The sequence below is a fragment of the Collinsella sp. LCP19S3_A6 genome (assembly GCF_052122015.1).
In the GTDB taxonomy this organism is placed as follows: Bacteria; Actinomycetota; Coriobacteriia; order Coriobacteriales; family Coriobacteriaceae; genus Collinsella.
In genome coordinates, this window is record NZ_JBQKDD010000004.1 from 1 (window position 1) to 57,671 (window position 57,671).

At 62.5% G+C, this 57,671-nt stretch carries 44 protein-coding genes and 1 tRNA gene; 18 read left to right on the forward strand and 27 right to left on the reverse strand.

Annotation, left to right across the window (positions count from 1 at the left end):
• Positions 1 to 304: 304 nt before the first annotated feature.
• The 8 genes from ACTQVX_RS03450 to dnaX all read right to left on the reverse strand — a co-directional run bounded on the left by ACTQVX_RS03450 (position 305) and on the right by dnaX (position 12,474).
• Entirely contained in the window at positions 305 to 763 is a 459-nt protein-coding gene (locus ACTQVX_RS03450; RefSeq protein WP_441560209.1) for a helix-turn-helix domain-containing protein, read from the reverse strand.
• A gap of 119 nt (positions 764 to 882) precedes the next feature.
• On the reverse strand, positions 883 to 4,422 hold the full coding sequence (gene nifJ, locus ACTQVX_RS03455; protein ID WP_441560211.1) for a pyruvate:ferredoxin (flavodoxin) oxidoreductase: 3,540 nt from the start codon (positions 4,420 to 4,422) through the stop codon (positions 883 to 885).
• Between the two features lie 477 nt (positions 4,423 to 4,899).
• On the reverse strand, positions 4,900 to 5,838 hold the full coding sequence (locus ACTQVX_RS03460) for an FHA domain-containing protein (RefSeq protein ID WP_441057700.1): 939 nt from the start codon (positions 5,836 to 5,838) through the stop codon (positions 4,900 to 4,902).
• Between the two features lie 3 nt (positions 5,839 to 5,841).
• Positions 5,842 to 7,683: a serine/threonine protein kinase gene (locus ACTQVX_RS03465; RefSeq protein WP_441560212.1), complete on the reverse strand. Its 1,842-nt coding sequence runs from the start codon at positions 7,681 to 7,683 to the stop codon at positions 5,842 to 5,844.
• Complete coding sequence (locus tag ACTQVX_RS03470; RefSeq protein WP_441560214.1) at positions 7,680 to 8,582, reverse strand: hypothetical protein; 903 nt, start codon at positions 8,580 to 8,582, stop codon at positions 7,680 to 7,682. The genes ACTQVX_RS03465 and ACTQVX_RS03470 overlap by 4 nt, the downstream gene beginning before the upstream one ends.
• A gap of 243 nt (positions 8,583 to 8,825) precedes the next feature.
• Complete coding sequence (gene recR, locus ACTQVX_RS03475; RefSeq protein WP_099432550.1) at positions 8,826 to 9,422, reverse strand: recombination mediator RecR; 597 nt, start codon at positions 9,420 to 9,422, stop codon at positions 8,826 to 8,828.
• A gap of 14 nt (positions 9,423 to 9,436) precedes the next feature.
• Positions 9,437 to 9,757, reverse strand: a complete 321-nt coding sequence (locus tag ACTQVX_RS03480; protein WP_427719331.1) for a YbaB/EbfC family nucleoid-associated protein — start codon at positions 9,755 to 9,757, stop codon at positions 9,437 to 9,439.
• A gap of 221 nt (positions 9,758 to 9,978) precedes the next feature.
• Positions 9,979 to 12,474, reverse strand: a complete 2,496-nt coding sequence (dnaX, locus tag ACTQVX_RS03485; protein WP_441560216.1) for a DNA polymerase III subunit gamma/tau — start codon at positions 12,472 to 12,474, stop codon at positions 9,979 to 9,981.
• 115 nt (positions 12,475 to 12,589) lie between these two features.
• Between dnaX and ACTQVX_RS03490 the strand changes: the two genes are divergently transcribed.
• The 7 genes from ACTQVX_RS03490 (at position 12,590) to pknB (ending at position 23,644) form a co-directional block, all read left to right on the forward strand.
• Positions 12,590 to 13,315 carry a hypothetical protein gene (locus tag ACTQVX_RS03490; RefSeq protein ID WP_427719328.1) on the forward strand — a complete coding sequence of 242 codons (726 nt, stop codon included), beginning with the start codon at positions 12,590 to 12,592 and terminating at the stop codon, positions 13,313 to 13,315.
• A gap of 144 nt (positions 13,316 to 13,459) precedes the next feature.
• Positions 13,460 to 15,313 (forward strand): serine/threonine-protein kinase, encoded by a 1,854-nt coding sequence (locus ACTQVX_RS03495; protein ID WP_441540406.1) that lies wholly within the window; start codon positions 13,460 to 13,462, stop codon positions 15,311 to 15,313.
• A complete protein-coding gene (locus ACTQVX_RS03500; protein ID WP_427719325.1) occupies positions 15,310 to 16,317 on the forward strand; it encodes an FhaA domain-containing protein in 1,008 nt (335 codons plus the stop codon). Before ACTQVX_RS03495 ends, ACTQVX_RS03500 begins: the two co-directional genes overlap by 4 nt.
• A 6-nt stretch (positions 16,318 to 16,323) precedes the next feature.
• Positions 16,324 to 16,740: an FHA domain-containing protein gene (locus ACTQVX_RS03505; protein WP_055250779.1), complete on the forward strand. Its 417-nt coding sequence runs from the start codon at positions 16,324 to 16,326 to the stop codon at positions 16,738 to 16,740.
• Positions 16,737 to 18,674, forward strand: a complete 1,938-nt coding sequence (locus ACTQVX_RS03510; protein WP_441560217.1) for a Stp1/IreP family PP2C-type Ser/Thr phosphatase — start codon at positions 16,737 to 16,739, stop codon at positions 18,672 to 18,674. The genes ACTQVX_RS03505 and ACTQVX_RS03510 overlap by 4 nt, the downstream gene beginning before the upstream one ends.
• A gap of 16 nt (positions 18,675 to 18,690) precedes the next feature.
• On the forward strand, positions 18,691 to 21,561 hold the full coding sequence (locus ACTQVX_RS03515) for an FtsW/RodA/SpoVE family cell cycle protein (protein WP_441560218.1): 2,871 nt from the start codon (positions 18,691 to 18,693) through the stop codon (positions 21,559 to 21,561).
• Between the two features lie 133 nt (positions 21,562 to 21,694).
• Positions 21,695 to 23,644: a Stk1 family PASTA domain-containing Ser/Thr kinase gene (pknB, locus tag ACTQVX_RS03520; RefSeq protein ID WP_427795137.1), complete on the forward strand. Its 1,950-nt coding sequence runs from the start codon at positions 21,695 to 21,697 to the stop codon at positions 23,642 to 23,644.
• 429 nt (positions 23,645 to 24,073) lie between these two features.
• On the opposite strand, the gene ACTQVX_RS03525 is transcribed toward pknB, so the two are convergent.
• The 7 genes from ACTQVX_RS03525 to ACTQVX_RS03555 form a co-directional block, all read right to left on the reverse strand.
• A tRNA-Arg gene (locus ACTQVX_RS03525) sits at positions 24,074 to 24,149 on the reverse strand.
• A 331-nt stretch (positions 24,150 to 24,480) separates the two neighbouring features.
• Positions 24,481 to 24,879, reverse strand: a complete 399-nt coding sequence (locus ACTQVX_RS03530) for a DUF956 family protein (RefSeq protein WP_441540403.1) — start codon at positions 24,877 to 24,879, stop codon at positions 24,481 to 24,483.
• A 120-nt stretch (positions 24,880 to 24,999) separates the two neighbouring features.
• On the reverse strand, positions 25,000 to 25,920 hold the full coding sequence (locus ACTQVX_RS03535) for a PTS system mannose/fructose/sorbose family transporter subunit IID (RefSeq protein ID WP_154518429.1): 921 nt from the start codon (positions 25,918 to 25,920) through the stop codon (positions 25,000 to 25,002).
• Positions 25,921 to 25,936: 16 nt separating this feature from the next.
• The gene (locus ACTQVX_RS03540; RefSeq protein WP_055285302.1) at positions 25,937 to 26,755 is read right to left on the reverse strand and encodes a PTS mannose/fructose/sorbose transporter subunit IIC; all 819 of its coding nucleotides are present in this window, start codon (positions 26,753 to 26,755) and stop codon (positions 25,937 to 25,939) included.
• Between the two features lie 18 nt (positions 26,756 to 26,773).
• Positions 26,774 to 27,763: a PTS sugar transporter subunit IIB gene (locus ACTQVX_RS03545; protein WP_154518426.1), complete on the reverse strand. Its 990-nt coding sequence runs from the start codon at positions 27,761 to 27,763 to the stop codon at positions 26,774 to 26,776.
• A gap of 378 nt (positions 27,764 to 28,141) precedes the next feature.
• Positions 28,142 to 28,570 (reverse strand): hydrogenase maturation nickel metallochaperone HypA/HybF, encoded by a 429-nt coding sequence (locus ACTQVX_RS03550; protein ID WP_441560220.1) that lies wholly within the window; start codon positions 28,568 to 28,570, stop codon positions 28,142 to 28,144.
• Between the two features lie 197 nt (positions 28,571 to 28,767).
• A complete protein-coding gene (locus ACTQVX_RS03555; RefSeq protein WP_441560221.1) occupies positions 28,768 to 31,545 on the reverse strand; it encodes an FAD-dependent oxidoreductase in 2,778 nt (925 codons plus the stop codon).
• Positions 31,546 to 31,734: 189 nt separating this feature from the next.
• Here ACTQVX_RS03555 and ACTQVX_RS03560 point away from each other — a divergent pair, with 189 nt between their 5' ends.
• The 3 genes from ACTQVX_RS03560 (at position 31,735) to ACTQVX_RS03570 (ending at position 35,187) form a co-directional block, all read left to right on the forward strand.
• Positions 31,735 to 32,397, forward strand: coding sequence for a TetR/AcrR family transcriptional regulator (locus tag ACTQVX_RS03560; RefSeq protein ID WP_441560223.1), 663 nt, complete (start codon positions 31,735 to 31,737; stop codon positions 32,395 to 32,397).
• Positions 32,398 to 32,459: 62 nt separating this feature from the next.
• A complete protein-coding gene (locus ACTQVX_RS03565) occupies positions 32,460 to 33,467 on the forward strand; it encodes a DUF5692 family protein (protein WP_441054594.1) in 1,008 nt (335 codons plus the stop codon).
• Between the two features lie 232 nt (positions 33,468 to 33,699).
• Positions 33,700 to 35,187, forward strand: coding sequence for a hypothetical protein (locus ACTQVX_RS03570; protein WP_441559056.1), 1,488 nt, complete (start codon positions 33,700 to 33,702; stop codon positions 35,185 to 35,187).
• 132 nt (positions 35,188 to 35,319) lie between these two features.
• Here ACTQVX_RS03570 and ACTQVX_RS03575 read toward each other — a convergent pair whose 3' ends face one another.
• The 7 genes from ACTQVX_RS03575 to dnaK all read right to left on the reverse strand — a co-directional run bounded on the left by ACTQVX_RS03575 (position 35,320) and on the right by dnaK (position 46,023).
• Positions 35,320 to 35,502: a hypothetical protein gene (locus tag ACTQVX_RS03575; RefSeq protein WP_441560225.1), complete on the reverse strand. Its 183-nt coding sequence runs from the start codon at positions 35,500 to 35,502 to the stop codon at positions 35,320 to 35,322.
• Positions 35,503 to 35,635: 133 nt separating this feature from the next.
• Positions 35,636 to 38,263, reverse strand: coding sequence for an ATP-dependent chaperone ClpB (clpB, locus tag ACTQVX_RS03580; RefSeq protein WP_441560227.1), 2,628 nt, complete (start codon positions 38,261 to 38,263; stop codon positions 35,636 to 35,638).
• A 624-nt stretch (positions 38,264 to 38,887) separates the two neighbouring features.
• Positions 38,888 to 41,188 (reverse strand): hydratase, encoded by a 2,301-nt coding sequence (locus tag ACTQVX_RS03585; RefSeq protein ID WP_441560229.1) that lies wholly within the window; start codon positions 41,186 to 41,188, stop codon positions 38,888 to 38,890.
• Positions 41,189 to 41,723: 535 nt separating this feature from the next.
• Positions 41,724 to 42,140, reverse strand: a complete 417-nt coding sequence (locus ACTQVX_RS03590; protein WP_427719306.1) for a heat shock protein transcriptional repressor HspR — start codon at positions 42,138 to 42,140, stop codon at positions 41,724 to 41,726.
• Positions 42,141 to 42,212: 72 nt separating this feature from the next.
• On the reverse strand, positions 42,213 to 43,178 hold the full coding sequence (locus tag ACTQVX_RS03595) for a DnaJ C-terminal domain-containing protein (RefSeq protein ID WP_441560231.1): 966 nt from the start codon (positions 43,176 to 43,178) through the stop codon (positions 42,213 to 42,215).
• A gap of 107 nt (positions 43,179 to 43,285) precedes the next feature.
• Entirely contained in the window at positions 43,286 to 44,128 is an 843-nt protein-coding gene (locus tag ACTQVX_RS03600; protein WP_441560232.1) for a nucleotide exchange factor GrpE, read from the reverse strand.
• 2 nt (positions 44,129 to 44,130) lie between these two features.
• Positions 44,131 to 46,023, reverse strand: coding sequence for a molecular chaperone DnaK (gene dnaK, locus ACTQVX_RS03605; RefSeq protein WP_154518137.1), 1,893 nt, complete (start codon positions 46,021 to 46,023; stop codon positions 44,131 to 44,133).
• A gap of 590 nt (positions 46,024 to 46,613) precedes the next feature.
• Between dnaK and ACTQVX_RS03610 the strand changes: the two genes are divergently transcribed.
• Complete coding sequence (locus ACTQVX_RS03610) at positions 46,614 to 46,865, forward strand: indolepyruvate ferredoxin oxidoreductase subunit alpha (protein ID WP_158564522.1); 252 nt, start codon at positions 46,614 to 46,616, stop codon at positions 46,863 to 46,865.
• Positions 46,866 to 47,102: 237 nt separating this feature from the next.
• Here the strand turns inward: ACTQVX_RS03610 and ACTQVX_RS03615 are convergent, their stop codons facing one another.
• The 4 genes from ACTQVX_RS03615 to nadA are packed head-to-tail and all read right to left on the reverse strand — an operon-like array spanning position 47,103 to position 50,970.
• Positions 47,103 to 47,648: a transcription repressor NadR gene (locus ACTQVX_RS03615; protein WP_441560233.1), complete on the reverse strand. Its 546-nt coding sequence runs from the start codon at positions 47,646 to 47,648 to the stop codon at positions 47,103 to 47,105.
• Positions 47,648 to 48,508, reverse strand: a complete 861-nt coding sequence (nadC, locus tag ACTQVX_RS03620; protein WP_427719300.1) for a carboxylating nicotinate-nucleotide diphosphorylase — start codon at positions 48,506 to 48,508, stop codon at positions 47,648 to 47,650. The genes ACTQVX_RS03615 and nadC overlap by 1 nt, the downstream gene beginning before the upstream one ends.
• Before the next feature lie 3 nt (positions 48,509 to 48,511).
• Positions 48,512 to 49,888 carry an L-aspartate oxidase gene (locus ACTQVX_RS03625; RefSeq protein ID WP_441560235.1) on the reverse strand — a complete coding sequence of 459 codons (1,377 nt, stop codon included), beginning with the start codon at positions 49,886 to 49,888 and terminating at the stop codon, positions 48,512 to 48,514.
• A gap of 56 nt (positions 49,889 to 49,944) precedes the next feature.
• Positions 49,945 to 50,970 carry a quinolinate synthase NadA gene (gene nadA / locus ACTQVX_RS03630; protein ID WP_441560237.1) on the reverse strand — a complete coding sequence of 342 codons (1,026 nt, stop codon included), beginning with the start codon at positions 50,968 to 50,970 and terminating at the stop codon, positions 49,945 to 49,947.
• Positions 50,971 to 51,164: 194 nt separating this feature from the next.
• Here nadA and ACTQVX_RS03635 point away from each other — a divergent pair, with 194 nt between their 5' ends.
• A complete protein-coding gene (locus ACTQVX_RS03635) occupies positions 51,165 to 51,305 on the forward strand; it encodes a hypothetical protein (protein ID WP_441560238.1) in 141 nt (46 codons plus the stop codon).
• 60 nt (positions 51,306 to 51,365) lie between these two features.
• Here the strand turns inward: ACTQVX_RS03635 and ACTQVX_RS03640 are convergent, their stop codons facing one another.
• Positions 51,366 to 51,941, reverse strand: coding sequence for a hypothetical protein (locus tag ACTQVX_RS03640; RefSeq protein WP_441041769.1), 576 nt, complete (start codon positions 51,939 to 51,941; stop codon positions 51,366 to 51,368).
• Between the two features lie 136 nt (positions 51,942 to 52,077).
• Between ACTQVX_RS03640 and trxA the strand changes: the two genes are divergently transcribed.
• The 6 genes from trxA to hypD all read left to right on the forward strand — a co-directional run bounded on the left by trxA (position 52,078) and on the right by hypD (position 57,660).
• Positions 52,078 to 52,398 (forward strand): thioredoxin, encoded by a 321-nt coding sequence (gene trxA, locus ACTQVX_RS03645; protein WP_154518161.1) that lies wholly within the window; start codon positions 52,078 to 52,080, stop codon positions 52,396 to 52,398.
• A 220-nt stretch (positions 52,399 to 52,618) separates the two neighbouring features.
• A complete protein-coding gene (locus ACTQVX_RS03650; RefSeq protein ID WP_006235225.1) occupies positions 52,619 to 52,867 on the forward strand; it encodes a hypothetical protein in 249 nt (82 codons plus the stop codon).
• Position 52,868: 1 nt separating this feature from the next.
• The gene (gene nikR, locus ACTQVX_RS03655) at positions 52,869 to 53,375 is read left to right on the forward strand and encodes a nickel-responsive transcriptional regulator NikR (protein ID WP_441031937.1); all 507 of its coding nucleotides are present in this window, start codon (positions 52,869 to 52,871) and stop codon (positions 53,373 to 53,375) included.
• 117 nt (positions 53,376 to 53,492) lie between these two features.
• Positions 53,493 to 56,150, forward strand: coding sequence for a carbamoyltransferase HypF (gene hypF, locus ACTQVX_RS03660; RefSeq protein WP_441560239.1), 2,658 nt, complete (start codon positions 53,493 to 53,495; stop codon positions 56,148 to 56,150).
• A 134-nt stretch (positions 56,151 to 56,284) separates the two neighbouring features.
• Entirely contained in the window at positions 56,285 to 56,545 is a 261-nt protein-coding gene (locus ACTQVX_RS03665; protein ID WP_427727316.1) for a HypC/HybG/HupF family hydrogenase formation chaperone, read from the forward strand.
• Positions 56,545 to 57,660 carry a hydrogenase formation protein HypD gene (hypD, locus tag ACTQVX_RS03670; RefSeq protein ID WP_441560241.1) on the forward strand — a complete coding sequence of 372 codons (1,116 nt, stop codon included), beginning with the start codon at positions 56,545 to 56,547 and terminating at the stop codon, positions 57,658 to 57,660. Before ACTQVX_RS03665 ends, hypD begins: the two co-directional genes overlap by 1 nt.
• The last annotated feature ends 11 nt before the right edge of the window (positions 57,661 to 57,671 follow it).

Consider the following 57,671-nt stretch of genomic DNA (forward strand, 5'->3'; position numbering starts at 1 on the left):
AGACGTTCAGCTCTCCCATTACGTTTCGCTCCATATCCCGCTCCTCCCGGGTCGGATACCCGATCGGAGCATAGTTCCGTTAGCGCAGTTGGTGAAAGTGCGTTAGCGGGGCCGGCGAAAGCGCGTTAGCGCATTCGGCGAGATGCGTTTGCGAAAGTGGTCAATTTTAGATTAGCGCTAACAGACCGGGCCATGCCGGCGCATTCCAGCAGGCTCCCCAGCTTGCACCCCTCCGCGCGCAGGGCGCTCACGGCCTCGACCTTCGCCCTGGTCAGAGCCCGTCCCCCTCGACCAGGGCACGCAATTATTTTAGGTAGGCCACCTCGGTCTCGAGCCTTCGGCAGCGCTCCTCGAGCTCCTGCTCGCGGGTGCGCGGCCTCGCCTTGGAACCGCTCGGCCGGCCCTTGGGCCTCGGGCGCAGGGCCTCCGCTCCGCCCCGGCGGTATAGCGCGCACCACTTCTTGAGCGGCGACATCGACATTATGCCGAACGCCACCATCGCCTCGATCTTCGTCATGCCGCCGTCGACGACGGCGGAGGCGGCGGCGACCTTCTGCTCGTATGTGTACCTGGCCTGCTTGCCGTCCATGGATAGCAGTACCTCGCTTCCGAACGACCGGTATACGCGGAGCCATTGTCTCACGGTGTCGCGCGGGACCGACAGCGCCTTCGCCGCCGACTCGAAGCCGTGCCCTCGCTCGAAGAGCCCGATCGCCGCCTTCCTGGCCTCGATGTCGTGCTTCACCCTCAAGTCGACACGCATAAAAAGCCTCCCATTTCTCGTGTCCAAGAAATGGGAGGCAGTTCAGCGTGCGCAGCGGGGGTTCTTTCATGTCCGAGGACGTCCGCGAAGGTTAGCCCTCAGATCCTGCGGTGGGAGACCTAGGCCTCGTTGTACACCGTCTTGAGCTTCAGCAGGTGAGCGTAGCGGTCCATAGCGGCCTGCTCGTTCTCCTTGAAGAGCTCCTCGGCGCGCTCGGGGAAGGAACGCGTCAGCGAAGCGTAACGGGCCTCGTTCATCAGGAACTCCTGATAGCCACCCGCGGGCTCCTTGGAATCGAGCGAGAACTTCTTGCCGGCAGCAGCCTCGGGGTTGAAGCGGAAGAGGTTCCAGTAACCGCACTCGACAGCCTTCTTCATCTCGGCCTGGCAGTTCTGCATGCCGCCCTTCTTGATGGAGTGCATCTCGCAGGGGCTGTAGCCGATGATGAGGGACGGGCCGTCGTAGGCCTCGGCCTCGTGGATGGCCTTGAGAGTCTGAGCCGGGTTGGCGCCCATGGCGACCTGCGCCACGTAGACGTAACCATAGCTCATAGCGATCTCGGCCAGAGACTTCTTCTTGGTCACCTTGCCGGCAGCGGCGAACTGAGCAACCTGGCCCAGGTTCGAGGCCTTGGAGGCCTGACCGCCGGTGTTGGAGTAGACCTCGGTGTCGAAGACGAAGACATTGACGTTGTGGCCAGAAGCCAGGACGTGGTCCAGACCACCGAAGCCGATGTCGTAGGCCCAACCGTCGCCACCGAAGATCCAGAAGGACTTCTTGGTGAGGTAAGCCTTGTCGGCGAGGATCGCCTTGGAAGCGTCGCAGCCGCACTTCTCGAGCTCGGCAACGTAGGCGGCGGCAGCAGTCTTGGAGGCCTCGGCGTCGTTGACGGAGTCGATCCAAGCCTGACCGGCGGCCTTGAGCTCGTCAGACGGACCGTCTGCGGCGATGAGCTCCTGGGTGGCGGCGATCAGCTTATTCTGGACGGCCTCGTAACCGACGGCCATGCCCAGACCGTGCTCAGCATTGTCCTCGAACAGGGAGTTGTTCCACGCCGGGCCGTGACCGTCCTTGTCCTTGCAGTAAGGAGCGGTGGCAGCGGGGTTGCCCCAAATGGAGGAGCAGCCGGTGGCGTTGGAGATGAACATGCGGTCGCCGGCGACCTGGGTCACCAGACGTGCATAAGCGGTCTCGGCGCAGCCGGCGCAGGAGCCAGAGAACTCCAGGTAGGGCTGCTTAAACTGGCTGCCCTTGACGTTGGCCGCGATGAGCTCCTTCTTCTCGGAGACGTTCTTGACCATGTAGTCCCAAACGGGCTGCTGATCCATCTCCTGCTCGGCGGGAACCATCTCGAGGGCGCCCTTGGGGCAGACCTTGACGCAGTTGGTGCAGCCCATGCAGTCGAGCGGGGACACAGCCATGGTGAACTTCATGCCCTTGGCCTTGGGACCCATGGCGTCGAGCGTACGGGTAGCCTCGGGCGCAGCGGCAGCCTCGTCCTCGGTCATCGCGAACGGACGGATGGTGGCATGCGGGCACACATAGGCGCACTGGTTGCACTGGATGCACTTGGTCTCGTCCCAGTGAGGAACGACCACGGCGACGCCGCGCTTCTCGTATGCGGAGGCGCCCAGCTCAAACTGGCCGTCGGCGCAATCGACAAAGGCAGAAACGGGCAGGCTGTCGCCATCCATGCGATCGATGGGCTCGAGCAGGTTCTTGACCTGCTGGGCGATAGCGGACTTGGTCTCCTCGGAAAGCTCGACAGGAGCGGCGTCCTCGGCGGTAGCCCAGTCGGCCGGAACCTCGAACTTACGGAAGGCGGTAGCGCCGGCATCGATGGCCTTGTGGTTGGCGTCGACGATGGCCTGGCCCTTCTTCATGTAGGACTTGGTAGCCGCGTCCTTCATGTACTGCAGGGCGTCCTCGGCGGGCAGGACCTTGGCCAGCGCGAAGAAGGCGGACTGGAGCACCGTGTTGGTGCGCTTGCCCATGCCGACCTTGGCAGCCAGGTCGATAGCGTCGATCAGGTAGACGTTGACGTTGTTGTTCGCGATGTAGCGCTTGGCCACGGCAGGCATGTGCTCGGCGAACTCCTCATCGCTCCACTGGCAGTTGACCAGGAAGGTGCCGCCCGGCTTGACGTCGCGGACCATCTTGAAGCCCTTGACGATGTAGCTGGGGTTGTGGCAAGCGACAAAGTCGGCCTTGGTCACGTAGTACGGCGAGCGGATCGGGGAATCACCAAAGCGCAGGTGCGAGACGGTAACGCCGCCGGTTTTCTTGGAGTCGTACTGGAAGTAGGCCTGAACGTACTTGTCGGTGTGGTCGCCGATGATCTTAATCGAGTTCTTGTTGGCGCCGACGGTACCGTCGCCACCCAGACCCCAGAACTTGCACTCGATGGTGCCGGGAGCTGCGGTGTTGGGCGCATCCTCGGCCTCGGGCAGGCTCAGGTTGGTCACATCATCGACAATGCCGATGGTGAACTCGCGCTTGGGCTCGTCCTTCTTGAGCTCCTCGAAGACGGCAAACGCGGACGCGGGAGGCGTGTCCTTGCTGCCCAGGCCGTAACGGCCGCCGACGACCTTGATACCCGTCTTGCCGGCCTCGTAGAGAGCGGAGACGACGTCCTGGTAGAGCGGCTCGCCGATGGAACCCGGCTCCTTGGTGCGGTCCATGACGGCGATCTTCTGGACGGTCTCGGGGAGAACGTCCACGAAGTGCTTGATGGAGAACGGACGGAACAGGCGAACCTTGACCAGGCCGACCTTCTCACCGTGAGCGTTGAGGTAGTCGATGACTTCCTCGAGCACGTCGCAGAAGGAGCCCATGCACACGACGACGCGATCGGCATCGGGAGCGCCGTAGTAGTTGAACAGGCCGTAATCGGTGCCGAGCTTCTCGTTGATCTTCTTCATGTAGCCCTCGACGACGGCAGGGAGCTCGTCGTAGACCTTGTTGCAGGCCTCGCGGTTCTGGAAGAAGATGTCGCCGTTCTCATGGCTGCCGCGGGTGTGCGGGTGCTCAGGGTTGAGCGCGTGATCGCGGAAAGCCTGGACGGCGTCCATGTCGCACATCTCGGCAAGATCCTTGTAGTCCCACATGGCGACCTTCTGGATCTCGTGGCTGGTGCGGAAGCCGTCGAAGAAGTTGAGGAACGGGGTCTTACCCTCGATGGCGGCAAGGTGAGCCACCGGCGAGAGGTCCATGACCTCCTGGACGTTGCCCTCGGCGAGCATGGCGAAACCGGTCTGGCGGCAGGCCATGACGTCGGAGTGATCGCCAAAGATGTTCAGGGCGTGGGAAGCGACGCAACGCGCGGAGACGTGGAAGACGCCCGGGAGCTGCTCGCCCGCGATCTTGTACATGTTCGGGATCATCAGGAGCAGGCCCTGAGAAGCCGTGTAGGTGGTGGTCAGAGCACCGGCGCCCAGCGAACCGTGAACGGTACCGGCTGCACCCGCCTCGGACTCCATCTCGACGACCTTGACCGGGGTGCCAAAGATGTTCTTGCGACCCTGGGCCGCCCACTGGTCGACATGGTCGGCCATCGGGCTGGACGGCGTAATGGGATAAATTCCCGCTACCTCGGTGTACGCATACGAAACATATGCGGCCGCCTCGTTGCCGTCCATAGACTTAAACTTACGCGCCATATACCCCTCTCCTCTCATATAGGTATACAGGCCCCGGCGATTACCGGGATGTTGGCGTGATGGGATTTTCGCTGTTGCTTCCAGTCATCTGACAGGCGGACTCAGCAGCAGGTACATGGCATGGAGAGAAGGCATGCCGAGGCGAGGAGGGCTGCACGCGCTCCACAGGCCCAGCTACCCGTCTTGCACATGATCGAGCGCCGCAAAGGCCGCATGCCAGATGCTCCCGGGCACGCCCCGGTGATGGGAAGCGCCCGCAACGGAAATCCGCATGCGGGTTTATTGTACCCCGCAGTCAAGTGTAATTTCGACAAATATAGGCGGGCGGTAAAGGTTTACCCCGAGCGACCATCAAGGGCAAAATATATCCTTCCGTCACCGAGGGACCAAATGGCAGCTGCGGTGAAATAGGAACTGTTTTTGCCGGCCGTAGCCTTAAACAGTCCCTATTTCACCGCAACTTATTTAGAAGATGAGTCAGAGGGCGCCGAGGAGGATGGCGTAGGTTGTGGATTCTCCGAGCCTGAGCTCGTCACCGGGGTTGAGCTGAGCGGAGCGGCCGGGCTCGACCTGGGTGCAGACGTTCGTCGCGCCGTTTACCACCACAGTTCCGTTGGTGGACGACAGGTCCTCGACGTACCAGACATTTTGGTCATCGCACCACACGTGGGCATGGCGAGCCGAAACGTCATCACCCACATCGGTGATATCGCCCTCCCCCGTCGCCAGCGCTCCGATCTCGACGCCCTCCTCACTCGGCTGAATCCAGCGCGGAGCGCTCACCACGTAGCCGTTTTGCACGCGCAGCAGTCCCAACGGGTGCGCAGGCGCCGCCTCGTGCTCGCCCGTGACCGTCGAGGTGCTCAGCGAGCGCGGCGTCGACGTGGCGCCGCCACAGGTCGCATGAGCGTAGTCGAGGGCATAGGTCACCGATGAGCGGACATCTGCCGAGCAGCCCACGGCGACAAACAGCACCAGGATGGCTTCGGCGCGCTCGGCGGGCATGAGCTCAGCCGCCTGCGACAGGCGCTCGAGCGCATTGCGATAGAGATTCGTGTCCTGATGGCATTCCTCGAGTGCCCGCACCATGGGCTCGCCAGCGGGGCCGCACACCATGTTGGTCACGGCCGCGGCGTCCATGGGATTGCGGCGGCGCAGGGCCAGCTGCGACATAATGCGCGCGGCCGAGGTGCCGTAATCGGCAAAATAACGTTCCTGCAGCGTGCCGACCGGCGCGCGCACGATAAAGCGCGAAACCCAAGATCGATCGGCAGCACGGCTCTGCGGACTACGGCCGTCGACGAGCGGGCGGCTCGAGAGCACCAGGCCGCACAGTTCGATATGGCTCAGGTGCGCTGCGCGCTTAAAGATGTCAAACATTGCCCCGCACGGGGTGAGCTCAGCTTGAGAAGCCATGGCTTAGCCCTCCTTGGTCGCAGAGATAGTGTCGGATACTTCGGCCGGCCCGCCAAAGGCGCGAGCAGCCGCGGCTCCGCCGGCAAGCGGCGTCGCCATGGAAATTTTCGCACGTCGCGCTGACACGACGGGAAGCTCAAAGGCAAACCCCATCGCCAGCAAAAACCACGTGAGCGCATAGGTTGCAATTAAGGCGGCAACGAAGCCGCTCGCTACGGCGCGCTGGGAAAACACGGTGCATGCGGCCGCGATCAGCACCGGAACCTCGCAGGCAGAAAGCACCAGTACGCCATGCAGGAACCCCGTGCGACGATCGTGTGCCATGGCGCCGGCAGCGATGCCCACCATGCCCGGCGGTGCCAACGCCAGTGCGGCGATAATGGCTGGCAGCTTCCCGGACCACATAAGCGGTCCCACGACGAGCGTCACATGGGCGCCCGACGCCAACAGCGCAGCTGATACCACGATCACAGTCCAAAGCACGCCGCATACCGCCGTCGCACCAACCATCGCCGCACGCCGGGCTGTGTGCCCCGATACCTCCATCGGGCACGGCAAGAGCGGCTCGGCGCGAAGCGAGCGGGCGACATTTTGCGCATAGTGGTCGCAAAATGCCGAGAGCGCCGCCTCCACCGCAGCCGGCTCGGGACGATCTTCCTGATGGCAGGACAGGCAGGCCATGACCACGTCGAACAACTGGGCATCGACAAACGCCAGCGCATCGCGCAGATCCTCGGAATTTGGATCGAGTCCCAGCTGCTGAGCCTGTTCGGCCGCGGCAAGTGCCACATCGGGCTCGCGTCGCAGCAGTTGCGTCAAGTCGCAGCCGGGCGCGTGGGCGCCAACGGGATAATCGGGCAGCGTATCCATCTTGAGGCGATAAGGGCTGGCGATATCGCACGTCTTTTTGCGCGAGCCCGAAGTACCCGACGCACCCGGCGCCACTTCGTACGGCGCGACACCGGCGATGAGCTCGTAGACCGTACTCGCCGCTGCATAGACATCGATTGCCGGCGACATGCGAAGCATGCGCAGGTCGGGGATATCGTCGGTGAGCATCTCGGGCGGGGCGTAGGCCACCGTCGCGCGGCGCAACGTGGCATAGCGCTCGGTAAACGACGCCTTGCCGCCGGTGCCGGCCACCGCAGAGGCGGGCTCGAGCGCCAGCGAAGAGCCAAAGTCGATCAAGCACAGGTCGAAGGTGCCTTCGGCAAGCTGTCGGTCGAGCGGCAGGCGCGCCGTGCGCACCATAATATTAGCGGGCGAGATATCGCGATGGACGAACCCCTCGCCTACCAAGCTCATGCGGCAGAGCAGATCGAACAGGTCGCGACCCAGGCGCGCCGCCAGGAGCGGCGACAGACGCCCGGCATCGTCCACGGCAAGGCGCGAGCGCAGGCGAGCGAGCGTCTCGCCCTCGACCCACTCCATGACAATCGCGGGCACGCCGTCGACCTCGCCCCATCCATACAGGCGGGGAAAGCCTCTAAGGCCCGAAAGGGCGCGATGGCATTCATATTCCTCGCGAAACGCCGCCTTGAACTTGGTGCCCAGCGCCTCGTGGGCGACATCGTCATCAAATTCGTCGCGCGTTGGCAAGATGAGCTGCTTGAGTGCCACGGCCTCGCCCTGCGCGTTGACGGCACGCGTCACACGGCCGATACCGCCGCGGCGCATGGTGGCGTCATCGGCAAACAGCATCGTAAAACGGCGCAGGTAGGCGGGAAGCTCGTCCGGGCCCAGCGCAATGGCGGGCTCAAACCCTCCAACGCGCGCCAGGCGCAGGCCCACCATAGGGTCACGGCTGAGCGACTGGGTTGCCACAGAAGCAAGGCTATTCGTCATAGGGCGATCGCCGCCACTTTGGTATTGAAGTTGTTGAGCGCGACGTCGTCATCGCCATAATGCCCCACCCATTGGCACAGATTGGTGTAGCAACCCCATAGGTTGGCGTATTGCTGATACCACTTTGACTTGGGAGAAAACGTTTGCCGGCCAAACTCGGCACGGATGACAAACATATCGTTGGTCAGGCTATCGCACGGTCCGGTATCGCCCGTAGCGTTATAGGTCGAAACCACGCTGTTGGCGCGGGCGACATAGCCATCGAGCATGTTGTATTTGGTCACGAGCCAGCTGTGAATACTCTCCTCCTCGGCAGCCGAGAGACCACCCGAGCCCGTGTCGCCGCCGGCACCGCCGTCCGTCGAGCCATCACTCGAAGATCCACCGCCAGAGGCGGAGCCCGAACCGGAACCGCCGCCCGACGAATCGGAGCTGGAGCCAGACGAACCCGAACCGCCGGGCTGGCCTGTCTGTTGGGCGTCCTGCCCCTTCTGCTGCTCGGCCTTATTGACGACAGAAGCCACACTGTTGTTGGAAAGCTTCGTAATGACCTTGGTGTTGGTGAGCACGATGGTCTTGCCGTTTGCCAGCGTAACCTCGTTGTCCGATGTTTCTGGACTGTCCGCATCGTCGCCACCGAACACAACATGCGAGACCACGCTCGCCCACGCATATCCGGTTGTCGTTCCCAAGTCGCTTTTGGCCTTGCGCCCAATATGCAGCTCGCGCTCAGCATGCGCCTGTACCATGGACGGCACCGTCATGCCATAAGCCGAAACACCGGCTATGACCAGCACGAGCGAGCAAGACAGCAGCACGTACGCCCGAGGCGCCAGGCCCAGCCGGCGTCGCATGCGCACCGCGGCGCCATGCTTTGTCTGAGTGCTAGCGGGCCGCATGCGTTCTCCTCCAACAAAAACACGCCGCTTAAAAGCGGCGCATTCTTTCATATCCACATTTGAGTGTATCAGCGAACCCAAAAGGTTGTGCAACGAATGGGCAAATACGAGGTGCGAGTGGACCCATCCACGCGATAAGCGGATGAAAAGCAGGTTTGTTGTACAACAAATGCATGAACGCGTGCCCAATTATGAGCGCCCCGTGCGGCAGGCCGACGGGACATGCCGCGGAGCTGACGCCGCCTAGATCGCACGACGGGCCTCGATAGCACGGCCGAGCGTAAGCTCGTCAGCATACTCCAGGTCGCCTCCCACGGGCAGGCCGCTCGCCAGACGCGACACCTCGACGCCCAGAGGCTTGATGGTGCGGGCAAGGTAGCTCGCCGTGGTCTCGCCCTCAATGTTGGGGTTGGTGGCGATAATGACCTCGTGGATGTCCTCGTGGCCCAAGCGCGCCAGCAACTCGCGGATGTGCAGCTGCTCGGGGCCGATCTTGTCCATGGGGCTGATCACGCCGCCCAGCACGTGGTAGAGGCCGTGGTAGCTGCCCGTGCGCTCAATCGCCTGGACATCGCGCGGCTCACCCACCACGCAGATGCGGGTGGTGTCGCGCATCGAGTCTTGGCAGATGGAGCACTCGTCAGCGGTGGCGTAATTAAAGCAGCGGCTGCAAAAATGCACTTCCTGCTTAACCTCTAGAATGGCCTCGGCCAGGCGGCGCGCCTCCTCGGCGTCGGCCTCGAGCAGGTAGTAGGCGATGCGCTGGGCCGATTTGGGGCCAATGCCCGGCAGACGGCCCAGCTCATCGAGCAGTTTTTGCAGACTATGGTTGGCACTCATTATATGTGCGCGTCTTAGAACGGCATGCCCGGGATGTTGAGGCCGCCGGCGATGGCGCCCATCTGCTTGTTGGCAAGCTCGTTGACGCCGCGGACGGCCTCGTTGACGGCAGCCATAATCATGTCCTGCAGCATATCGACGTCCTCGGGATCGAGCGCATCGGGGTCGATGGTAAGGTTGACGAGCTCCATCTCGCCGTTGACAGTCACCTTGACCATGCCGCCGCCGGCAGAAGCGTCGACGGTCTGGGACTTGAGGTTCTCCTGCGCGGCGGCAAGCTGCTCCTGCATCTTGCGGGCCTGCTTCATCATCTGCTGCATGTTCATACCGGCCATGATGGCTCCTTTACGTGTGGTCGCGCGACAAGCTGCAAGGGCAGCCGGGCACGGCGGGACTTTCAAACTCAAAAATCGTACCACGGCGCGGGGCAAACGAGCGAGGCGGTCGCGCTAACTCAGTCGATGTACATGTCCTCTAGCGTGACGCGCCGCCCAAGACTATGCAAGGTCGAATTATGCAAGGTCTCACAACTCGGCGTATATACCCGCCCGCATAGTTACTCCACCGGCTTGAAGATGGTGGACTGGCCAAAGACACTACGGATGAGGGCTTTGGCCTCGTCCTCGGTCTGCGGGATGCCCGGGGCTGCGCCCTGGTGGCCGAAGGGACTGCCGGCACCGGGATTGGACTCCCAAGGGGCAGCGAGAGCGTCGTCACTTGCAGGGGCGGACGTCGCAGCTGCGGGAGCTGCGGCCGAAGCGGCAGGGCTGGGCGCAGGCGCCGCGGCAGGCACGTCGAACGGAGGAAGATCTTCTCCGTTCGCATCGCCGGCGAAGCCGCCGACCATGGCGTCGTCGTAGGGTACCTGCTCGGATTCCCATGGCGCAGCCTGCGCAGACGGCTGAATCTTGGGAGCAGACGCGCACTCGGGCGCTCGGGGCGCGGGCTCGGTCGGGAGCTTGCCCGTGGCAGGAGCACCGGCAGGGTTGTCGGAGCGCAGCCAGGGGGCCTTGGCCAGGTCGGATGACTTGGGTGCAGGCGCGGCAGCGGGCTTGGACGCGGGGATCGGAGCAGCCGGTTTGGACACGGCGGGTTCAGTCACCGACGGGATCGGTGCCGCTACCGGTGCCGCTTGCTGCTGCGGCGCGCTGGCGCTCGAGGATACAGGGGCCGCCGAGGACACGGGTTGCGGGTCCGCAGATGCCGCAGCCCGTGCAGATGGAGAATGCTCCTCATGTTGAGGAGCCGGCCTGACACCCCCATCCAGGACATAGTCGACGGTGCGACGACCGAAGACCGCACTGACTGTCGGCAAAAACACCGCCTGTGTATCAGCACGCCCGAGCATCTTGATAGCAAATGCCGTAGGGAACGAGACCGTGAGCTTAGAACCATCGTCTGCCGTAGCGCGAGCGTTCAACAGGAGAGCCGCATAAGAAGGTTGTTGGGCCTTGACGCGCTCGACGACCTCGACCCATTTGCGCTGGAGCTCGCCGGCATCCTCGACCGCAGGGGTCTCGGCGGCGCCGGCGGCAGCAACCTGAGCGGCAGTGTTGGGCTGGGGCTTAGGCGCCGGCGCAGCGGCAGGTACGGGAGCCGAAGCGGCGGTGGGCTGGGGCATCGGAGCCGGGGCAGGCTGAGGCGCAGGCGCAGCGGGCTTGGGGGCCGGAGCGGGCTGGGCCGCCGGAGTGGCGGCGCCGCGATCCCAAGGCATGCCGCCCTGGCGCGCGGGCGTAGCAGTGGGAGCGGCGGATGCCACAGGGGCAGCAGCTCGGGCACCCGAGATCAGCGTCGGTTGTTGTGTCGCCACAGGTGCAGCCGCGACAGCCGCAGGCGCAGCACCAGCAGCAGCCACGCTCGCCGGCACCGCGGCGTTGGCGACCATGGCCTCCAAGCGTGCCACGCGCTCGGCCAGGGCCTCAATGGTCAGATCGGCCTCGGGACGTGCCAGGCGCGTGCAGGCGATCTCGAGCACCAGGCGCACGTCGCTCGCACCCCTCATCTCCAACGCGGCATCGTCGAGCACTGTCAGCACGCGGGCCAGACGGTCGGCCGGATGCCCGCCAAAGGCAGCGGCCTCGGCAGCAAGCGCCTCAGCCTGCTCGGCCCCGCCCTCAAACAGCTCGCCACGGGTACCGGCAACGCAGGCCACATACACGTCGCGCACGTGCGCCACCAGGTCGCGCGTCAGCTCAAGCAAGTCATTGCCCTCCTCGACCTGTGCGCGAATGAGCCCATAGAGTTCAGCAATATCACGCTCGGCGATGGCGCGAGCAAACTCGCCCAGGATCTGGTCCGAAACCTCGCCCAAAAGCGAGCGGGCATCGTCCGCATGCACGGCGCCGTTGCCAAAAACGCTCAGCTGCTCCAGCGTGGAAAGCGCGTCGCGCATGCCGCCCTTGGCATGGCGCGCCACGATGGCCAGCGCCTCGTCGTCGTAATCGAAGCCCTCCTGCTCGCACACGTAGGACAGACGATGCTCGATATCCTCGTTGCCGATGCGGTGGAAATCGAAGCGCTGGCAGCGCGAGAGGATAGTCTCCAGAATCTTTTGCGGATCGGTGGTGCACAACACAAAGATCACGTGCGCCGGCGGCTCCTCGAGCGTCTTGAGCAGCGCGTTAAACGCCGCCGTCGTGAGCATATGGACCTCGTCGATGATATAGATCTTGTACTTGCCGCGCACCGGGGCAAAGTTAACGGAGTTGATGATCTCCTCGCGCACATTGTCCACGCCCGTACGGCTTGCGGCATCGAGCTCGTAGACATCGGGGTGGTTGCCCTCGGCGATGAGCTCGCACTCTTCGCAAGTGCCGTCGGGCATGCAGCCGCTTGCGCCCTCGGCGCGCGCCGCCTCGGCATTGCGGCATAGCAGCGCCTTGGCCAGAATGCGCGCCATGGTGGTCTTGCCCGTGCCGCGCGGTCCGCAGAACAGGTACGCGTGGGACAAGCGTCCCTCGGTGATGGCGTGCTCGAGCGTCGAGACGATATGCTGCTGGCCCACCACGGAGTCGAAGGTGAGCGGGCGATACTTTCGGTACAACGATTCCATGGGTGCTCCCCCGGGTATACTGAGTTTTGTTGCCGCGACGGCCATGCGGTCGCACGGCATACTGCACTCATAATAACCCGTACGGCGAGCCCGCCGCGATAGGAGTCCAAAGAGCATGGCAGACGCAGAGAGCAACCTCGTTCCCTCCGAAGCAGCCGACCAGGTCGAGGTCGCGCTCGAGAAACAGGCAGCAGCCGACGACGGCATCCTGTACCTCAACGAGTATCAGTACGAAAACGACCTCGTCACCGACTTCGCCCGCTTGGTCGCCTCGCCCAGGCGTCGCGGCTCGCTGTATGTCGCCGCGGCAATTGCCGCGCTGCTCGGCATCGGCATGTTGGTGGCCGGCGGCAACTGGATCAAGTTTGGCGTCGTCCTGATCGTGTTCGGCGCCTTTTTGGCCTGGTGGAGCAAAAACCTGCACCACACGCTCGCCCGCGACTTTATCGACGCCGTCGAGGCCGACAAGTCCATGGGCGGCCGCTATCGCCGCGTCGCCGCCAACGAGGACGGCTTGATGGTTTGGGGCAAGAGCGGCAAGTCGCAGTTCTTCCCGTTTGAGAAGCTCGACCACGTACTCGACGGCGAGCGCATCTTTGTTGCCATGTTCGCAGACCAGGGCGTGACGATCCCCAAGGACACCTTTGTTCGCGGCGACGCCGAGCAGTTTGGCTCCTTCCTTAAGGCGCGCATCAACAAAAAGCTCCGCATCGAGACCAAGAAGAAGAAAATGAAGGCCGAGAAGGCTGCAGCCGAGGCCAAGCAGGGAGACAAGGCAGACAAGCCCCAGGACAACAAGGGCAAGCAGTGCAAGCAGAAGAAGGGCAAGAAGAAGCGCTAAGGCCAAGTCAGACAGGCAGCCTCGCATCCCGCTATCCTCCCCATGCACCAGAGCGTGCTACACTAGCAGCATCTATGCCACCGCGAATGGCTCGGCCCCGCGCCCGCCGCTCGCAAACGAACTTTAAACGCACGAGGGTTGGCCATGCCGCTTTTCTCGCAACATACCGCCCGGTTCTCGCCGGACGTCCCTTTGGAGGGCACCAGCTCTCGCGAGCTGCTCAAGCGGTACCAGCCGCTCGAGACGCTTGCGACCGGCGGTTTTGGCTCCATCGAGATTTGCCGCGACACGCACCTGCGTCGTCGCGTGGCCATTAAGCGCATCCCTCTTATCAACGGCTCCGGCATACCCGCCAGCGACATCATGGATGTACTGCGCGAGGCACATACCGCCGCCATGCTTCAACATCCCAATATCGTGCAGGTTATCGACTTTACGCATGACACCGCCTATGCCTACCTGGTCATGGAGTATGTCGACGGCATGTCGCTGGCCGAGTTTTTGCATCGCGTGGACGGCCACTCGCTCACCTTTGACGAGGCAGCGACCATTGCCGACGCATTGGGTCAGGCGCTCACCTTTGCCCATGCAAACGGCGTGCTTCATCTGGACATAAAGCCCGCCAATGTGCTCATTGACCACTCGGGCAATGTAAAGCTCACCGACTTTGGCATGGCGCGGCTGTCATCTGCCGGCGGCTTTGGCGGATCGCGCGGCGGCACCATCGGCTACATGCCGCCCGAACAGCTCGATATCGAGACCGGCACGGTCGACGAGCGCGCCGATGTCTTTGCCCTTGCCTGCGTGATCTACGAGAGCCTGTGCGGCAGCGCCCCCTTTATGGCGGCAACGCCTGCCGACTCGCTCGACCGCATCATCGGCGGCGCCACCTACCCCAGCGAGCTGATCCCGCACTTTCCCCCGGGAGCCGAGGCAGCGCTCATGAGCGCCCTCTCCCCTATGCCGCAAGACCGCCCCGATAGCATCGAGGCATTCTGCGACCAACTCCTTGCCGGCTTGGGGAGCGTGCGCGAAGGCCGTCGCAGCTTGGAGCAGATGGTAAGCGAGCTTTCGGACGACGAGCACGCGGCAGACGATATGGAGTCGCCGCCTTACGAGGATAACGCCATCGAAGTCGACCCCGCGCTCGGTTGGGCGGGCACGCGCTGGAGCTGCGCGCGCGATTACACCATGCGCGGTATCTCGGCGCTAACGTGTGCAACCTTCAGCTTTTTGCTTATGCAGACAGCGGGCGTCGCGGCGCTTCCCGGGCTGGTCGCCGCGGCCATCGCTATTGGCGCGGCGGCAGGCTTGGCACCGCAGATCGGCTCGGCTATCTCGGCCGTGGGCTTTTTGGTGCTCATGGCCAACGCCACCATGCAGGCGCAGGGCATCCTGTCGATGCTGCCGGTCGCGGTCATTTTTGCCGCCGCCATGTCCGGATGGTGGATTGCCTGGGGACGCACCGAAGCGGCCGCGAGCGCGGCACTCACCTGCGCGCTTGCGCTAGGTTGTCTAACCGGCGACGCCATCCTTGCCGCCGGGGCCGCCGCGGGCTTCGCGGCGTTTTGGCTCGGCCCGGCAAGCGCCGCTGCCGCCACGGGTATAGGCGCGCTTTTTGCCCGCCTGGCCGCAGCTGCCCTCCCTACGGGAGGCGTGCTGGGGCTTGGCAATGTCGCCGCAGCGCTGGGCGACGCGTTCCTCTGGGCCGCCTTCGCACTGATTGCAGCAGCAGCCGCGGCAACGTCGCTGCTGCTCAATGCCCATGCCAAGCGCGCCGAGCAGGGGTCAAACCTCGCCGCCATCGTCGCAATTGCCGTCGCCGGTATCGGCTCGGCCGTATCGTTTTGTCTTGCACACCATATGGAAATTGCCAGCCTTGCGGGCACGGTCGTCGCCAAGGCGGCGGTTGCGGGAATCCTATCCTCTATAATCGTTGGGATATGCCTGTATTTGCTCGGATACCAAAGAACCTATACGGAGAGTGATCTTTCGTGAACTTCCTGAACATCTTCGAGGACCACGTGGCCGGCATCTTCGGTGCCACCCGTGCCCCGTTCTCCTTTAAGAAGCTTGCCAAGCAGGCTGCTCGCGACATGGAGGATCAAACTCTGGTGATCAACGGCGTCAACACCGCGCCGGCGCTCTATACCATCCTGATCGCCACCGATGACGATCCCATGCTTGCCCCGTTCTATCCCGAGCTTTCGCGCGAGGTGCGCGAGTTTGTGAAGGCGCAGGCCGAAAAACGCCGCTACGTCTTTGTCGGCGAGCCCCTTGTTCGCTTTATGATCGACCCTCAGCTGCGCGCCGGCAAGTTCTCGGTCTTTGCCGAGAACGTCGACGCTCCCACGCTCGGCCGTCTGTACGAGGAAGAGCGCGCCTATCAAAACGGCCTGGGACAGAACAGCTCGGCCACAAGCCGTGCCGCAAGCGCCCCCCGCGCCGGTCAGCAGCAGTTTGCATCGCCGCAGCAACACCCGGCCGCCATGCCCCAGCAGCAGCCGACACCCCGCGCTGCCACTCCCGACCCGCTCGCTGTGGCCGACCCCTTTGCACCCAATGTCCCCGATCCCGCAGCCCCCATCCCTGTGCCGCAAACCGTCTCGCGCGACGCACTTGCCGGTATGGGCGGAGCGGCTGCCACTGGCGCCGCCGTGGGCCTTGGCGCTGCGACCAGCATCGCCTCCAACATGGCAAGCCCCCGCGCCCCGCAGCGTCCGCTCGCCCAACTCGTCGACGTCGTGAGCGGCGAGAGCCACAACATCACCTCCGCGCAGGTGACCATCGGTCGTGAGCGCTCGGTATCCGACATCGCCCTGCGCGACCCCAACGTGTCGCGCCGTCATGCCCAGCTCACCTTTACCGGCTCTGACTGGTCGATCGAGGACCTCAACTCCACCAACGGCACGCTCGTCAACAACCGCCGCATCACGCGCTGCCCGCTGCGCAACGGCGATCTGCTAACGTTTGGCCTGAGCACCTTTGAATTTAGGGGTTAATCGCTTATGAACATCGATATCGTCCTTTTTGCAGGCCGCATCGTACTGGTCGTCCTGCTTTATATCTTCTTGTTCGCCGTCATGAAGACCGGCGTGGGGCTCGTGCGCGGCCAGCGCCGCGACTCTGCCATCTGGACGATCGATGTGGACAAGGGCCCGCGCGGCATCCGCGGTATTCACGTGGATATGCTTGGCCCCGTCATCGTCGGTCGTTCGCCGTCATCTGACATCTGCATCAACGAGCCGTTTGTCTCTGCCTCGCATGCGCGTTTTTCGCTGCAGGGCCCGGCACTTATTATCGAGGACCTCAACTCGCTCAACGGCACCCTTGTTAACGGCCGCCAGCTGGTGGAGCCCGCAACGCTGCGCGAGGGCGACGAAGTCCAGATTGGCGACGTGGTCATGAAGGTGAACCGTCGATGATCGACGAGGAGAACAGGTCCGCAACCATGTCCGAGGCACTGGCTGCCCCCGCGGCCGTGCCGGCTCATGCCGCCCCGGCGGGCCCTGCGCCCGTGGAGCCCGAGGACACCGTGTTCTCCCTGCCTCTTTCGCATGTAACGCAAGACCATCCGATGCCCATCGATGGCCAGGATGAAGATAATTCCACCGATGCCCCCATCGGCGCGCACGCCATTGCCGATCAACCTTCGGCACCGGAAACTACACCTGCGCCGGCCCACTTTGCCGAGTCTGTCGCCGCGGCAATCGATGAGAGCGCCGCGGTGTTTTTGGCCCCCGAGCCCACGGCACCGGTGTTTCCCGTAGTTCCAGCACCCACCGCAGCGCCCGAGCCCGCATCTACACCGGCACCCGCGGCGGCATCCTCCCCCGCGGCCGCATCGGCGCCCGAGGCCGTGCAGCCTACGGCCGAAGAGATGCCCGTCGCAGCGACGGAGGACGCCTCTCAGCCCCACAGCACGCCCGCGCCCGCACACTTCGCGGCACCCGAGCCCGCAGCCGTCGCCCCGCAAGACGAAGAGCCTGCCGACCACACAACCGAAGTGCCCGCCACGTCTAAAGTCGACGACCCGAGCAACGAGGCCAACGCCGTCTCGCCCGGCGACACGGCCGAGATTGATGTCGCCGCCGTGGAGGCCAAGCTTAAGGACCCTGGTTCGACCATGAGTTTTGAGCCGCTGACCGACGAGCGCATCGAGACCGATTCGACCTACGATGCCGGCACCACCACGCAACTCATGTGGGGCGCCCGCTCCGATGTTGGCTGCGTGCGTCCGCACAACGAGGACTCCTACCTGGTACAGTCGCCGCTCTTTTGCGTGTGCGACGGCATGGGTGGACACGCCGCCGGCGAGGTAGCCTCCTCCATCGCGGTCGAGACCATTGCCAAGACGGCGCCACAGGCTGCCGACGCCGCGCGCCTAGCCGCAGCCGTCGAAGCTGCCAACGCCGCCGTCATCGAGGCCGCACTCAACGGCCTGGGCAAGCCCGGTATGGGCTGCACGGCGACCTGCGCCTATATCGAAAACGACATGCTCGCCATCGCCCACGTGGGCGACTCGCGCGCCTACCTGCTCCACGAGGGCACGCTCATCCGCGTGACCCGCGACCACTCCTATGTGGAGGAGCTCGTGGACGCTGGCGAAATTACGGCCGACGAGGCGCGCGTCCATCCCAACCGCTCGGTTATCACGCGTGCGCTGGGTTCGGACCCCGCCATGTATGCCGACCACTTTACCCTGCACATCGAAGAGGGCGATCGCCTGATCCTGTGCTCGGACGGCCTTTCGAGCATGATTCCCGATAGCGAAATCGAAAACATCGCCACGCAATCGTCTACGGCGCAGATTTGCGTCGACAACCTGGTGGACGCCGCGCTCGCTGCCGGCGGCCACGACAACGTGACGGTAGTCGTTGTGGACCTGGTCGACGACGGCGTCATGCGCGAGGCGAAGCGTGTTCGCCGCCGCAACGTCACCATTGCCGCCATCCTGGGCATCGCTTTTGTGCTGGCGGCAGCCATCTGGGCCTACGCGGGCGTCACCGGCTCGTATTACCTGGGCACCTACAAGGACACCGTCGCGGTCTACCGGGGCATTCCCGGCAAGCCGCTCGGCCTTAAGCTGCACTGGCTCGAGAGCACGACCGCCATCAAGCTATCCGACCTACCCGAAGACACGCAGAATCGTCTGAAAGCAGGCATTCCGCAAACGAGTGTTGACGACGCGCAGGACACTATCTCCAAGTACCGTCATCAAATCGATGAGGAACAGACCCGCCAGGTGATCGACGCGCAAACGATTCGCGACAACACCGACCAGGAATCGACTTCCAAATCGAATTCCGAAAAAACCGCCGAACAGTCCGCCGAGGCCGAAGCCTCCGATAAGAATTAGAAAGGGAGTGCCGCTTATGAGTCGCCGCAACACCGAAATGCTCTTGCTCATCGCCTCGGCGTTCCCCGTCATCCTGCTGTATGCGATGTACGCGCTCACCGCAGGCGCTTCCATCTCGTTTGAAACGCTCGCCGTGCCGATCGGTCTCTTTGCCGCCTTCGCCGCGGCGCATATCGCCGTGCGCATCCTGGCGCCCGGTGCCGATCCGGCCATCCTGCCCATCGTCTTTGTGCTTTCGGGTATCGGCATCACGTTCGTAACGCGTCTGGCACCCGCCCTCGCCATCTCGCAGCTCGTCATTCTGTTTGTCTCGGTGGCACTGATGGTGGGCACGCTCGCGATGATCAAGAATCTCGATGTGGTCATGCGCTACAAGTACACCTTTGGCATCATCGGCATCATCTTGCTGATGCTGCCCATCTTTATCGGCACCACCATCTCGGGCTCCAAGCTGTGGATTCGCATCGCCGGCTTCACCATCCAGCCCGGCGAGTTCGCCAAGATTTTTATCGTATTGTTCTTGGCCGGATACCTAGCCGAAAACCGCGAGCTACTCTCCATCTCCAATCGCAAGATCTTGGGCCTCAAGGTCCCGCGCCTGCGCCTGCTGCTACCGCTGTTCGCTGTGTGGGGTGTATGCCTTCTGGTCGTTGTCTTCGAGCGCGACTTGGGCTCCGCCGTGCTGTTCTACACCATCTTCTTGCTGATGCTCTACGTCGCCACGGGACGTTTCTCGTATGTCGTCATCGGCCTTGCGCTTTTGGCAGTGGGTGCCGTGGGCGCCTACAAGTTCCTGTCGCATGTCCAGGTACGTTTCCAGATCTGGGCCGACCCCTTTAAGGATGCCCAGGGCCAGGGCTACCAGATTGTGCAATCCCTTTTCTCGTTGGCTGACGGCGGTCTTATCGGCGTTGGCATCGGTAATGGCATGGCCAATAACATCCCCGTCGTCGAGTCCGACTTCATTTTCTCGGCCATCGGCGAGGAAATGGGCCTTTTGGGCGGCGGCGCCGTACTCGTCCTGTTTATGCTCTTTGCCGTGCGAGGCCTGACCACGGCCGCCCGCGCTAAGTCCGACCTTGCCGCATTTAGCGCCACGGGCCTCACGGCCGCCATTAGCTTCCAGGCCTTCTTGATCGTTGGCGGCGTTACCCGCCTGATTCCGCTGACCGGCGTCACCCTGCCCTTTATGAGCCAGGGCGGCTCCTCGCTGCTGGCGAGCTTTATCATTGTCGCGCTTTTGCTGCGCGCCGGCGATGAGGCCACCGGTCGCGAGGCCGAGCTCACCGGTACCGGCACCATGGCCGCCATCACTGACGACCAGGTCGCTTCTGCCGCGGCGCATGCCGGCACGCGCTTCGCTTCTTCGTCTTCCTACGGCCGTGGCAGCCACTCCACCGGCTCGCGCATGCGTCGTCGCCTGCTCGATACGCCCGAATCTGGCGTGCTCGGCCGCGTGGCGCTCGCCAACCGCCTAACCCGCGCGGTGTTTGCCTTTACGGCCCTGTTCGCCATCCTCATCGGCAACCTCACCTATGTCCAGGTCATCAAGGCCAAGGATTACCAGGATATGCCGACCAACAATCACACCATCGCCCGTTCCAAGTACATCCAGCGCGGCTCCATCATCACGTCCGACGGCGTGACGCTGGCCGAATCGCTGCAACAGGAGGACGGCACCTACGTACGCTCCTACCCTAACGGCAACCTGGCCGCCCATGTGGTTGGCTATGTGAGCCAGCAGTACGGTACCGCCGGCATCGAGAGCGTGATGAACGACACGCTCACCGGTTCCAAGGATTACTCCAGCTGGAACAACGCCATCGCGTCGCTCGCGGGCCAAAACCAGCCGGGCAACACCGCCAAACTTACCATCGACTCCCGCATCCAGACGGCCGCCGAACAGGCTCTCAAGGGCTTTAAGGGCGCCGTCGTGGTCATGGACCCGCGCACTGGCGCGGTGCTCGCATGCGCCAGCTCGCCCACCTACGACAACACCAACATCGACGCCCTGCTGCAATCGGGCGGCGGTGAGGATGGTTCTATGTACGACCGCGCCATGGACGCCCTCTATACTCCGGGCTCCACGTTTAAGGTCGTCACGCTTTCGGCGGCACTCGAGACCGGCACCGCAAGCCTTTCGAGTACTTATCAGGCGCCCGGTTCCATGGATATCGGCAATGCACCGGTCACCAACTCCGCCAATGAGAGCTACGGCACGATTAGCCTGCAGCAGGCCTTTGCCGTGTCGTCCAACGTCGTCTTTGGTCAGGTGGCAAACGAGGTCGGCGCCAGCTCGCTCGTACAGTTCGCCAACGCCTTTGGCTATGGCCAAAAGCTCGGTCAGGACCTAACCGCCGCGGCGTCCATCATGGCCGACCCCTCGCTCATGACCGAGTGGGAAACCGCCTGGGCCGGCGCCGGCCAGCCCGTCGGCATGGACCACACGCCGGGCCCGCAGACCACCGTCATGCAGAACGCCGTTATCGCGGCGGCGATCGCCAACAGCGGCGTCGTCATGGACCCGTTCTTCGTTGCCCAGGTGCTCGCCCCAGACGGAACCGTGGTCAAGACCACGCAGTCCCGCTCACTGGGCCAGGCCGTCAGCGCCACCACGGCCGAACAGGTCAAACAGGCCATGCTCGACGTCGTTCAATCCGGCACCGGCACCGATGCCCAGATTCCGGGCGTCAAGGTTGCCGGCAAGACCGGCTCTGCCGAGACCGTCGGCACCAAGGTCAACTCGATGTTCGTCGGTTTTGCGCCTTACGATTCACCCACGGTCGCCATCTCGGTAGCCTTGGAGGATTACGACAAGCACGACGTCGAGGCGGCAAAGATCGCCGGCATCGTCCTGACCGCGGCGCTTGCCGCCCAGGGAGCGTGATGCCCGTGATTGATGCGCAAGCATGGGGCGTGCCGCGGCCGATAACACTAGCGGCAATGCGCCACACGGCCCCAGCGGCCTCAAATTTGGTACTACACACATTGTTGAGCGAATAGTCATGTTAGGAGCAGGAATGGAACAGAGGGTCCTCGGGGGAAGATACCTCCTCAAGGATAAGGTAGGGACAGGCGGCATGGCGACCGTCTACCGTGCACAGGACCAGGTCCTCGACCGCACGGTAGCTATCAAAATCATGCTGCCGCAATATGCCGGCGACGCCACCTTTGCCGCACGCTTTAAGCAGGAGGCCCAGGCAGCCGCCGGCCTCTCCTCCCCCTATATCGTCGGCGTCTACGATTGGGGCAAGGACGGCGACACCTATTACATCGTCATGGAATACCTGCGCGGCACCGACCTTAAGAGCGGCATCAAGAGCCACGGCGCCCTTGATCCCAAAAAGGTCGCTCAGATCGGCTCGCAGATCAGCTCCGCACTTTCGGTCGCCCACAAGCACGAGATCATCCACCGCGATATTAAGCCGCAGAACATCATGGTGCTGCCCGACGGCAACATCAAGGTCATGGACTTTGGCATCGCGCGCGCCAAGAACAGCCACCTTACGCAGGACAACAACGTTTTGGGCACCGCCCACTACGTAAGCCCCGAGCAGACCCGCGGGCAGGATCTAGGCCCCACCTCGGACATTTACTCGCTGGGCGTCGTGATGTACGAGTGCGCCACCGGCCGCGTGCCTTTCGACGGCGACGATGCCATCTCGGTCGCACTCAAGCAGGTCAACGAGCTGCCCGTGCCGCCGAGCCAGATCAACTCCGGTGTCGATGCCGATCTTGAGCGCATTATCCTCAAGTGCATGGAAAAAGATCCGGCTAACCGTTTCCAGACGGCCGACGAGCTGCGTCAGGTGCTCAACAGCTACCTGTCTGGTCGCGCCGTCAACGTGCCGGAGCCTACGCGCGTTATCGGCGCCGTTGGCGACCTGGGTGCCACCAAGACCCGAGAGCTATCCGACCAGACGCGCGCCATGGTACGCCCCGTCTCGGGCGTGAGCGGACAAAATAACGCTCGCAGCTCCGTCTCGGGTTCAACCGGCTCTTACGCCACCGAGCAGCCCAAATCCAACAAGAACAAGATCATCGCCGCCGTAGTTGCTGCGGTAGCCGTAATCGGCGTCATCGTGGCCTTTGCCACCGGACTCTTTGGCGGCGAGCAGGTCCCGGTTCCCGATGTGTTGGGTAAGGACCAGGAGACCGCCGTCGAACTGATTAAGGATGCCGGCCTTGACGTCGGAACCATTGACCAGAGCTACAACGACGACGTCGACGAGGGAAAGGTTGTCGAGCAGACTCCTAACGGTCACACCAAGAAGCCCAAGGGCACCAAGGTGAATCTGGTAATCTCCAAGGGTCCCAAGCCCTCCGAGAAGGTTGATGTCCCGCAGCTCGTTGGTCTGACCAAGGACCAGGCAGAGGCGGCGCTGGCAAGCGTCGGCCTTAAGGGCAATGCCACCGAGGAAGCCAACGAGGCCGAAAAGGGCGAAGTCTTTGAACAGGGCACCGATGCGGGCAAGGAAGTCGAGAAGGGCACGACCATTTCGTACAAAGTCTCGAGTGGACCCGACACCACCTCCGTTCCCGATCTGACCGACATGACCGAGGCTCAGGCACGCAACGCCCTCGATATGGCCGGCTTCGGCGTCGATGTGACCTACCAGGAGAACGATTCCGTCACCGAGGGCACCGTCATTAGCTGGAACCCCAGCGGTAAGCAAAAGCCCGGCGCCACGATTACCGTCGTCATCGCCAAGAAGTCCGGCAAGGCAAACGTTCCGGGCAACCTGTACGGCAAGAGTATCTCCTCCGCCGTCACCGCGCTCAACAACGCCGGATTCTACAACATCGCATTCTGCGATCAGAACGGCAACCCCGTGAGTGGTAACGAAAACGCCACCGTGACGGGCGTCTCCCCCACTGGCAAGCAGTCCACCGACAGCACGATCACGCTGACGGTTTCGATTTCTGGCTCTGGCACCGATTCAGGCGACGATTCCGGCACGACCAACTAGTCATCGAGACATTGCCCACAGCAGCTGATGCCACAAACATATTCGCTCACAGGCGCCCGCTTGCTCCCCCAGCAAGCGGGCGCTTTCTTTATCCGAAGCAGTGAAAACTACGGTATGCCTTTAAACCAGAAGAGCCCGGTACCGCAGTGGTACCGGGCTCGACAAATCTCTGGTGCCCCCGGGCGGATTCGAAAACTCCCCCCGCGGGAAAATCGGTGACGCGGGTGTCGACGGCCCGAATCCGGCCCTTAGACCAGAAGAGCCCGGTACCGTGGTGGTACCGGGCTCGATATTGCTCTGGTGCCCCCGGGCGGATTCGAAAACTCCCCCCGCGGGGAAATCGGTGACGCGGGTGTCGACGGCCCGAATCCGCCGGCGGCCCCCCACAAACCAGAAACGGCGCCGCTCCCGCGACGCCGTCATATTCCCTGGTGCCCCCGGGCGGATTCGAACCGTCGACACCCGCTTTAGGAGAGCGGTGCTCTATCCCCTGAGCTACGGAGGCATGTTGTACTAGTGTAGCAGATTTGCGCCACTGCCATGCAGCGCATAGCCACTCTTCGAAGTTACGGTGGGACAGCCTTCCGGAAAGCGTGTCCCACTATCCAGACGAATTCTGGGACGGGCTTTCCGGATGGGGCCTCTCTAGGAAACTACGACCCGAAATTTGAGCTCGAAACGGGATATGGTTTCCCAAATGAGCCTGTTCCGGAAACCGCATCCCAGAATAGGCGCTCAAACTGGGATGATATTTCCCCAGCGAATCCCGCGAAGAGCTACAGGTAGTCATTGGGGACGTTCTTAAATGACTAGTCGTATAAGAACGTCGCAGGCGACTAGTTGCCTTTGTGGAAAAGGCCTTTGATAACGGAGGGGATGCTCTTGGCGCCCTTGGCCGTCACATCGATAAAGTCGGGCGAACGCACGAGCTTATCCTCGTCGACGTACTTGCGAACTGCACGAAGCGTCTCTTTGTCGTCGCGCGTCGAAAACGTAAAGTGGCCGTTATCCTTGGTAAAGATAGCAAAACGCGTGATCTTCTTAGTGCCGCGCAAAACCTCGGCGGCAATATAGTCGACCTCGTCCCACGGAATTTGAATAAAATCCTCGGGATTGCGCTCGTTGTAATACTCGAACGCCTTATTGCCCACCATCACGTTACCGTGGCTGGTAAACCCCATCAGGCAGGTTGCCGGTGTTGCCAGATCGACCGTGCTGTTCTGAGATTGCGCCATGCGCGCCTCGCCCTCCAAATAAAACAATCGGACCGCATCCAGTGTACCCACCGGGTGCGGTCCGTTTCAATGGCTCAAAAGCCCTTGCCTAGCAACTCTCGGTCTTAAGCCGAAGCGCGATTACATGAAGCCGCAAACACGACCGATGATACCGACGGCGAAGAGAGCCAGGATGATGACGATCGGGCTGACCTTCTTCTTGAGCAGCTTGCAGACGAACAGCGTCAGGCACACGGCAGCAAGGCCGGGGATGAGCTGATCGAGGTTAGCCTGAAGCGTGGTGACCTTCACCTGATCAAGGGCGGTAGCACCGACGGAGTTGTACATCGTCAGCGCTTCCTTGATGCCCTCGGCACCGGAAGGCAGGTTAGCCCAGTCAATGAAGGCGCCGGCAGACTGCGTGACCTTGGAGACGACCGGGGTGAAGGAGATGGACACCCAGCGCTCGACCAGGGCGCCGATGATGAACATACCCAGGATGGAAGCACCCTCGGTGACCTTGCCCATCAGACCGCCGGAGAGGTCCTTGGCGATGGAGGAGCCGACCTTATAGCCAAACTCCTGCGTGTACCACAGGAAGGCGTAACGGATGATGTTCCACGCGAAGAAGAACAGCAGCGGACCGGCGATGCTGCCGGACAGGGCCAGGGAAGCGCCCAGAGCGCCCAGGATCGGGCGAAGGGTGAACCAGAAGGCGGGGTCGCCGACGCCGGCGAGCGGGCCCATCATACCGACCTTGACGCCCTGAATGGCGACGTCATCGATCGGTGCACCGTTGGCGCGCTCCTCCTCGAGAGCGAGGGTAACGCCAATGACGGGGGCGGAAACATAGGGATGGGTGTTATAGAACTCCAGGTGGCGCTTAAGCGCGGAAATCTGGTCGTCCTTGCTGGTGTAGAGCTTCTTGATCGCAGGGATCATTGCGAAGCACCAGCCGCCATTCTGCATACGCTCGTAGTTCCACGAGCCCTGAAGGAACTGATGACGGAAGCAAACCTTCTTACGGTCAGCCTTGGTGAGCTGAATCTTGTTCTCTGCCATATGTATCACTCCCCTCCTACTCGTAATCGTTCAGAATGTCGCCGAGCGGGTCACCGGAGCCACCGCCCATGCCGCCACCCTGCTTGGCCAGATCCTTGAGGCCAAGGTAGATGAGGGCAAGGGAGATGCCGATGAGACCAAGAGCGATCAGCGTGAGCTGAGGGATGGCAGCAAGGACAAAGCCGAGGATGAAGAACGGCCAGGTCTCCTTGGTGGCCATCATGTTGATGACCATGGCGTAACCGACGGAAGCGACCATGCCGCCGCCGACAGCCATGCCGCCGGACAGCCAGTCGGGCATAGCGTTAAGCGCGTTGGTAACCGCCTCGGCCGGGATGATGCACAGAAGTACTGCCGGGATGGCGATACGAAGGCCCTGCATGAGGATGGCGGCGTACTGCCAGCGCTCGATGCCGGAGAAGTCGCCCTTCTCGGCGCAACCGTCCATGGCGTGAGCGATAGCGGTAGCCAGGGTACGGCAGATCATGGTCAGGAACAGGCCAGCGACCGACAGCGGGACTGCGACGGCGATGGCGGCGGTAACGGCCTTGGCCGAATCGGTGGCGCCACCGTTGAGGGCGAGCACCATGATAATCGAAGAAGCGACCGAGGCCAGAGCGGCGTCAGGCGCGACGGCGGCGCCGACGTTAGCCCAGCCAAGGGCCATCATCTGGAGCGAACCGCCCAGGAGGATGCCCTCCTGAAGGTGACCGGTTACGAGACCGATAAGCGTGCACGCCACGAGCGGCTGATGGAACTGGAACTCATCCAGAATGCCTTCCATACCGGCAAGCAACGCGACAATCGCAACAAGCAGAATAGTGATTGCAGACATGTATCGGACCCTCCTTTACTATGCTTGAGCGGCCAGTTCGGCCTTAGCTTTCTTCAACATGGCGTCGAGATCCTCGGAGGAATCCGAAGGAACCTTGCGGACCTCGAACTTGACGCCCTTGGCCTTGAGGGCCTCGAGAGTCTTAACGTCGTCATCGCCCATAGCGACGGCGTTGGTGACGACGACCTTGCCCTTGGAGTGAGCCATGGAACCGATGTTGACTTCCTTGATGTCGACGCCGGCCTCGATAGCCTTGAGCAGATCCTGCGGGTTCTCAAAGAGCAGCATGGCCTTGGTATCACCAAAGCGCGTGTCCTTGACAACCTCGGCCATCTTCTTGATGGGCACGACGTTGGCATGGACTCCCGGAGGGGCAGCCTGCTCGATCATGGTCTTGCGGAGCTCGTCGTGAGCAACGCCGTCGGAAACCACGATGATGCGGTTGGGGTTGATCTGCTTGGTCCACGTGGTGGCCACCTGACCATGCAGCAGACGGGTGTCGATACGGACGTGGGCGATCTTGATGTGCCCGTCGCCGATGACCGTTCCCGGAGGGATGGCGCCTGCAGGAGCAGCGGCGGCCGTGGCCGGCTTCTTCTCCTCGGGCTCCAGAGACTCGGGCTTGACGCGCACGCCAGCCTTAGCCTCAGTCACGAGATGTTTTGCGATCGCATGTGCAGTGTTCTTTGCGTCAAAGCGCTGCGAATATGCCTCGATGAGCATAGGCAGGTTGACACCGGTGACGATAGCCCAGGAATCGTGGCCCTCGATGAGACCGCTGATCTGGTTGAACGGCGTGCCGCCCCACAGATCAACGAGGAAGAGCACCTGCTCCTGGTCCTCGAAGGAAGCGATTGCTTCCTCGACCTTGGCACGGAAGTCGTCGGGGCCCATGCTCGGCTCGAGCGAGACCACGGCCACAGACGGCTGATCGCCAAAGACCATCGAGCCCGTCTGCTTGATTCCGGCTGCCAAGTCCCCGTGGCTAGCAAGAACAATACTTACCATCACATAACCTCCTCTTTGTCTACGTATTTCCTACACGACATGAAAGGAGTATACCTGTTCGTCCTGTAAAATTATAGAGAAAAATGCGAATGATTGGATAATTTGTTTAAACGTCTAGGTTTGTTACAAGTTGATTACGTTACTGCTTTTTGACGGATTACACGCCAAGGCGTCACTTATCAAGCCATTCATTTTACAGATACAAGCAGGCTGGTCATTAATATCGATTTTAGGCAAGCACGAATGCGCTTGTACTGCAGTTATTTTGTTTAAACAGACATAACTTGACTATTAGCGTGACTTATGCACTAACGTAAGTAGTCATTGGGGACGTTCTTAAACGACTAGTCAAACAAGAACGTCCCCAACGACTAGGGGCTAGACGATGTGGAGGGGGTTGGCAGCGTCGACGGCATCGGGGGCGTCGGAGAGGCCGTCGGGAGCAGCATCTGGCGGGTTCTCGTCGGGGGTCTCAATCTGCTTGATCATGACCTCCTGGCCCTGCAGCAGGTATGTCTCGCCGCTACCGCAATGGGGACAGATCTTGCCGTGCTCGACCGTCGCATAGTCGCGGCCGCACGCCTCGCAATGCGTCACGGCCTCGACAGGCTCCACGATAAGCTCCGCGCCCTCGGTGATAGGCTTTTTATCTGCCGCCCAGCGCCAAGCGTCGAGCAGCAAGTCGGGAACGACGCCCGAGACCTCGCCCAGCAGCAGCGTGACGCTCGAAACGCGACTCACGCCATTGGCGCGCGCCACGTTCTCGACATCGCGAATGATGTGGTAAACGATTCCCAATTCATGCAAGGTAGAAACCTTTCAGCAACGGTTGATGCGATGTCAGCCAAACGTCAGTGAGCGGCGATCCAGGTGCCCCAGGTTGCCCCGAAACAAGGCGTCCGCTGGGCTTTTGCCCGCGGCGCCGCAGTTGAGGGGCAAGATGGGGTATCTGGGCGCCGCGCAGCGTCGGCAGTGCCGCCGTTCGTTAGAACGGCGGAGCCTCATTACTTCTTCCCGAATTTGATCTTGATGGCACGCTTGAGCGCGTACTTGCCCAAGCTGGGGAGCTTTTGCTCGTATTTGACCATCGTGGAGCACTCGGGGCGGTCGCGATTCAGGTGGATGGCATCGAACGCGCACTTGGTAGTGCACAGACCGCAGCCGATGCACTTGTTGGGGTCGACGATCGAGGCGCCGCAGCCCAGGCAGCGAGCGGTCTCGGCGCGTACCTGCTCCTCGGTAAAGGTCTCGATGTACTCGCTAAAGGGCGCGGCCTTCTCGCGCTCGCGGTCGACATGTGCCACCTCGCGGCTCGCGTTATCGTAGCTCTCGATCACGACATCGTCGCGGTCGAGCGCGATGTAGCGGCGCTGGTTGCGGCCGATGGTGAGCGTGGAGCCCGGTTGCACAAAGCGGTGGATGGACACGGCGGCCTCGTGACCGGCAGCGATGGCGTTGATGGCAAAGCTCGGACCGGTGTAGACGTCGCCGCCCACAAAGATGTCGGGCTCGGCGGTCTGGTAGGTCTGAGGATCGGCAAGGGCACCCTGGCCACGGCCAAGCTCCACCTTGGAGCCAGCCAGCAGGTCGCCCCACACGATGGACTGACCGATCGACATGACCACGCGGTCGGCGTCGACACGACGCAGGTCGTTCTCGTCGTACTCGGGCGCAAAACGGCCCTCGTCGTCAAAGACACGCGTGCAGCGCTTGAAGGTGATACCGCACACACGACCGGCCTCGTCCAGATGGACCTCCTTGGGGCCCCAGCCGCAGCTGATGTGGGCGCCGTCCTCAACGGCCTCGCGACGCTCCTCCTCGCTGGCGGGCATCTGGGCCTCGCTCTCCAGGCAGAATATCTCAACGTGCTCGGAACCCAGACGGCAGGCGTTGCGCGCGACGTCGATAGCCACGTTGCCGCCGCCCACCACGATGGTGCGGCCGGGCAGCGCTTCGATCTTGCCACTGTTGACCTTGCGCAAAAAGTCGACGGCCACGGTCACGTCCTCGGCATCCTCGCCCGGAATACCGGCGAGGCGGCCGCCCTGGCAGCCAATGGCAACATAAAAGGCCTTAAAGCCCTGCTCGCGCAGCTCGTCGAGCGTCACGTCGCGACCGACCTCCACGCCATAGCGGAACTCGGCGCCCATCAGGCGAATGACCTCGACCTCGGCCTCGATAACATCCTTCTGCAGCTTAAAGCTGGGAATGCCATAGGTGAGCATGCCGCCCGGGCGCTCATTCTTCTCGAACACGACGGGCTTGTAGCCCTTCTCGGCCAGGTAGAAAGCGCAGGACAGGCCGGCCGGACCGGCACCGATGATGGCGATCTTCTGGTCGAAGCCGCCGGCGCGCGTCGGGGTCACCACAGGTGGGACATAGCGGGTCGCGGCATCCAGATCGCGCTGGGCGATAAACTTCTTGACCTCGTCGATGGCCACGGCCTCGTCCACGCGACCGCGGGTGCAGGCATCCTCGCAGCGGCGATTGCACACACGGCCACAGATAGCGGGCAGCGGGTTCTCGCGCTTGATGAGCGCTAGCGCCTCGTCATAGCGGCCCTGCGCCGCGAGCTTCAGATAGCCCTGAACGGCAATGTGCGCGGGGCAGGCCGTCTTGCAGGGCGCGGTGCCGGAATCGTGTGTCTCGATGCGGTTGTCGTTGCGGTAGTTGGGCGACCACTTGGTGTGGTCCCACTTGGTGGCATCGGGCAGCTCCTGGCGCGGATACTCGGGCACCTGTCCGCCGGCCTTTTTGCTGCAGAGCTTCTGGCCGAGCTTGACGGCACCAGCCGGGCACACCTCAACGCAGCGACCGCAGGCTACGCACTTGTCCTTCTCGACCTTGGCGACATAGGCCGAGCGCGACAGGTTGGGCGTGTTGAACAGCTGCGAGGTGCGCAGGGCGTAGCACACGTTGACGTTGCAGTTGCAGATGGCGAAGATCTTGTTCTCGCCGTCGATATTGGTGATCTGGTGCACAAAGCCGTTGTCCTCGGCCTGGCGCAAGATGTCATAGACCTCCTCACGCGTCACATAATGGCCGCGGTCGGTCTCAACCACATAGTCGGCCATATCGCCCACGGCAATGCACCAGTCGGCGGGGTCGTCGGCACAGCCCTCGCCCATCACACGACGGCTCGCGCGGCAGCTGCAGGTGCTGGCGGCATATTTGCCCTCGTATTTGTCGAGCCAATGCTCGATATGCTCGATCGGCACCGAGGTGCTCGAAGCATCGATAGCCTTCTCGACCGGAATGACGTGCATGCCGATGCCGGCGCCTCCGGGCGGCACCATCGGCGTGGCTTTGGACAGCGGCCCCTTGGACGCCTGCTCAAAGAACTTGGCATAGACCGGATGCTCCTCGAGCTGGTTCACGCGCATGTTGAGGAACTCGGCGGAACCCGGTACCAGCATGGGCAGCACCCACTGCTTGGCGCGCTCGGGATTTTCCCAGTTGTACTCGAGCAGACCCGTGTAGCTCATGTCGTCGAGCATCTTCTCGATCTGGGCCTCGGGCATGCCGGTGAGCTTGACCATCTCGGGCAGCGTATAGGGACGGCGCATCTTCATCTTGCAGAGCACTTCGGCCTGCTCGTCGGTTGCGGCCTCGGCAAACGACCAGTACTCGTAGCCCAGCAGCTCGTCGCGATGCAGCAGACGGTTGGTGCAATGCTCGCACAGCTTGACAATGGCCTCGCGCGGATGCTCCGGCAGCGGCGGCACGAACTCCGAACCGATGTCGGGCTCGGTGTAGCTAATTCCCGGTCCGTTGAGAATCATGGTTGTCCCTTCTCTTGCCGCAGCCCGACGAGGCCGCAGCGCCCCTCTTTTTTGCAGGCCGGGCATGCCCCCATGCCGTTCACCCGCCATTGTTGACATTATGTCAAAAATAGTATTGACGAACCGTCAACACTATTCAAGACTATTAGGCGAACGGTCGGGCCCAAACGGATGAAAGGCGGCAAGCGCATGAGCGATAACGCAGCGAACACCCCTGTGGCCGACGCCGTCCCCACGCCCGACAGCGCGGCAAAGCGCCTGACAGGTGACGAGCGCCGTCGCGAGATTCTCGCCGCCGTGCGCGCCGTGAGCTCCGAGCTGGGCGTGTCCCATCTATCCGTCTCGGCCGTGACCAAGCGAGCCGGCTGCACGCGCTCGCTGTTCTACCACTACTTCGTCGACATGGACGCCGCCGTCACCGCCGTCATGGACGAGGCAATCGACGGTTTTATCTCCGAGCTCGAGCAGTGGAATGCCAGCCGCATCGTCGGTGATATCGAGGGCGCACTCGACACCGTCGCCCCGCTCTTTAAGCGCCTGGTTGTGAGCGGCCACGAGCTGCCGAGCACGCTCACCTCGAGCAGCGGCGCGCTCTACGGCGGCTTTCTGCACAACGTGGTCCAGCGCGTGGCGCAATACATCTGCGACACCACCGTGGTGGACTTTGTCGCCCATCATGACCTGCGCATCGACCATGTCTACGAGACGTTTTACACCCTCATCATGGGGCTGTTGATGTACATCCGCACGCACCCCGATGTGCCCGACGAGACGGTTAAGGAGATTATCGCCTCGACACTCCACATCGAGGGCTACACCGCCAAGTATTCCGAGCGCAAGCCCAGGAACTGAGGACATTTGGCCAAACTGCCCGCGACGGAAGAGGGGCCGCGGGCGTATGAAAGGAGAGCAGCATGCTGTTCGATGTTTGGGGTAGCGATACCCTTATCCACTGGGCCGGCTGGGCGATGGTCTTTATCGGCTTGATCGTACTCAACGAGGTCGGCCGCCGTACCAAGCTCGGCGCGGCCATCATCTTTGGCGTGGCTCCGCTGGCCATGACCATCTACTGCATCGCCATCGCCGTCGGCGTTTCGCAGGGTGCCGAGTGGGCGCTCACCAACCCCACCCATGTATACCAGAACAGCTGGTTCCATTACGCCAAGGTATACGCGGCGCTGGCCGGCTGCTGGGGCTTCATTGCCATTAAGTACCAGTGGGGCAAGATCGGCAAGGCGCATTGGTTCCGCGCATGGCCGTTTGTGATCGTCGCCATTAACATCTTGATCGCCGTCGTGTCCGACTTTGAGAGCGCCTATCACTTCTTTGTCCTGGGCGAGTCCACCTGGGTCACCTCCGAAGGTGCTACGCAGCTGGCCGGCTGGAACAACGTGTTCAACGGCATCGCGGGCATCATCAACATCTTCTGCATGACCGGTTGGTGGAGCGTCTACGCCTCCGAGGACAAGACCGACATGCTGTGGCCCGACATGACCTGGGTCTACATCATCGCCTACGACATCTGGAACTTCTGCTACACCTACAACTGCCTGCCCACCCACTCCTGGTTCTGCGGCTTTGCGCTGCTGCTGGCGCCCACCGTCGCCGCCTTTATCTGGAACAAGGGCGGCTGGATCCAGAACCGCGCCTTTACGCTGGCCATTTGGTGCATGTTTGCCCAGGTGTTCCCCTACTTCCAGGAGGAGTCCATCTTTGTGACGCACTCCACGCTCGACCCCAGCGCCGCCACCGCGGTCTCGATCGTCGCACTGGTCGCCAACATCGCCGCGATCATCTACGTCGCCTACCGTGCCAAGAAGCTCGGCCGCAACCCCTACAAGCAGGATGTCTTTGAGGGCACCAGCGATTGGGAGAAGGCCACTGCCCGTCGCGCCAAGGTTGATTACGCGCACGCCGAGTAACGCGCCTGACGCAAACATCGCTTGAGCACGAAGCGGCATAGCCGGCTCCGCGCAACTCAACGCACTGCAGAGCCCCCGAAACGTGATTCGTTCGCGTTCCGGGGGCCTTTTGCTGCCGCGAGGATACGGCCGAACGATACGCTCGGGTTAAATCGGATCTTATATTTCGCATGCGCTTTATATGGCTCCATTTTTGGGTACAGTGTTGAGCCGATATTGCATTGGGGGATATATGAGCGATGAGACACGTGGCCGCGAGGATGCGGCCCAGGATGCGGAAGCATGTGCCGAGGCCCTGGAGAGCCTTGACCGGATTGCGCTAGACGAGCTCTCGTTGAGCGATTTGGCCGTCGACGCGCAGGACGAGGTGTGCGAAGGCACTGAGGACGAAGGCAGCGACGCCAAAGACGCTTCTGACGAGGCCGAAGCCGAAGAGGACGATAGCAAGGACGACGTCCAGTCGGAATCCGCCTCGGGAGAAGAGACCGCCCTGCTTGGCAGCTTGCCTGCCGATGACTCGCTCACCCGCGAGCTTCCTGGCCTGGGTTCTGCGCCGGCCGTCGACGAGACCATCGCCATGGGCGATATTCCCCTGCCGTCCGTTCCCTCGGCACGCGAAGCCGAGGCTCGCCATCACAAGATGTCGCCCAAGCGACGCAATTTGATGGTTGCCGGCGTCGTTGCCGCCGCGCTCGTTGCCGGCGGCGCGGGCTATGCCGCTTGGAACGGATACCAACAAGAACAGGCCGCCATCGCTGCCGTCAACGCCCACACCATGATGTCGGTGCAGATTGGCGTACATGCCGCAGGGCTCGACTGCTCCACCGGCTCCAAGATTCCCGTGCAGGTGAGCGGGCAAGACTCTGACGGCTCCTCCGTGAGCGAGACGCTCTATGTTGATGAGCACGGTCGCGGTATTAAGCTGCTGCCTGGCGACTATACGCTCTCCATCGCTGGGTCCCCCATCGCAGCTGACGGTACCATTTACGCCGTGCCAACCACCAAGGCGCAGGTTAGCGTAAAGAGCGACGGGCAGGACCTGAGCGCTCAGGCATCCTTTAAGCTTAAGGTACCTTCGGCAGACACGGTGACCGACGACCAGATCGATGCCGCGGCCAAGTACGCCGAGGAGGGTGGTGCGAGCTCTGCCGCGGTCGCAAAGGTGCTCCAGCAGGCGGCAACCGCGCGCCGTGACGCCGCCGTCAATGCCATGAGTTCCCGCGAGGCGCAGGCGGCCCGCGACGCCGATGCTCGGCATAAGGCAACGAACCTGTATCAGCTCGATATTCCCGTTGAGTGGTACGGCAAAGTCGCGACTTGGCAAAACGGCAATACGCTGTGCATCTATCTTGCCAGCGACAGCAATACGCCGATCGCGACGCTTGTCGCAGTGCGCGACGGCGAGAGCTTTACGCCCGATAAGGGCGATACGGTTTTAGGTGCGGCAAGCCTTGGCAACGGCTACACGGTCTACGCCAGCGGCCCCGTCTATCCGTATGTGGTGCCCCAGACCATCAACGGGCGCACGCAAGACCCCGTGTCGACCTACCCCATGGACACGGCCATTGAGCTTGTCGAGCTTACAACCGGCAACCGCTATACCTATAGCCAGATCAAGAACGTACTGGTCGGCAAAGACGGCAAGGCCGACGCTGCCACCAAACTCGAGACCGACTACCTCGCTCAGATTCTGATGCCAAGCATTAAGGCCCAAGACTAGCCGGCCGTAGCGAGGGTAGCTAATTTGGGACGGGGCTTTTTTAGCTGCCCCGACCGTTAATCGACTAAACCGGCACATTACCAGCCGGGGCAGCTAAAAAAGCCCCGTCCCAAATTAGCTACCCTGCAGGAGTTAGCGCCACGGATCGGCTTCGAACATCGGCTCGCGCTCGGGGCGGCGATCGCTGTAGGGATCGTAGCCGTCGTCGTCCTCGTTCTCGGCACGGATGTAGGGGTCGCGCGGCTTGGGCGCAGGCTTGGGTGCGGCGGGCGCTGGCTCAGGCGCCGGTGCGTTCGTCTCGTTCTCGTCTTTCATCTGCATAGCTCCTTGCCATGTACTCATGTTCAACATCATCGATTGTCGCACGAAAAAGGGCGGCGGACCCAATTGGATCCGCCGCCCTTGGCGTTTGGCACAAAAGGTAGATTTTAAGGCATGGCCCAACAATCTACTCGGCGTCGGGCACCTCGTAGGTGGCAGACGGCGTGTTATCGCACACGACGGTAAAGGCACCGTCCTTGTCGACGTCAACCGTCACCTGATCGCCCTCGCGCACCGTACCGTCGATGATAGCGGCGGCGATGGCGTCCACAACCTCGCGCTGCACCAGACGCTTGAGTGGACGGGCACCAAAGACCGGGTCCAGACCGCCCACGGCGAGCATCTGCTTGGCCGCCGGGGTGATGGCAAGCGTCATGCGCTCCTTGGCCAGACGTGCGCGGACGTCGGCGAGCTGAATATCGACGATCTTTTCGATCTGCGCCATGCCGAGCGGATGGAACACCACGATATCGTCGATACGGTTGAGGAACTCGGGACGGAAAGTCTGAGCCATGGCCGCGTCAACCTGATGGCGCATCTCCTCCTCGTCCTTGCCCGAAAGATCGGCGATGGCCTTGGAGCCCACGTTGGACGTCATGATGATGATCGTGTTCTTGAAGGACACCTGACGACCCTGACCATCGGTCAGACGGCCGTCGTCAAGCACCTGCAACAGCACGTTGAAGACATCTGGATGGGCCTTCTCCATCTCGTCGAGCAAGATCACGGAGTACGGGCGACGGCGCACGGCCTCGGTGAGCTGTCCACCCTCGTCGTAGCCCACGTATCCCGGGGGTGCACCGATCAGACGCTGAACGCTGAACTTCTCCATGTACTCGGACATGTCGATACGCACGAGCGCGCGCTCGTCATCGAACAGGCACTCGGCCAGCGCCTTGGCGAGTTCGGTCTTGCCCACACCGGTGGGGCCCAGGAAGAAGAAGCTGCCGATGGGCTTGTCCGGATCGGAGAGGCCCGCACGGCTACGGCGCACGGCCGCGGCAACGGCGGAGACGGCCTCATCCTGGCCGATGACGCGCTTATGCAGCTCGCCTTCCAAGCCCTTCAGCTTGTCGAGCTCACCCTGCATCATCTTGGAGACGGGCACACCGGTCCAGGCGCTCACGACCTCGGCGATCTCATCGGAGGTCACCTGCTCGTTGAGGCCTTCACCGTCCTGCTGTTTTTGTGCCTCGAGCGCGGCCTCGGAATCCTGAATCTGCTGCTGCAGACCCGGAATCACGGAGTAACGCAGCTCGGATGCACGGCCCAAGTCTCCGTTGCGCGTCGCACGTTCCTCTTCGCTCTTGGCCTCATCGAGCTGGCCCTTGAGCTCCTGCACATGGTCGATGGCGTTCTTTTGGTTGAGCCAACCGGCCTTTTGCACGTTGAGCTTTTCCTGGACCTCGGCAATCTCCTGGCGCAGGGTCTCCAGACGCTCCTTGGAGGCGTCGTCGGTCTCCTTCATGAGCGCCTGCTCCTCAATCTGCAGCTGGGTGAGCTGACGCGTGGTGGCGTCAATCTCGACCGGCATGCTGTCGAGCTCCATGCGCAGGCGGCTTGCGGCCTCATCGACCAGGTCGATGGCCTTGTCGGGCAGGAAGCGGTCGGCGATGTAACGATCGGAGAGGTCGGCGGCGGCCACGAGCGCGCTATCGGTAATGTGCACGCCGTGGAAGATCTCGTACTTCTCCTTGAGGCCACGCAGAATCGAGATGGTGTCCTCGACGGTAGGCTCGCTCACCATAACGGTCTGGAAACGACGGGCGAGCGCCGCGTCCTTCTCGATGTACTTGCGGTATTCGTCGAGCGTGGTCGCACCGATCGCGTGCAGGTCGCCGCGGGCGAGCGCCGGTTTGAGGATGTTGCCGGCGTCCATGGAGCCCTCGGTGGCACCCGCGCCCACAATGGTGTGGAGCTCATCGATGAACAGGATGACCTTACCTTCAGATTTTTGCACTTCTTTGAGTACGGCCTTTAAGCGGTCCTCGAACTCGCCGCGGTACTTGGCACCGGCGACCAGCGCGCTCATGTCGAGCTCGATGAGGTCGCGGTCGCGCAGCGTGCTCGGCACGTCGCCGGCCACGATACGCTGGGCGATGCCCTCGACGATGGCCGTTTTACCGACACCCGGCTCACCGATGAGCACAGGGTTGTTCTTGGTGCGACGGGACAGGACCTGGATAGTACGACGGATCTCGTCGGTACGGCCGATAACCGGATCGAGCTTGCCGGCACGGGCCAGGTCGCAGATGTTGCGGCCGTACTGCTCCAGTGCCTCAAACTGTGTCTTGTCCTCGGCGGACGTCACGCGGTCATCGCCGCGCAGCTCCTCGTAGACTTGCTCGATACGCTCCTTGGTAACGCCGGCGTCGCGCAGCACGCGGCCCGCCTCACCTTTGTCCTCGGCAAGCGCCATCAGCAGATGCTCGGTCACTACAAAGCTGTCGCCCATCTTGGTGGCCTTTTTCTCGGCCTTCTCGATGACACGGACGAGCTCGTTGGACAGGCCCATCTGCTGGCTCTCGCCCGAAACCTTGGGTGCGCGGTCGATGGCATCTTGCGTGGAGTGTGCAAGCTGGGCTGGGTCGGCGCCGATGCGCTCGATAATCACGGAGATATTGCGCTCGCCGGCACCGAGCAGGGCGGACAGCAGGTGAATCGGCTCCACCGCGCCGGCCTGTGCGTCGGCAGCCGTGCTCATGGCGGTCTGCAACGCCTCGCGCGACGTCATTGCTAGCTTATCGATTCTCATGGAATCACCTCTCTTGGGGCGGCCGCCCTACGGGGCGGCTTCACGTTGTCCGAGAAGTATTGTTGCCAGCTTTGTACGATCTTATACACAAATCTAAGTCTCTATATATAAGATTTTCTGAGTGATTGATGGATAGGGAGCAGGCACGCTCACCCGCTGCGGCCTCGTCCCCTTACTATCTCAATCTGTAACATCTAGCGGCTGTTTATGGCTCCAGATGTTACAAATCAAGATGAAATGACCAGCGGCACCCGTTTGTCTCAATCTGTAACATCTACTCGGCAAATAGAGCTCTATCTGTTACAAATCGAGACGAACAAAAGACACCCGAATCGAAAATCTAAATCTGTAACACCAGGCCCACTTTTAGCAGCCAAGATGTTACAGGTCGAGACAAACCGAGAACCACCACAAAGGTGCCTGTCCCCTTTGTGGCGGTTCTCGACAAAAAAGAAGCCGCCCCATTAACAGAGGCGGCATCAAGCAGGTCTATTTATTGGCGTCCCTCAAGACCCAACGAGAACGCAGAAATGTAGCCCGGGGCTTATCCTTTCCCGAACGCGACCCTCGCGAAGCGCGTGAGCGGGCGGGAAAGGATAAGCCCCGGGCGGACAATTAAGTGCGTTACTCGGCAGCGGCCTTGAACTTGTTGTAGTTGATCAGGCAGCCGGCCTTGACGATGGCACGATCCTCAGCCGTCATATCGGCAATGTAGAGCTCAATCTGCTCGACCGTGCCGTCGGCGCGCACCACGTAGGCGGCGATGTTCTGCAGGTCGCCATCGAGCGCGGCACGGATACCCGGCACGAAGACGTAGTCGCCCACCTCAAAGTTGGGCTCGGCCTCCATCTGGAAGGGCACCATGCCCCAGTTCATCACATTGGAGCGATAGCGCTTGGTGGCGTACTCGTGGACGATGTTGGCCAGACCGCCAATCACGCGCTGGCAGCTCGCGGCCTGCTCGCGGGCAGAACCGTCACCGGGCTTCTTGGCATAGAGCATGGAGCCGTACTCGGTCGCCTTGGCATCGGCCGCGACGCCGGCGCCGGCCAGCGCCTCAAACACGCCGGCAAGCTCGGCATCGAGTGCCGCCAGGTCGCCTGCCGCCTCGCCGGCAACGCGGCGCTTCTCCACGGCGTCGACCTCCTTGGAACGACCCACGTAGGCCGGATCGCGGCGGCTGAGCGTAAACTCTGCCAGGCCCAGCGGGTTGGAGCGGAAGGAGCTCGTCTCGCCCGAGGGAATGAGCTCGTCGGTCGTGGTGACCGGGTCCATGATCTTGGAGCACACCTTGAGCAGGATATCGTCGCCGAGAGGCTCCATCGCGGGCCACGGCTTGATGTTGGGACCTTCGACCAGCTCGTCGGCAGGCTCTGCCTTGCCAAAGCCCCAGTACACGCGCTTTTTGTACGGCGCGTCGTCAAAGGTGTACTCGCAGGCCTCGTCCCAAGTCTCCTCGGGCAGGTCGGTCGCCGGCGTCAGGACGCCGCCGTTGGCAGCCGTCGCCGCAATGGAGCGAGCGTCCATTAGGGCCACGGCGCTCAGTTGACCATTGCCCGGCTTGGAACCCTCGCGGTTGGGGAAGTTGCGCGTGGTGTGGCGGATGGACAGGCCGTTGTTGGCAGGCGTGTCGCCGGCGCCAAAGCACGGACCGCAGAACGCCGTGCGCACGATCGCGCCGGCCTCCATAAGGTCGTAGATATAGCCACGGCGCGTAAGTTCGAGTGCCACGGGCTGGCTCGTGGGATAGACCGATAGCGAGAACTCGCCGCAGCCGGTGTTGGCGCCCTTGAGCACGCGGGCAGCCTGGACCACGGAGTCGTAGTTGCCGCCCGAGCAGCCGGCGATAACGCCCTGTTGCACGTGAAGCTTGCCGTCGACGATCTTGTCGAGCAGGCTAAAGTGCGTCTTGCCCTCGCCGATCTTGGCGGCCTCGAGCTCCACCTCATGCAGGATGTCCTCGAGGTTCTCGTTGAGCTCCTCGATCTCAAAGCCGTTGGAAGGATGGAATGGCAGCGCGATCATGGGCTTGATGCTCGACAGATCGACCTCGACGCAACCGTCGTAGTAGGCGACATCGGCGGGCTTGAGCTCGCGGTAGTCGTCGCCGCGACCGTGCATGGCCAAAAACGCGTGCGTGTCCTCGTCGGTGGCCCAGATGCTCGACAGGCAGGTGGTCTCGGTGGTCATGACGTCGACGCCGTTGCGGTAATCGGTCGTCATGCTCGCGATGCCGGGGCCCACAAACTCCATGACCTTGTTCTTGACATAGCCCTTGGCAAAGACGGCACGGATGATGGCGAGCGCCACGTCGTGCGGGCCGACGCCGGGACGCGGGGCGCCCGTGAGGTAGATAGCGACGACGCCGGGATAGGCAACGTCGTAGGTGTCGCGCAGCAGCTGCTTTGCCAGCTCGCCGCCGCCCTCGCCCACGGCCATGGTGCCCAGGGCGCCATAGCGGGTGTGCGAGTCGGAGCCCAGGATCATCTTGCCGCAACCGGCGAAGTTCTCGCGCATAAAGGAGTGGATGACGGCGATGTGCGGCGGGACGAAGATGCCGCCGTACTTTTTGGCCGCGGAAAGGCCAAAGACGTGGTCGTCCTCATTGATGGTGCCGCCCACGGCGCACAGCGAGTTATGGCAGTTGGTGAGCACGTAGGGCAGCGGGAACTGCTCCATGCCCGAGGCGCGCGCCGTCTGGATGATGCCGACAAAGGTGATGTCGTGGCTCGCCATGGCATCGAAGCGAATCTTGAGCGCCTCGGGGTCGCCGGACGTATTGTGTGCCTGGAGGATCGAATACGCGATGGTGCCGCGCTTGGCATCCTCGGGCGTCTGCGTAATACCGCGCTCGGCAGCCTCGGCCGCAGGCACAACCTCGCTGCCGCCGCGCAGGTAGATGCCGTCCTCGTACAGCTTGACCATACTGTCTCCCACTCTGCCCAAAAAATTTGGGCGCATAGCATGCATTCGTTCAATATCGTGCCATAGAACGGTTGCGAATGGGTTACGAATCTGCACGTTCACTTTATCTTGGTAAAGTACAGGACGAGCCCGATGTGGGTCAGCAGATTTGGTGCAAGAGCGTCCCTTTCGACTAGTCATTTAAGAACGTCCCCAATGACTACCCATAACAACGCCGCTGCTTTGGCAACGACAGCGAGCGGGTCCCAATGACTACCAACGACTACCGCATCCGGAGCAAGGCAACGCCGCAGGTAGAGGATGGACAGCGAGCGGGCCGCATTTCCAAAGTGAGGAACGTCCCCAAGTGCCGCATCCGGACCATGGCAACGCCGCAGGTAGAGGACGGACAGCGAGCGACGTCCAGGGCGAACAAGTTGGCATGAAAAAGGCAAGGCATAGAGCTTCTGGTCATGCCTTGCCTTTTGAATGACAAATTGTCGCCCTGGGCGGCGCGCAGCGTCGACCGGTCCGCCGTTCGTTAGAACGGCGGAACCTAGAGATCCCCGCCGGCTCCCAGTAGCTTGCGCATGACCTGTTCGGGATTAACCGAGCCATCGCGCGGGGCCAGGGAGGTGATCTTCTTCTGCATCTTGTACTCGTGCAGCTCGTCCTCGAGCTGGCGCATGCGGGCGCGGAGCTTTTCGTTCTCGCGCTCGCGCTCCTCGGCACGCTCCTTCATATCGAGGATGCGCACCACGCCGGCAAGGTTGATGCCCTCGTCGGTCAGCTGGTTGATGAGCTCCAGACGCTCGATATCGGCACGCGAATACAGGCGCGTGTTGCCGCCCGAGCGCTGGGGGTTCACCAGACCCTTGGACTCGTAGACGCGCAGAGTCTGCGGATGCATGCCGGTCAGCTCGGCCGCCACGCTGATCATGTACAGCGGTTTGTTCCTATTGTCCTCGGCCATGCTACCTGACCCCTTTCCGTCTCGTTATCGTCCATCATAAGCCCGCGGGCGTGGGCGTGCACCGCGACCGCCCTAGAACGTCGCCTTGTAACGGTTAACTTTCTCGCGGTAGTCGCGCGTGTCGGCCTCGCGCAGCTCGGTCATGGCATCGCGCTCGTCATCGGATAGGTTCGTGGGAACCTGTACCTTGATCTCGACGAGCAGCGCGCCCGTACGGCCACGGTGCTTAACGTCGGGCGCCCCCATCTCCTTAAAGCGGAACTTCTTGCCCGTCTGGGTACCCGCAGGCACTTTCAAACGGACCGTCGCACCGCCGGGCGTGGGCACGTCCACCGTGCAGCCGAGCGCCGCCTCGTAGACCGAGACCGGTACCTCCATGGTCACGTCGGCGCCTTTGCGCTTAAACAGCGGGTGCTCCTCCACATGCGTGGTCACGACCAGGTCGCCGCGCTCGCCACCGGCGACGCCATACTCGCCGCGACGCTTGTAGCGTAGCTTGCCGCCGTCGACCGCGCCCGCGGGCACCGAGACCGTAATGGTCTGCTGCTCGCCTGTCGAGGGAATGCGATAGGTGACCTTGTGCGTCACGCCGCGAAACGCGTCCTCGGCCGTCACATCGACGGTCAGCGACAGGTCGCCGCCCTTGCGAGCGCGGCTGCGACCCGCGCCGGCGCCGGCAGCGCCCGCAGCCCCGGCAAAGCCCGAGCCCCAATCGCTGCCCCAGGCGCCGTTGCCGCTAAAGATGCTGTCGAAGATGTCGCCCCAGCCGCTGGCGCCCGCGCCGGCACCGTAGCCGCCACCATACGCGCCGCCTGCACCCGGCATGCCGCCAAACATGAGCATCTGGTCGTACTCTTTGCGCTTCTTCTCGTCCGAAAGCGTCTCGTAGGCCTCGCTGATCTCCTTGAACTTGGCCTCGTCGCCGCCGGCGTCAGGGTGATATTTTTGCGCGAGCTTGCGAAACGCGCTCTTGATCTCTTTGTCGGAGGCGCTCTTGGATACGCCCAGGATGTCATAGAAGGTTTTGCCTGCAGCCATCGTAGCTCCTCTCCTGTTTTATCCGTCGCCCAGCGGGCGGCGGCTCATGCTTTCATATGGCACTAGGCCAGAAAGGGCCCCGGGTGTTGCCCCGGGGCCCTTCTCAATTACTCCTCGGTGCTCTCGACCGTATCGGCCGCAGCATCCTCGGGCGCCGCTTCGGGCTCCGGTGCGGGGCGCTTTTCGCCACCGTAGGTCACCGTCACCATCGCGGAACGCAGAATGCGGTCCGCCATGCGGTAGCCCTTCTGGTACACGTCGTTGACGGTCTCGTCGTACTGCGACGAGTCCTCGACGCGACCCACAGCCTGGTGCTCGAGCGGATCGAACGCCTCGCCCTTGGGGTCGATGGGCTCAACGCCCTCGTGCGCAAACACATCGAGTAGCTTGGCATGCACCGCGTCGACGCCGTCGACGAACTGCTTAAAGTCGTCGGCAAGCTCTTGGCTGCGGGCATGGTCGATCGCACGCTCGATATCGTCGACCACCGGCAGCAGCGCAGTGACGAGCTTCTCGGTCGCGCGCTCACGCTCGGCGATACGCTCGCTGGCGGTGCGGCGACGGAAGTTCTCCCAGTCGGCCTGCAGACGGGCAGTGCGCTCGGTGGCGTCCTTCGCCTTGTCCTCGGCAGCCTTCTGAGCCTCTGCCGCGGCATCGAGCTCATTGCGCACGTCGGCAAGCTCCTTCTGGGCCTGCTCGAACTTAAGCTTAAAGTCGTTGTCGGCGGCTTCCTCACCGGCGCGGATAGCGGCTTCCACCATCTCGTCCTCGGTCATCGTCGCCTCCTTGTTGGAATCCTCTACCTGGTTCTCGACAGCCTCGGCGGCCTCGGCCTCGTTGGCCTCGGTATCGTCGACGGCCTCTACGGGAATCTTCACGTCCTTCTCCTCAGAGTCAACGGGGGCGGCTCCAACGGCAGCCGCCTCCGTGCGAGCTTTACGGGCGGACATGATTACTTGTCCTCGTCGTCCACAACCTCGTAGTCGGCGTCGACGACGTCATCGTCGGCAGGCTGGGCGCCGGCGGCACCGTCGGTCTGCTGCTGAGCGTCGGCGTAGACAACCTGAGCCAGCTCGTAGGCCACGGACTGCAGGGACTCGCCAGCGGCCTTGATGGCCTCGACGTCAGAGCCCTCGAGCGCCTTCTTGGCATCGGCGATAGCGGCCTCGGCCTTGGACTTCACGTCGGCGGAAACCTTGTCGCCCAGCTCGTTGAGGGTCTGCTCGGTGGAGTAGCACAGGCTGTCGGTCTGGTTGCGGACCTCGACCTCTTCCTTCTGCTTCTTGTCCTCCTCGGCATGAGCCTCGGCGTCCTTGACCATACGATCGACTTCTTCGTCGGACAGAGCGGTGGAGCCGGAGATGGTGATCTGCTGCTCCTTGCCGGTGCCCTTGTCCTTAGCGGAGACCTTGACGATGCCGTTGGCGTCGATGTCGAAGGTGACCTCGATCTGCGGCACGCCGCGGCGGGCAGCCGGGATACCGGTCAGCTGGAACTTACCGAGCGACTTGTTGTCGCGGGCAAGTTCGCGCTCGCCCTGGAGCACGTTGATCTCGACGCTGGTCTGGTTGTCGGCAGCGGTGGAGTAGACCTCGGTCTTGGAGGTCGGAATCGTGGTGTTGCGGTCGATCATCTTGGTCATGATGCCGCCCATGGTCTCGACGCCCAGCGACAGCGGGGTAACGTCGAGCAGCAGGATGCCCTCGACGTCGCCGGTGAGCACGCCGCCCTGGACGGCAGCGCCGTCGGCAACGACCTCGTCGGGGTTCACGGACATGTTGGGCTGCTTGCCGGTCATGGTCTTGACGAGCTCCTGGACGGCGGGCATACGGGTGGAGCCGCCGACGAGGATGACCTCGGTCAGATCGGAGAGCTTAAGGTTAGCGTCGCGCAGGGCGTTGGTGACAGGCTGCTTGCAGCGCTCGAGCAGGTCACGGGTGATCTTCTCGAACTCGGCGCGGGTCAGCGTGTAGTTGAGGTGCAGCGGGCCGGACTGGTTCATGGTGATGAACGGCAGGTTGATAGTGGACTGCTGGGCGGCGGAGAGCTCCTTCTTGGCGTTCTCGGCGGCCTCCTTCAGACGCTGCAGGGCCATGGGGTCCTGACGCAAGTCGACACCGTTCTCCTGCTGGAACTTATCGGCCATCCAGTCGATGACGCGCTGATCCCAGTCGTCGCCGCCCAGGTGGTTGTCGCCCGAGGTGGACAGAACCTCAAACACGCCGTCGGCGAGGTCGAGGATGGAGACGTCGAAGGTACCGCCGCCCAGGTCGAAGACCAGGATGCGCTGGTCGGAGCCCTGCTTGTCCAGGCCATAGGCCAAAGCGGCAGCGGTCGGCTCGTTGACGATACGCTTAACGTTGAGGCCGGCGATCTTACCGGCGTCCTTGGTGGCCTGACGCTGGGCATCGTTGAAGTAGGCCGGGACGGTGATGACGGCGTCGGTGACGGTCTCGCCCAGATACTTCTCGGCGTCGGCCTTCATCTTTGCGAGCGTCATGGCGCTCACCTGCTCGGCGGTGTATTCCTTGCCCTCGATGTCGACGACGGCACGGCCACCCTGGCCCTCCTTGACCTCATACGGCACGGTCTTGAGCTCGGAGGTGCACTCGGAGTACTTGCGGCCCATGAAGCGCTTGATGGAGAACACGGTGTTCTTGGGGTTGGTGACCGCCTGGTTCTTAGCGGCCTTGCCCACGACGCGGTCGCCGTCGGCACGGAAGCCCACGACAGACGGGGTGGTGCGGTCGCCCTCGGCGTTCACGATGATGGTCGGAGAACCGCCCTCGAGAACGGCCATTGCGGAGTTAGTAGTACCAAGGTCGATACCAAGAATCTTGCCCATTAGAAATTCCCTCTCTCTTGTGCGTTTGCACCGACTCGGCGGTCTGCCAAGCGGTCTTTCGGTTTGTCTTTCAGGATGTAGTGTATCCCCTTATGGACCGGAATATACAAAATCTAAGTCAATTCATATAAGATTTCTTATCACTTAGAGTTTAGGTTCTCGAATGCGCAGGTAGATGCGCTGATTGAGTTCTCGGCAAATCTATCGAGATCTATGTAGAGATGGCTGAGGTTTGGGCCGGGGGTGCCTGGGGCTGCTTTGCGGAAAGCTCGTCCCGGTTTGAGCGTGGATTCCGGGTCGTAGTTTCCGTCTGAAGGCTCAACCGGAAACCGTATCCCGTTTTGAGAGCTGATACCGGGTCGTAGTTTCCGCTAGCGGGCCCAACCGGAAACTGCGACCCGTTTTTCGACCAGATAACGGGATGCGCTTTCCGAAAGCCCACTCAATTGCTCAATAATTCGAGTCACCTTTAGTTAACATTTGCACAGCTCACCAGCCTCACCTGTGCGTTTCTTAGTAAGCCTTGGCATACTCGGCGAATGGTATGAAGATGCCGGCCAGAGGGTATTGCAAACGGTCGCTCACGTGGTATGTTTTTGCCCGAATCAAACCGGCGCGCATCGCCTGTAGCGTCGGTCAACAGAGAGGAAACTACCATGGCTCATCCCGTAATTGATGCCGACGAGTGCATCGCTTGTGGCGTTTGCGTCGACTCCTGCCCCGCTGGCGTTCTGGAGCTCCAGGACGTCGCTACCGTTGCTGACGAGGACTCCTGCGTCGCCTGTGGCGCTTGCCAGGACGCTTGCCCCGCCGGCGCGATCACCGAGATCGTCGAGGAGTAACAACTCCCCCACTTGCACACTCACAAGTACACCGTGCACAAAAAAGGAGGCCTCCGCATCGCCGCAGAGGCCTCTTTTTTGTGCGGATAGCTAATTTGGCACCGTCGCAGGTTGAGCATAAGTCAGCGAAAACGCCCCTAAGCGAGCAAGGTGACGTGAAAGAGAAGGGAAGCGTACTTTTGTACGCGACCGACGATTGAACGTCAGATTGCCGCTTAGGGGCGTTTGCAGCATCGGCTACGATAGATCGTCTTCGTAGGGCATCAGGTCTGCCAGATAGCCCTTCTCCTTGAGCATAGCCTCGATCTCGTCGAGGGTTTGCTCATCCTCTGCCGCGATGCGATGGAAGTGATAGCCGCTCGTCACCGTTAGTAGTGGAAAGCTTTTGCCGCTCTCGATATCGTGCAGGTAGCGCTCAACATCGCGACGATTGCGGATGTCCAGGTCGGCCGTGATCTTACCGTACGCGCGGTGATTGACGATCACGTTGAGCACGGCGCCTCCGGCGTCGACGATACTCGTGAGCTCATCGCCTGCCTGCTCCATGCTATGGCGAACCTTGACCAGGCGCGTGGGCACGGCGGGGCTGCTGGGGGCCTCCTGCAGCACGTAGCCGCGATTGGTCGCCACGATATCGTGCCCATCGGCGCGCAGCAGGGCGATGTCTTGCACGACAACCTGGCGGCTCACACCCACCTCGCGAGCAAGCGTACTGCCGGAGACGGGGTCTTTGGCTCGCTCGAGCACGCCCATGATGGCATGGCGACGCTCGCGGGCGTCCATTATTTACCGTCCAGCAGACGCAGGTGCTTAAGCGAGAGGTCGAGAATCGGCGCAGAGTGCGTCAACGCTCCCGAGCTAATAAAGTCAACGCCCAGGTCGGCAAGCGCACGGATATTGCTGGCATCCACGTTGCCCGAACACTCGGTCTTGGCGCGACCGGCAATAAGCTCAATCGCGGCAGCCATGTCATCGTGGGTCATGTTGTCGAGCATGATGATGTCGGCGCCGGCCTCCACGGCCTCGCGCACCATGTCCAGGTTCTCGCACTCGATCTCGACCGTCGCGGTAAACGATGCATGGGCGCGCGCCATCTCGATCGCACGCGTCACGCCGCCGGCGGCGTCGATGTGGTTGTCCTTGAGCATGACGGCCGTCGACAGGTTGTAGCGGTGGTTGCTGCCGCCGCCGATCTCGACCGCGGCCTTCTCGAAGACGCGCATACCCGGCGTGGTCTTGCGCGTGTCGACGAGCACGGTCTTGGTGCCCTCGAGCGCCGCAGCCATCTGGTGCGTATAGGTAGCGATACCGCTCATGCGCTGCAGGTAGTTGAGCGCCACGCGCTCGCCCGAAAGCAGCACGCGCGCATCGCCGCGTACCTGGCCCACGTGGTCGCCGGCGTGCACCTCGTCGCCATCGGCAACGTCAAACAGCACCGAGCTCTGCGAATCCAGCAGCTCAAAGGTGCGAGCGAACACATCCAGGCCCGCGATGATGCCATCGGCCTTGGCGATGAGCTCCACCGTGGCGGGACGCGCCGTGGGGCACACGCTCGCCGTGCTCACGTCCTCAAACGTAATGTCCTCGCGCAGAGCCTGCAGAATCAGATCATCGACGACGAGCTTCATGGTAATGGGGTTCATGGTCTACTCCTCCACGGCCTGCGTGCCGGCGGCACGGGCCAAATCATCGATTGCCAGGGTGTCGGCGCTCAGGGCGCGATGACGGCCATCGAGCGCGGGCTCGCCCGCCTGCTCCACGGCGAGCGACTCGCCGGTACGCATGTGCCACGCGGCGCGACGACCCCAGACCAGCGCCTCGAGCAGGCTGTTTGATGCAAGGCGGTTCTTGCCGTGAACGCCGTTGCAGGCCGTCTCGCCGGCGGCGTAGAGCTCGGGCATCGAGGTGCGGCCGTCCTTGTCGACCCACACGCCGCCCATAAAGTAGTGCTGCGTGGGTGTGACGGGGATGGGCTCGTCCAAGATGTCGCGGCCGTCCTCCAGGCAGCGTGCGCGAATGTTGGCAAAGTGTCCGGTCACCACGTCGCGCTCAACGGGGGCAAAGCTCAGCCACTCGTGCTCGGTACCATCCTGCTTCATCTGCTCGCGAATAGCGGCGGCGACCACATCGCGCGGCTGCAACTCATCGGTAAAGCGCTCGCCGGCGGCGTTAAGCAAAATCGCGCCCTCGCCGCGGCAGCTCTCGCTGATCAGGAAGGTGCGGCCCGGCTGCGGCGAGAACAGTCCCGTGGGGTGAATCTGCACGTAATCCAGGTGCTCCATCTTAATGCCATGCTCCTGGGCAATGTAGCAGGCATCGCCCGTGAGCTGCGGGTAGTTGGTCGAGTGGTCGTATACACCGCCGATGCCGCCTGTCGCCCACAGCGTGTGGCGGGCATGGATCTTAAACGGCTCGCCGGCATGCACGCCCTCGGCGGCATTTGCCAGCTCGTCGGCGGGGCGAACCGAGTTGCCCTCGTCCACGGGAACGGCGACGACGCCGAGGCACGCCGTGGCGCCATCACGCTCGCCCGTCAGAATGTCGGTCATGGCCACGTGCTCCAAAATCTGCACGTTATCCAGCTTGCGAACGGCCTGGAGGAGCTTGGTCGTGATTTCCTTGCCCGTAATGTCGGCATGGAAGGCGATGCGCGGGCGACTGTGCGCACCCTCGCGGGTAAAGTCGAGGCTGCCGTCGGCCTTGCGCTCAAAGTCCACCCCCATGGCCAGCAGGTCGTTGATGACCGAGCGGCTCGAGCGGATCATGATGTCGACGCTCTCGCGGCGGTTATCGTAGTGGCCGGCGTGCATGGTGTCCTCAAAGAAGGCGTCGTAGTCAGAGCCTTCGGGAAGCACGCAGATACCGCCCTGCGCGAGCATCGAATCGCACTCGTCGACAGCGCCCTTGGAGAGCATGATCACGCGCGTGCTCGTCGGCAGATTGAGGGCCGCGTACAGGCCCGCCACGCCGCAACCGGCAATGACGACGTCGCACTCCATGTCGGGGCATTGTTTGGTTTCCACAGGAATCCTCTCCCTTGCAATGTGGCATAAGGGATGGTCCCTCATGTCACATCGTTCTAGCGCGCCGCGTATTCGAGCATGCGGTCGAGCGTGAGCTTGGCCTGGTCGGCGGCCTCATCCGACACGCCAATCTGCACCTCGCCCTCGCCCGTCTCCAGGCAGCGCACGAGCTTTTCGAGCGTGATGAGATCCATGTTGACGCAGGTGGGCTGTACCGCGGGGAAGTAGAACTTTTTGCCGGTGCCCTCGCAGCGCCGCTCGAGCTCGTAGAGCACGCCGCGGACCGTTACGATGATAAACTCGCTCGCGTCCGACTCCTCGGCATACTTGATGATGCCGGCAGTGGAGCCGATGTAGTCGGCCTCGGCCAGGACGTCGGCCTTGCACTCGGGGTGCGCCAGCACGAGCGCATCGGGGTGCGCCTCCTGTGCGTCGACGATCTGCTCGACGGTGATGATGTGATGGCGCGGGCAGTAGCCGTTGTTGAGGATGACGTGCTTTTGGGGCACCTGCTCGGCCACAAAGCGGCCCAAGTTCTGGTCGGGAATGAACAAGATGTGCTGCTGCGGCAGCTCGGAGACGATCTTGACGGCGTTAGAGCTGGTAACGCACACGTCACTCCAGCTCTTGATCTCGACCGTCGAGTTGACGTAACACACCACGGCCAGGTCGTCGCCATATTCGGCGCGCGCCGCGTCGACCGTCTCGCGCTTGACCATGTGGGCCATGGGACAGTCCGCGCCCGGCTCGGGCAGCAGCACGGTCTTGGTGGGATTGAGTAGCTTGGCGCTCTCGCCCATAAACTCCACGCCGCACAGCACGATAGTCTGCTGCGGCAGGCTCTTGGCGAGCTTTGCCAGGTAGAAGCTGTCGCCGACGTAATCGGCCACAGCTTGAACCTCGGGCGCCACATAATAGTGCGCCAGGATCACTGCGTCACGTTGGGTTTTTAGCTGATGAATGGCCTCGACGAGCTCTGCGGGCACCAGTGCCGCGCGCTCCGTTGCCGTCGTTGCCGATGCCAGGCCGGCCGCGATATCGCGTGCAAGCTCCGATGCATCCATGTTCGCGCTCTGTGCCATCAAGGCCCCTCTCTTTTGGCGAATCTTGGGGCTTTAGTATGACACCCGGCTTTACAGCTGACAAGACAGCTGTAAAGCCAGGTGTAAAGTTGGAATAAAGATTCAATCTTGGGGCGGGTCCATTTTCGAACTGGCAAGCTGAGGACAGTCGAGCTCTCGATAACGCAGGAGGCATCTTTGGGCGCCCGCCGCGCATGGTCGACGGCATGCCCGTGGCCGAGCACACCGGACACGGCTTTGACACCAAGAGCATCAAGTTCGCCGTCGAGCGCATGAACGGCAACTGCCAGTTTCGCATTCACGGCAATCGGTTTGAGCTTCGCGCAGTGATGTAAGGGCGCGACAAGTCGGCGCCGCGCTCGACCCATCAGGACCGCCTTGCCGGCGCCAGTCCGCTACAGCGGTGCGGCGGCCGGGGTCAGCTGCTTGATGTAGGCCCACATGCGCTGCTTGGCGGCCTTGTCGGTCAGCGCGGCCTCAAAGCCGTCGAGCGCGAGTACGCGACGACCCTGCACGTGGGCGACCAAGCCGGGCTTGAGCATGGCGGTATCAAAGTCGTCGATCGCCACGAGCATGTCTGCGTAGGTCTCGCGCATGGTATCGGCCGCGCGATCGTCCAGCAGCAGGACCGCCTCGGGGTCCAAGGCCTCGAGCGCCTCGCGGAACAGCTCGCACGGCAGGTCCTCGCCTATCGCAACCGCTCCGTCGCCCGCGCCGGCAACACTTGCCAGCACGCAGAAATCCTCGGGCGCGTAACCGATGGCGCCGAGCGCCTTACGCAACGCGGCGCCGTCTGGACCGGCAGCCAGCTCGCCACCCGCACGCTCGGCATCGTCTAAATCACCTTTTACCAGCACAATCGGCGAGCACGCGTTACCCGCGATACGCACGCCGCGGCCCGCGAGCGATGCGAGCTCCTGCTCGGCCGCCTGGGCGATGGCTTCTTTTTTCTGGCTTTGTGACGTGGGCATGCGCTCTCCAATCGTTTGCGTGCCCACCATTATATAAAAGAGCCGCCTGCGAGTGGTTGCATTGCGGGCCGTTGGGTATAAGCACGGTCGTACTGAGTTTTACGCGGCCGAGCCGCGTCGCACTATGGAGGTCACCATGGCTGACATTAAGCAGATTACCCCCGAGAATTTCGATTCCGTCGTTAACGGCAGCCTTCCCGTGCTGGTTGATTTTTGGGCACCGTGGTGCGGTCCCTGCCGTTCGCTCTCGCCCATTGTTGACGAAGTGGCCGACGAGCTGGCCGGCAAGATTACCGTCGCCAAATGCAACGTCGACGACAATCAGGACCTGGCCATGAAGTTTGGCGTTATGAGCATCCCCACGCTGGTTGTCTTTAAGAACGGCGAGGAAATCGACCGCTCCGTCGGTGCGCTGCCCAAGGCCAGGCTGCAGGCGCTGCTTGAGAAGCACCTGTAATACGCCGGTCATGTGTTGCCGTCCATGAGTGGTTTTGTGCCGCTCGCCGGAGAGCCGGGTGTTGCGCCCGCGACCACGGATAGTATGGTAATCACAAACAGCCCCCAGTGAACGGGTGCGGGTCAGACGGACTCGCACCCGTTTTCTTATGCGGCGATGCGTAAAGCGGGCGTAGTAGAATCTGAACCACTGATTAGACCCGTACAAAAGGAGATTTCCCATGCATGACGTCGGAATGAACATGAGCCAGCTTGCCATGAGCGTCAAGCAGGTCGACGACACCATTGAGCTCGCCCACGAGTGGAGCCATCAGCTGCTGCATGCGACCGAGAACTTTGACATGGAGCGCATTGGCGCCAAGCTCGAGGCCGCCATGGCGGCGCTCCACGAGGCGCACGACGCACTCGAGGGCTACGAGGAGGCCATCGAGGCCGACCATAACTCCGTTGGCTCCGTAAAGCTGGTGTAGCGTGGCCGAGCACGAGCACGCCTGCGAGCACGAGCATCCGCACGGGCCGACCGGCGACGTGGGCTGCCGTTGCAGCAGCTCCGCCTCCGAGCTGGTCCGTTTTTCGGTCACCGCTCCCGACGACCTGTTGCGCCGCTTTGACGAGCAAATCGCGCGCCGCGGCGACGTTGCCAACCGCTCCGAGGCCGTGCGCGACCTGATTCGCGCCTCCATTGCCAAGGAGCAGATGCGAACGCCCGACGAGCAGGTCATCGGATCGCTCACCATGATTTACGACCATCACACCGGCGATCTGACACGCCGTCTGGACGAGGTGCAGCACGACTACACCGACGAGATTGTCTCGACCATGCACGTGCATCTGGACCACCACAACTGCTTGGAGATTCTGGCGCTTAAGGGTCGCGGCGAGCGTGTCTACGAGCTGGCCGACCGTCTGCTGGGCCTGCGCGGCGTTAAACACGGCGAGCTCACCTGCGCCGCCACCGAGCAGAGCCTGGGGCTGTAGCGGGTCTTTGCGCGGCGCACCTGCCAAGAAGGGACAGGTTTGTTTTGGCAGGTTTAACGTTTTACCTACCAAAATAAACCTGTCCCTTTTTGGCAGGTCTCGATGAAGGAGGGTCGCATGCGACATGCGCATATCCATGTAACGGGCATTGTGCAGGGCGTCGGCATGCGACCGTTTGTGTATCGCGAGGCCATGGCGCACGGCATTTGCGGCTGGGTGCTTAACGCGGGCGATGGCGTGCATATCGAGGCGCACGCTCTAAGCGAGGCGCTCGACGAATTTGTCGCCGCGCTTTCCGAGCATACGCCTGCGGCGGCTCGTGTGGAGCATGTCGAGGTTATGGACCTAGCACCCGGCGACTGGGACGCCGCCAACGAGCGGGGCTTTCGCATTGTGGCATCGCAGGATCAAACCGCCCACACGACGCTCGTCTCGCCCGACATCGCCACGTGCGACGACTGCCTGCACGAGCTGTTCGACCCCGCCGACCGACGCTTTCACTATCCCTTTATCAACTGCACCAACTGCGGACCGCGCTTTACCATCATCCGGTCGCTGCCCTATGACCGAGCGGCCACCTCGATGGATTGCTTTCCCATGTGCCCCACCTGTGCCGCAGAGTATGGCGACCCGCTTGACCGGCGGTTTCACGCGCAGCCCGATGCCTGCTTTGATTGCGGGCCGCACATTACGTGGCGCGAGGCCGGCGAAGCCGCCGCGTCGCTGACCGTCGGCACCACGCGCAAGACCAGCGACGCCATTATCGACCGCTGTGTTGAGCTGCTGGCCAACGGCGGTATCGTCGCCATCAAGGGTCTGGGCGGATTTCACTTGGTATGCGACGCCTCCAACGAGAAGACGGTAGCCGAGCTTCGCCGCCGCAAACGCCGCAGCAACAAACCGCTTGCCGTTATGGTACGCGGCCTTGCCGATACTGAACGCCTGTGCCATGTCAACGACGTTGAACGCGGCTTGCTGACCGGCAGCATTCGCCCCATCGTGCTGCTGCACCGACGTGCCGTTTGCGAGAGCGGCGGCTCCCCCAACGCGCTCGCGCCGTCCGTCGCGCACAACCTTCCTGAGCTTGGCGTTATGCTCCCCTACACCCCGCTTCAGCATCTGTTGCTTGCCGCGGCAGAAGCCCGCGGTATGCACGCGCTCGTCATGACCAGCGGAAACCTGAGCGAAGAACCCATCGAGACCGATGATACCCTTGCATGGGAGCACCTTGTTGCCGCCGGCATCGCTGACGCGCTACTTGGCAACGACCGTGCGATTCTCTCGCGCTACGATGATTCCGTGGTGCGCGTGGTCGGTGGGGTCGCCATGCCCGTTCGCCGCGCTCGCGGATATGCACCCCAGCCGCTGCCGTTGCCGGCGCTCGACGGCGCTCCGTCCTGCGTGCTCGCCTGCGGGCCACAACAAAAGGCCACGATTGCGCTCACGCGTGAAGGGACGAACGGCGAGGCAACCTGTTTTGTATCGCAGTATATCGGCGATGTTGAAAACGGCAGGACCTTCGATGCCTGGAACGCCGCGCGCACGCGCTTGGAAGATCTCTTTGACTTGGCGCCCGCCGCCTTGGCCTGCGATCTACACCCCAGCTATCTATCGAGCCAGTGGGCGCGCGAGCAGGCGCGAAAATGCAATCTGCCGCTCGTCGAGGTGCAGCACCATCATGCGCACATCGCGAGCGTAATGGCAGAGGCTATCGCCGCGGGCCAGCTTACAACCAACGCGCGCGTCCTTGGCATCGCCTTTGACGGCACCGGCGCCGGCACCGATGGGACCATTTGGGGCGGCGAGTTTCTTGTTGCCAGCCTTGGCGGCTTTGAGCGCGCCGCGCATTTGCGCACCTGGACGCTCCCCGGCGGGGCGGCCTCCGTGCGCGACGCCCGCCGCAACGCCTTTGCCCTGCTCAGTGAGCTCGGCCTGCTTGAACATCCGGGGGCCGAGCGGCTCTTGGACGGCCTAGACGAGCAAACACGCAGCGTGACGGCAACGATGATCGAGCGGAACATCAACAGCCCACGCACGAGCAGTATGGGGCGTCTCTTTGACGCCGCCGCTGCAGTTTTGGGCATTTGCGGGCAGGCAACCTACGAAGGCGAGCCCGCCATCGAACTCGAAGCCGCCGCCTGGCGCGCGCTCGGCAGCAAAATTACCCATGTTCCCGGCGATAAAGACGGCTGTTCCGCATCTGACCCATCGCGACTGGACAGTTTGTTCAGATTTGTATTAAAAACAGACCCTCTAACCAACGGTTTTGGCTCAGATTACCCCGAAGAGGACTCTCCAGGCACCTCATTTGCGATTAATTCGCCCGCCGGATACCCCAAATCAACCCATTCGGGGTCCTCGCAGACGATCTATACCACCCATTACCACTCTAAAAAGTACAAATCTGAACTAACTGTCCAAGCAACCTCGAGCAGGTCTCTCGTCCTGGGCCCCAGCTCACTTTTTGCGGCGCTTTTGGAGGGAACCAGAGCCAGTGTGCCCGCCGACAGGCTCGCACTCGACTTCCATGTCGCCGTCGCGCGCTCCTCGGCACGCATCGCCAGCGAGATCTGCACCCGTGAAGGCCTCGATACCGTTGCGCTCTCGGGCGGTGTGTTCATGAACCGACTTCTGCTCCAGCTCCTCACCCGCGAGCTCAAAAGCGCAGGTCTTACTGTCCTTATCCCCCATACCGTGCCCGTCAATGACGGCTGCATCGCCTACGGTCAGGCGGCGGTCGCAAGCGCTCGTCTTGCGCAGATTGCATCGCAGTAGCTCGCTCTCGCACACCGCTGCGCCCAGCCGTCTCACAGGCGTAACGCGTTTGCCCGCGAACCCCGCGAGCGCTACCATCAACTGATGGATTATCGAGCGCCTATCCAGCGCAAAGCGTCTAAAAGGGGAACAATATGTGCCTTGCCGTCCCCGGTAAAGTAGTCAAACGCGACGACGGCCTCAAGGCCACCGTCGATATGATGGGCGTCGAGCGTCCGGTGTCGCTGCGACTCGTGCCGACGGCGCAGGTTGGCGACTATATTCTCGTGCACGCCGGCTTTGGCATCCAGATCGTCGACGAGCAGGAAGCGCAAGAAACGCTCGAGCTCGTTAATGCCATGACCGAACTGGCCGAAGAAGACCAACTGGCCAGCAACCCGGCCGAGGCATACTAGTGGCGGCCGGACAGCCGGCTCGCTCCGGTATCGACTTTTCGGCATTTCGCGACCCCAAGCTGGCTCGCGAGCTCATCGAACGCATTCGCGGTCTTGTCGGCGACCGTACCATCAACCTTATGGAAGTCTGCGGCACGCACACCGTGAGCATCGGCCGCTATGGCTTTCGCTCCATTATGCCGGCCGGGCTCAAGCTGCTGAGCGGCCCGGGCTGCCCCGTCTGCGTTACCGCCAACCGTGACATCGACCACGCGATCGCGCTCGCCAACATAGACGGCGCCATCATCACCACCTTTGGCGACATGATGCGCGTGCCCGGATCGTCCACCTCGCTCGCTGCGCAAAAGGCGGCAGGGCGCGATATCCGCATCGTCTACTCCCCGCTCGATGCGCTCGACATTGCCGAGCAAAATCCCGAACGCCCGGTCATTTTTATGGGCGTGGGCTTTGAGACTACGACGCCCACCATCGCCGCTGCCATCTTGGAGGCCGAGGCGCGCGGGCTTTTGAACTTTTCGGTCTATTGCGCCCACAAGACCACGCCGCCGGCGTTGCGCGCCATCGCCAACGATCCCGAGACCGCCATCGACGGCTTTATCTTGCCGGGCCACGTCGCCACTATCACGGGCTTGGCGCCCTTTAGCTTTTTGGTCGACGAGTTCGATACCCCGGGCGTGGTCACGGGATTTGAACCGGTCGATATCCTGCAAGGCATCTGCATGCTGGTCCAGATGGCTGTCGAGGGCAGGCCCGCGATCGACAACGCCTACCGTCGCGGCGTCAACGCAGACGGCAACCCCGTGGCGCGACAGCTGGTCGAGCAGGTGTTTGAGCCATACGACACCACATGGCGCGGGCTGGGGCCGATTGCCAACTCGGGCCTTTCCATCCGCCCTGAGTTCTCGCGCTTTGATGCCCGTACCCGCTTTGACGTGCCCGTTGAGGCGACGGTCGAGCCGCGTGGGTGCCGCTGCGGCGACGTGCTGCGCGGGGCCATTACGCCGAGCGGCTGCCCGCTCTTTGGCCGCACCTGCACGCCCGAGCACCCCGTCGGCCCGTGCATGGTGAGCTCCGAAGGCAGCTGCGCGGCGTACTACCGCTACCGCGACTATTAGGTTCCGCCGTT

Bases quoted from the DNA above. Each gene is read 5' to 3' on its own strand.
- ACTQVX_RS03450 (WP_441560209.1), bottom strand. From the start codon at position 763: ATGCGTGTCGACTTGAGGGTGAAGCACGACATCGAGGCCAGGAAGGCG.
- nifJ (WP_441560211.1), bottom strand. From the start codon at position 4,422: ATGGCGCGTAAGTTTAAGTCTATGGACGGCAACGAGGCGGCCGCATAT.
- ACTQVX_RS03460 (WP_441057700.1), bottom strand. From the start codon at position 5,838: ATGGCTTCTCAAGCTGAGCTCACCCCGTGCGGGGCAATGTTTGACATC.
- ACTQVX_RS03465 (WP_441560212.1), bottom strand. From the start codon at position 7,683: ATGACGAATAGCCTTGCTTCTGTGGCAACCCAGTCGCTCAGCCGTGAC.
- ACTQVX_RS03470 (WP_441560214.1), bottom strand. From the start codon at position 8,582: ATGCGGCCCGCTAGCACTCAGACAAAGCATGGCGCCGCGGTGCGCATG.
- recR (WP_099432550.1), bottom strand. From the start codon at position 9,422: ATGAGTGCCAACCATAGTCTGCAAAAACTGCTCGATGAGCTGGGCCGT.
- ACTQVX_RS03480 (WP_427719331.1), bottom strand. From the start codon at position 9,757: ATGGCCGGTATGAACATGCAGCAGATGATGAAGCAGGCCCGCAAGATG.
- dnaX (WP_441560216.1), bottom strand. From the start codon at position 12,474: ATGGAATCGTTGTACCGAAAGTATCGCCCGCTCACCTTCGACTCCGTG.
- ACTQVX_RS03490 (WP_427719328.1), top strand. From the start codon at position 12,590: ATGGCAGACGCAGAGAGCAACCTCGTTCCCTCCGAAGCAGCCGACCAG.
- ACTQVX_RS03495 (WP_441540406.1), top strand. From the start codon at position 13,460: ATGCCGCTTTTCTCGCAACATACCGCCCGGTTCTCGCCGGACGTCCCT.
- ACTQVX_RS03505 (WP_055250779.1), top strand. From the start codon at position 16,324: ATGAACATCGATATCGTCCTTTTTGCAGGCCGCATCGTACTGGTCGTC.
- ACTQVX_RS03510 (WP_441560217.1), top strand. From the start codon at position 16,737: ATGATCGACGAGGAGAACAGGTCCGCAACCATGTCCGAGGCACTGGCT.
- ACTQVX_RS03515 (WP_441560218.1), top strand. From the start codon at position 18,691: ATGAGTCGCCGCAACACCGAAATGCTCTTGCTCATCGCCTCGGCGTTC.
- pknB (WP_427795137.1), top strand. From the start codon at position 21,695: ATGGAACAGAGGGTCCTCGGGGGAAGATACCTCCTCAAGGATAAGGTA.
- ACTQVX_RS03530 (WP_441540403.1), bottom strand. From the start codon at position 24,879: ATGGCGCAATCTCAGAACAGCACGGTCGATCTGGCAACACCGGCAACC.
- ACTQVX_RS03535 (WP_154518429.1), bottom strand. From the start codon at position 25,920: ATGGCAGAGAACAAGATTCAGCTCACCAAGGCTGACCGTAAGAAGGTT.
- ACTQVX_RS03540 (WP_055285302.1), bottom strand. From the start codon at position 26,755: ATGTCTGCAATCACTATTCTGCTTGTTGCGATTGTCGCGTTGCTTGCC.
- ACTQVX_RS03545 (WP_154518426.1), bottom strand. From the start codon at position 27,763: ATGGTAAGTATTGTTCTTGCTAGCCACGGGGACTTGGCAGCCGGAATC.
- ACTQVX_RS03555 (WP_441560221.1), bottom strand. From the start codon at position 31,545: ATGATTCTCAACGGACCGGGAATTAGCTACACCGAGCCCGACATCGGT.
- ACTQVX_RS03560 (WP_441560223.1), top strand. From the start codon at position 31,735: ATGAGCGATAACGCAGCGAACACCCCTGTGGCCGACGCCGTCCCCACG.
- ACTQVX_RS03565 (WP_441054594.1), top strand. From the start codon at position 32,460: ATGCTGTTCGATGTTTGGGGTAGCGATACCCTTATCCACTGGGCCGGC.
- ACTQVX_RS03570 (WP_441559056.1), top strand. From the start codon at position 33,700: ATGAGCGATGAGACACGTGGCCGCGAGGATGCGGCCCAGGATGCGGAA.
- ACTQVX_RS03575 (WP_441560225.1), bottom strand. From the start codon at position 35,502: ATGAAAGACGAGAACGAGACGAACGCACCGGCGCCTGAGCCAGCGCCC.
- clpB (WP_441560227.1), bottom strand. From the start codon at position 38,263: ATGAGAATCGATAAGCTAGCAATGACGTCGCGCGAGGCGTTGCAGACC.
- ACTQVX_RS03585 (WP_441560229.1), bottom strand. From the start codon at position 41,188: ATGGTCAAGCTGTACGAGGACGGCATCTACCTGCGCGGCGGCAGCGAG.
- ACTQVX_RS03590 (WP_427719306.1), bottom strand. From the start codon at position 42,140: ATGGCCGAGGACAATAGGAACAAACCGCTGTACATGATCAGCGTGGCG.
- ACTQVX_RS03595 (WP_441560231.1), bottom strand. From the start codon at position 43,178: ATGGCTGCAGGCAAAACCTTCTATGACATCCTGGGCGTATCCAAGAGC.
- ACTQVX_RS03600 (WP_441560232.1), bottom strand. From the start codon at position 44,128: ATGTCCGCCCGTAAAGCTCGCACGGAGGCGGCTGCCGTTGGAGCCGCC.
- dnaK (WP_154518137.1), bottom strand. From the start codon at position 46,023: ATGGGCAAGATTCTTGGTATCGACCTTGGTACTACTAACTCCGCAATG.
- ACTQVX_RS03610 (WP_158564522.1), top strand. From the start codon at position 46,614: ATGTTTTTGCCCGAATCAAACCGGCGCGCATCGCCTGTAGCGTCGGTC.
- ACTQVX_RS03615 (WP_441560233.1), bottom strand. From the start codon at position 47,648: ATGGACGCCCGCGAGCGTCGCCATGCCATCATGGGCGTGCTCGAGCGA.
- nadC (WP_427719300.1), bottom strand. From the start codon at position 48,508: ATGAACCCCATTACCATGAAGCTCGTCGTCGATGATCTGATTCTGCAG.
- nadA (WP_441560237.1), bottom strand. From the start codon at position 50,970: ATGGCACAGAGCGCGAACATGGATGCATCGGAGCTTGCACGCGATATC.
- ACTQVX_RS03635 (WP_441560238.1), top strand. From the start codon at position 51,165: ATGGTCGACGGCATGCCCGTGGCCGAGCACACCGGACACGGCTTTGAC.
- ACTQVX_RS03640 (WP_441041769.1), bottom strand. From the start codon at position 51,941: ATGCCCACGTCACAAAGCCAGAAAAAAGAAGCCATCGCCCAGGCGGCC.
- trxA (WP_154518161.1), top strand. From the start codon at position 52,078: ATGGCTGACATTAAGCAGATTACCCCCGAGAATTTCGATTCCGTCGTT.
- ACTQVX_RS03650 (WP_006235225.1), top strand. From the start codon at position 52,619: ATGCATGACGTCGGAATGAACATGAGCCAGCTTGCCATGAGCGTCAAG.
- hypF (WP_441560239.1), top strand. From the start codon at position 53,493: ATGCGACATGCGCATATCCATGTAACGGGCATTGTGCAGGGCGTCGGC.
- ACTQVX_RS03665 (WP_427727316.1), top strand. From the start codon at position 56,285: ATGTGCCTTGCCGTCCCCGGTAAAGTAGTCAAACGCGACGACGGCCTC.